The sequence below is a fragment of the Embleya sp. NPDC001921 genome (genome assembly GCF_053594475.1).
Genome location: NZ_JBSFEO010000035.1, coordinates 54,155 through 110,861 on the forward strand (window position 1 = coordinate 54,155; position 56,707 = coordinate 110,861).

Consider the following 56,707-nt stretch of genomic DNA (forward strand, 5'->3'; position numbering starts at 1 on the left):
GAAAGATTGTTTGACGCAAGACGATCTGTAGGCATACGTTTTCCATCAATCATCTGTGCCAAGATCATCTGTATGGAATCATTCTGTGTCCAACTCATCTGCATCCAACCCGTCTGTACTCAACTCGTCTTAGCGCAACGCATCTGGGCGCAACGCATCTAGCGCAACTCGTCTGCGCCCGAATCGTCCGCGCCCGAATCGTCTGGGCGCAAAGCGTCTGGGTGTAAAGCGTCTGTGTCGGACCCGTCTGCGCTCAACTGGTCTGCGCGCAGCGCATCTGCGCCGACTCGTGTGCATCCAACTCGCCTGGGTGCAGCGCATTTGCGCCCAGCTCTTCGGCGTTCAGTTCGTCTGCGCTCAATGCGTCCGCGTCCAACTCGTCTTGGCGCAACTCGTCTGCGCCCGAATCATCTGGTTGCAAAGCATCTGTGTCCGGCATATCTGCGCTGAAGGCATCCGCATTCGACTCGTCTTACCTCAAATCATCTGTAACTAACGTATCTACGTTCCAATCGTCTGGGTGCAAAGCATCTAGATCCGACTCATCTGCGCCCAACTCGTCTGCGTCCGACTTATCTGCGCCCAACTCGTCTGCGCGCAGCGCATCTGCGCCCGACTCGTCCGTCTCCGAACCATCTGTGGCCAACTCGCGGGCGGAGTGCTCTCCCGCGCAGGTTGGTTCCCCCCTCGAAGGAGTTTGATCATGGCCGTTCTTTCTCTCTCGCCCGACGAACTGCTCAGCACCACAAGGGCCGTGCGGTTTCGGCTGGATCTGGAGCGGGAGGTTGACCGGGGGTTGATCGAGGAGTGCGTCGAACTCGCGCTCCAGGCCCCGAATGGTCGCAACCGACAGCGCTGGAGCTTCGTCGTCGTCACTGACCCCGAGCGGCGGCAGGCCGTGGCCGACCTGGTGTGGAAGGGCCTGCGCGAGGTGCCGGGTACGCCGGTGCCGGCGGCGGATGCGGCGCGGGCGTGGGCGAATCCGCGGTCGATGCAGCGGGTAATGGCGGGCGCGGGCTATCTGTTCGACCACCTGCACGAGGTGCCGGTGCACGTGATTCCGTGCATCGCCGGTCGTACGGACGCGGTCGGGGTGCCGGAGCAGGCCCGGACGTGGGGTTCGGTGCTGCCCGCGGTGTGGAGCTTCATGCTTGCGGCGCGGGCCCGGGGGCTCGGTACGACGTGGACCACGCCCGACCTTTTCTACGGCCCCGAGGGCGCCCGACTGCTCGGGCTGCCGGCCGACGTGATGCCCGTGGCGCTGATTCCGCTGGCGCACACGATCGGAACGGACTTCAAGCGGGGCCCGCGAGTACCGAGTTCGGAGGTGCTGCATTGGGACGCGTGGTGAGTGGCCCGGGCGCCGACGCGGGCCGGGGCTGGGCGGGCTCGGCCCTAACCCGGCCGGGCGGCGTGGGTGGCCGGGTGTAGGAGGGCTGCGGTGAGGGAGCGGACCGATGTGGTGAGGCGGGCCGGGCCGCCGTTGTCGGTGATGTGGCGGACCAGGTCGGCGTCGAACATGCCCAGGAGGGTGTGGGCGACGAAGTCGACGTCCAGGTCGGGATGGGATTCGGCGAGCAGGCCGGTGATGTGGTCGTGCCAGCGCAGGTAGGTGGGGTCGGCGTACTTGTCCTCGGCGCAGGCGCGTTCGTGGGCGGCCAGCAGGACGATGTTGCCGGCGGCGAGTTCGGCGAGGGCGTCGAGGAAGGCCGGCAGGCGTACGTCGGCCGGAGCCTCCGGGCCCAGAGGCGGCGGGCCCGTGACGATCGCCTCGCTGAGCAGGCGGGCGCGTTCCTCCAGCAGCGCGCGCAGTAGGCCCGTGCGGTTGCCGAAGCGGCGGAACACCGTGCCCTTGCCGACGCCCGCCGCCGCCGCGACTTTGTCCAGCGAGACGTGCTCGAAGCCGTGTTCGGCCAGGAGGTCCTCGACGGCGCGCAGGATCGCACGGCGGTTGCGCGTGGCATCGGCGCGTTCGTGGACCGGCTGGGACGACACGGGGCCTCCTTGAACAATCGGACTGTCGGTCCGTATATTACCCGAGAGCCATCCGGACTGACAGTCCGTATGGCGAAGCAGCGTGCTGCGCGCGGCCGGTGCCGGTCACCGATCGCCGGACTGCCCGGCGACCCGGCGACCTTGGCGACCCGGCGTCCCGGGTGACCGGGTGACCGGGGCGCCGGGACGTCGGGCTCATCCGGCTCGGCCGTCGGATCGATCAATTGAGGGAGCGGATATGACTGTTCGTGCGCTGGTCGTGGATCCCGAGGCGCCGGCCGGGGTCCGGGTGACGGAGATACCCGAGCCGGAACCGGGGCCCGGGCAGGTCCTGATCGACGTGCGGCACGTGTCGGTCAACCATGGCGATCTGCGTACGGACGTGCGTCCGGCGGGTACGGTGCTCGGCTTCGACGCGGCGGGCGTGGTGGTGCGGGCGGCGGCGGACGGCGGCGGGCCCGCAGTGGGCAGTCGGGTCGTGGCGTGTACGCCGGGTGCTTGGGCGCGGCGGGTGGCGGTCGACGTCGACGCCTTGGCGGAACTCCCCGACTCGGTGGCCTCGGAGACCGCCGCGGCACTGCCCGTGGCCGGCGTCACGGCGTTGCGGGTACTGCGGGAAAGCGGTCCGGTGGCGGGTCGACGTGTCCTGATCACCGGTGCGTCGGGTGGTGTCGGGCGCATGGCGGTGCAACTCGCCGCGCGGGCAGGCGCGTACGTGATCGCCTCCGTCGGCGCGCCGGAGCGTGCCGCCGGCCTGGTCGACCTCGGCGCGGCCGAGATCGTCACCGGCCTTGAGGGGATCGACGAGCCGTTGGACCTGGTGCTCGACAACGTCGGTGGGCCGCAACTGGTCGCCGCGTGGGGGCTGTTGGCGCCCGGAGGTGGTATCCGAAGCATCGGTTGGGCCTCGGGGGAGCCTGCGGTGTTCCCGCCGTATTCGACGTTCGCGCTCGGAGCGACCCGGACGCTGAGTTCGTTCGGCGACGCGAGCAGTCCGGGAGCCGATCTCGCCACGCTGGTCGCACTGGTGGCCGCCGGGGAACTCGTGGTCGAGGTCGGCCTGCGCGAGCCGTGGGAGCGGGTGGCGCGAGCCTTCGAGGCCCTCGCGGGCCGACGCGTCGCGGGCAAGGTGGTGCTCGACGTCGGGCCGAGCGCGACGGACTGAAGCCTCGCCGACCGCGCACGCGGCGAAAGCAGCGCGGCCCGCCGGCGAGGGCGCCAGGAAACACACCGGCCGCGACGCGGGCTGGATGCCGCTTGCCCGACGGGGTGTTCGGCCGGAGTCCTGCGCCGGACCGAGTGCTTGGCCGGACTTTCACGCCGGACTGGGTGTTCGGCCGGAATCCCACGCTCGACCGAGTGTTCAGCCCGACTCGCACACCCGGCCGGTCGGGGTCGTGCAGCGACGCGGGCAGGTTCCTGCCCTTGGCCCGGCGGGGTTCTTGCCCCGGCTTGGCTGGGCTTCCGCGTCCGTTCGGCCGGACTTCTGTACTCGCACGGTCGGGCTCGTGATCCCGTTCGGGCGGGCTCTTGTTCTCGGTGGAGCGTCGCCCCCGGTTCGGCCGGGCTTGTGCCACGTGGTCGGCCGGGCTCCTGCTCTCGCGGGGGCAGGCTCTTGCCCTCAGGTCAGCGGGTCTTGGTACCCGCTTCGGACTCCCGCGCCCGGTCGGCCGGACTCCTGCGCCATCTTGGCCGGGCTCCCGCGCCCCGGCCGGCCGGACTCCGGCGCCTGTTTGGCCGGGCTCCCGCACCGGGTCGGCTGGGCTTTTGGACCGGCTGGAGCGGCTCTTGTTCTCGGTGGGGCGAATTCTTCCCCCGGCTTGGCCGGGCTTTGGCCTCCTGGTCGACCGGGCTCCTGCTCCCGCTCGGCCGGACTCCCGCATTCGCGTGGTCGGGCTTTGCACCGACGTGTGCAGGCTCCTGCTCTTGGCTGGGCTGGTTCTTGCTTCCAGTTCGGCCCAGTTCTTGCATTCGTGTGGTCGGGCCCCTGCTCCCACGCGGCCGGGTCCCCGCAGCCGTGTGGCCGGCCTCTTGCTCCCGCCCAGGCCGGCTCTTGCTTGCCTCGGTGGGGCGGGTTCTTGCCTCCGGCTCGGGCTCCCGCGCCCGCCCGGCCTGACTTTCGTGTTCGGTCGGCCGGGCTCTCGTACCTGTTCGAGTGGGTCCTGTGGTTGGTGGGGCGGGCGGGTTCTTGTCTTCCAGCTTGGATGGGTTCTTGCCGCCCGTTTGACCGGGCCCGTGTTCGGTCGGCTGGGGCTGTTGCAGCTATTCGGGCAGGATCCTGCGGTCGGTTCGGCTGGTTCTTGCCTCCTCCCATTCAGCCGGGCTCCCGTGCTTGGTTCAGACGGACTCCCGTACTCGGCCGGGCACTTGCACCGACGGGGGCGGGCTCCTGCCCCGCTTGGCCGGGCTCCCGCGCCCGGTCGGCCGGACCCCCGTACTCGCTCGGCTGAACCCGTGCCGTCCGCTCGGGTGGGCTCCTGCCCCCGGCCCGGGCTTTCGCCCCCCGCCCCGGGCCTTCGCCCCCCGCTCGGGCCGGTGCCCGCCCCGAGCCCCGCCCCACCCGGTTGGGCTTCCCCCGTCAGGGGATTCGGTTGCGTTGGGCTGGGTGAGCAGACCCCCGCCGCCCGGCCCGGGCACTCCTCCATCGGGGCTTCGGTCGTGTGTCGGGTTGGGGGAGGGGATTGGCTTACGCGGTTGGCGAAATCGGCTTGCGTCGATGATCGCCGGGCGGGCGATCATGCCTATGGTTGACGCGATCGAACCAGCGTCTTGCATGGGGGACCGTTCATGATCGTCGAATACATCCGCTACACGATTGCCGAAGCGGACGGCACCGAGTTCGAGGCCGCGTACGCCCGTGCGGCCGAGTCGCTCGCGGCGGCGCCGGAGTGTGTGGACTACGAGTTGAGCCGTTGTCAGGAGGAGCCGTCCGCGTACATCCTGCGCATTCGCTGGACCTCGACGGACGCGCACCTGAACGGCTTCCGCAAGGGTGAGCACTTCGGCGCGTTCTTCGCCGCGATCCGCCCGTACGTCATCGCGATCGAGGAGATGCGGCACTACGCGGTGACCGACGTGGTGGGTAAGGGCGGTTCGACTCCGTCGCTGTACGAGTGGGCCGGCGGGGCGCCCGCGTTCGAGCGGCTCTTCGGCACGTTCTACGAGCGGGTGGCCAAGGACGAGATCCTCGCCCCGGTGTTCGCGGAGATGGACTCGCACCACGCCGAGCACGTGGCGTCCTGGCTGGGTGAGGTGTTCGGCGGGCCGTCCCGCTACAGCACCGAGTTGGGCGGGCATCGGCACATGGCCTCGAAGCACCTCGGCCGGGGGATCACCGAGACGCAGCGGCGCCGATGGGTCGCGCTGCTGCTGGAGACGGCCGACGACGTGGGCCTGCCCGCCGACCCGGAGTTCCGTGGCGTGCTCGCGTACTACCTGGAGTGGGGCACCCGGATGGCGATCATCTACTCCGGCCCCAACCCGCCGCCGCTGCCGAACACCCCGATGCCGCGTTGGGACTGGGGCCAGACCCCGCCCTACCTGGGCTGAGCAACACAACGGATCGGGCCCGCGCAGGGCCCGATCCGGCCTTGCGGCCTCGCGCCGGCCTTGCGCAGATTGCCGCCTTCTGCCGGCCGCCAAGGTGCCGAGAGGCACGTCGATGTCGCGCCGCCTTCACGCCACGGACGGGTCGTCGCCGTGTCACGGCCGCCTCCTCCCGGGCCGGCCTGGGCGCCCGACCGCCTCGCCACGGTCGGGCCTCCGCCGTGCCGCTGCGGTGCTGCCGTCACGTCGTCGCCGCGCTGCCGCCGCATCTCACCCCCGTATTCCCACCCGCGCATCGTGCCGCACCGCACCGCACCGCACCGCACCGCACCGTGCCGCACCGCACCGCACCGCACCGCGCCGTGCCGCGCCGCGCGCCGCGTTGCGTGTTGGGCTGGGGCGCCGTCAGCTACGCGCGTTGGCTGCGGAGTGCGATCATCCGGTTTCCGGTTCGAGTGGGTGCAAAAGCGATGGAACGGGCTTTGCATGTGGCAAACCCAAAATTTGGGTAATGGTTACCACTCCGCTTGGCAAGGATTCATACTCCGACCCGACCGCCCCCTCGTCGCACCCGTCGTCGGCACGGCAGCATCTCCGGCGTCGATGTCACTCGTGACAGCTCCGTCACATGGAGGAACACCCACGTGAAGAGACACACTCTCGTCGCGTTCGCAGCCGCCACGACGTTGGTGGGCGGGCTTCTGACCCTCGCCCCACCGGCTTTGGCGGACGACTCGCCCGCAACTTCGGCCGAGTCCGCATCCACCCCCATTGCCTGGAAGAACTGCGGCAGCTCGAACTATCCGAAGCTGGAATGCGGTTCACTCCAGGTCCCGATGGACCACAGCAACCCCGGCGGCCGACAGATCACCATCGCGGTGTCGCGGATTCCGCACACCGCCGCGAAGTCGCTCGGCCCACTCCTGGTCAACCCCGGCGGCCCCGGTGCCCCCGGCCGAGGTCTGGCCGGCTACGTCGCGAAGAACCTGCGCCCCGAGGTGGCCGCGCAGTTCGACGTGATCGGCTTCGACCCGCGCGGCTCCGGCGCCAGCGAACCGCACCTGGACTGCGTACCGGGCTTCAACAACCCGGTCCGCCCGGACACCGTCCCGGACAACTTCGGGGACGAACTGACCAACATCAAGCGGGTGTACGACTACGCCCAGGCGTGCGGCGCCAAGTACGGCGACTTCCTCAAGCACATGAACACGCCGGCTTCGGCGGCGGACATGGACTCCATCCGCGCCGCCCTCGGGGCCAAGCAGATCAGCTACTTCGGCTACTCGTACGGCACTTACCTCGGCTCGGTCTACGCCAAGCTGTTCCCGAACCGGGTCAAGCGACTGGTGCTGGACAGCATCGTCGACCCGAGCAAGGACAGCATCTGGTACGGCAGCCAGCTCAGCCAGGACGTCGCCTTCAACAGCAACCTGAAGGCGTTCTTCGGCTGGGTCGCCAAGTACGACGCGAACTACCGCCTGGGCACCGACCCCGCCAAGGTGGAGAGCGCCTGGTACGCGATGCGCGAGAAGCTGAGCAAGAACCCGGCCGAGGGCGTCGTCGGCGGCTCGGAGCTCGAGGACGCGTTCGCGCAGGGCGGCTACAACGACTCGACCTGGGCCGAACTGGCCGAGGGCTTCTCGGGTTACGTGGTCGACAACGTCACGGGTCCGCTGCGCACGGCGTACGAGGACCTGGCGGCGCCGAGCCCGGCCAACGACAACGTCAACAGCGGCTACCTGGCCACCCAGTGCCGGGACGCGTCCTGGCCCAAGGACTGGGCGACCTGGCACCGGGACGCGGTCAAGACCTACGCCAAGGCGCCGTTCCTGACCTGGAACAACGTCTGGTTCAACGCGGCTTGCGCGTTCTGGCCGACATCCGGCCTCAAGCCGGTGAACGTCGCCAACGACAAGCTGCCCAAGACGCTGCTGTTCCAGGCGACCAACGACGCCGCGACCCCGTACCAGGGTGGCGTCACGATGCACCGGCTGCTGCGCGACTCGGCCCTGGTGGTCGAGCAGGGCGGCCGCAACCACGGCATCTCGCTCAGCGGCAGCAGTTGCCTGGACGACTACCTGAACGAGTACCTGGTCACCGGCAAGACCCCGAAGGGCAGGGGCCACGGCCCGGCCGACGCGGTCTGCCAAAAGCTCCCCGACCCGGTGCCGAACCCGGCTGCGGCCGACCTGAAGGCCGCCGCGCCCAAGGCGTCCAAGACCGCCATGTAGATCCGCGCAACCGCACCACGAGCACGTACGCAGGGCCCGTCGCCTCGGCGGCGGGCCCTTGCGCGTGCCCGGAGCAGTGCGCGTATCCGAAGCCTCGCCCATGCCGGGCCTGTGCCCATCCTCCGCCGTCCGCCGTCCGCCGTCCGCCGTCCGCCACGAGCCACCCGCGCCCGATTCGACCAGCCGACCAGCCGACCGGCCGCCCGGCCCGAACGCCGCCTGCGGCAAGGCAGTTCGTACCCGACGCCGGTCACCGGTGCCGTGTGCGCGATCTCGTCCTGCCGTAAGGTCTGCTGCCGAGGCTCCGGTGAAGGGGGACGGCGGTGCACCTGACGGGTGTCGGCAAGCGATACGCCCTGCGCGGGCCATGGGTGCTGCGCGCGGTGGACCTGCACCTGCCGCGCGGCGGCCTGGTCCGGGTGGAAGGCGCCAACGGCAGCGGCAAGTCCACCCTGCTCCGGGTCCTCGCGGGGGTGTGCGAACCGACCACCGGCAGCGTGACCGAACGTGGCTCGGCCGCCTACGTCCCCGAACGATTCCCGCCCGAACTCCCGCTCACCGCCCTGCGCTACCTCACCCACCTGGGCAGGCTGCACGGCCTCACCGGCCGGGAGAGCAGGCGGCGCGCCCAGGAGTGGGCCGAACGCCTGGACTTCGCGGACAAGACCCGCGCACCGCTGCGCGGACTGTCCAAGGGCACGTGCCAAAAGGTGGCCGTGGCACAGGCGTTCATGGCCGAACCCGACCTGCTCGTACTGGACGAGGCGTGGACCGGACTGGACGGCCGCTCGCGGGACGTCCTGGACGGTTGTGTCGTCGAACGGGTCGAGGCCGGTGCCACGGTGGTCTTCGTGGACCACGATCCGCGCCGGTTGGCCGACGAGGTGACCGACACCTATCGGGTCGAGGCGGGCGCGGTCACCCCGGCGATCTCCGCCGTGAACGCGATCCGCGTGGTGATCGACATCGACAGCGGCCACCGCCCCGAACTCGACCGCCTCCCGGGGGATCCCGACCGCGAGGAGACCCGACCGGGCGTCCTGCGGCTGCACACCACCACGGCGCATTCCGACGCGCTGCTGCGCCATCTGCTCACCACCGTGCCCGGGGTCGGCGTGCGCTCGGTACGCCGGGAAGGAGACGGCGCGTGATCTCCGCCGTGGTGCGTTATCAGGCGGCTCTGGTGCTGCGCTCCTACCGGTGGGTGCCGCCGGTGCTGGTCTACGCCGCCGTGATGGCCATCGGCGCGGCCGGCGGCGATCCGCTGCTCGGGTCGTTCGCTTGGGCGGCTGCGGCGATCATGCCGATCGCGGTGTGGCTCACCCGGGTGTCGGTCACGGTCGAGCCCGCCGCGGCCCGGCAGACCGCTGCGGCGGCGGTCGGACCCGGCCGCTCGCATCTGGCGGCGCTGCTGGTCGCGCTGGTCCTGTCGGGCGTGCTCGCCGCGCTGTGCACCGGCGCGCTGGCCGCCTCCACCGATCGCATCGCCGACCACGCGACGCACGGCGTCGATCGCGGCGAGGCGATCGCCGCGGGAGCGGTGGCCCAACTCGTCACCATCCTGGCCGGTGTGGCGATCGGCGCGCTGACCAACCGCCCGCTGCTACGCCGCCCGGCGTACGCCGTTCCGCTCGCCGCGCTGGCCACCCTGGCGGCCCTGATCATCCCGGGCAGCCCGGCGGCGCGCGTCCTCGAGGTGGTCACCGACGCCGCCAGGAACGACAGCGTGGACCTCCCGACCACCCAACTCGCCATCGTGGCGGGCGTGTTCGTGGTAGCAGTCGCGGCGGTCTGTCGGTTGGCGGCCCGCGTCGAACACGACTGACCCACCAGGACAACCGAGTTGCACCACCCCTCGGGCGCGGTGCCGGCCGGGCACACCGGGGCGGCTCAGGACGCGTCGAGCCACTTGGCGAGGTAGGCCGGGATCTCCTGGTCTCGGTCCGGGCGGATCGGGCCGCGCGTGGTGGTCAGGGGTACCACGCCGGCGTAGGTCGGCAGGTCGAGGTCGTCGGGGTCCTCGGCCAGGCCGTGGTCGCGGATCTTCGCGGCGACCTGGTCCAACTCCAGGCGGAGCACCGCCGTCTGGGCGTTCTCCTTCGGGGATGGCTGCCGCACATCGTCGGCGCGGCCCGGGACCAGGTGGTCGATGATCACCCGGTAGGCGTGCAGTTGCTCGTCCGGGTCGGCGACGTAGGTCAGCGGTCCGTGCGCGATCACGCAGCGGTAGTCCATCGAGTGGTGCATCGCCGAGCGGGAGAGCACCACGGAGTCCACGTGGGTGACCGAGACCGCCACCGGCAGGCCCTCGGCGCCGCTCGCCCGTGCGGCCAGCGCGAGTTGCCCGCCGCTGGAGGTGTGCAGGTACAGGCGTTCGCCGTCGCGGCCGAACGCCAGCGGGATGAGCAGGGGGCGACCGCCGAGGGTGAACGAGACGTGGGCCAGGAAGCCGGCGTCCAGGATCGCGTGCACGGCTTCGACGTCGTAGTGCATGCGGTCGCGGTGCCGATACGGGGTGGTGGCGGCGGTGGCGGGGTACTCGGTCATCGCGAAGATCCTTTGTACTAGTTCAAAGAACTCATTGGAGTAGTACGATAGAGGCGAGGTCGGGGAGGCTGTCAACGGCATAATCCGACGACCTGTCGCCGACCCGCCGTCCGACCGACCTGCCGCCCGAAGCCCCGACCACCGATCACCGACAGGCCCACCCCCACCCCCACCCCCACCCCCGACGCCCCCACCCCCGACGCCCCCACCCCCGACGCCCCCACCCCCGACGCCCCGACCACCGACCCCGCCGGGCAGCAGGCACCGAACGTGCCCGGACGCAGGAGAGACATGGCCACCACCGGTCGCACCGCCGCCGACATCGCCGCATCCGTCGAGCGCGACCTGCACGCCCGCGAACTCGCCCCCGGTGACGCGCTGCCGCCCGTGCGCGCGCTCGCGGCCGAGCTGGGCGTCAACGCCAACACCGTCGCCGCCGCGTACCGCACCCTGCGCGAACGCGGCATCGTGGAGACGCACGGCCGGGCCGGTACTCGGATCCGGGCCCGACCGGCCACCACTCGGCGCAACGACCTGGGCCCGTCCATGCCGCCCGGCACCCGCGACCTGTCCACCGGCGAGCCCGATCCCGACCTGCTGCCGTCGCCGGCGTTCCCGAACCCGGCCGAATGGCGCACGCTCTACCAGCACGGCGCCCTGTATGAACCGTTCGCCGACGCCGCGCGCACGGTGCTGCGCGCGGGCGGCGTCGACGCCGCGCACCTGGCCGCGACCTCCGGTGCGCTGGACGGCCTGGAACGCGCGCTCGTCGCGCACCTGCGCCCCGGCGACCTCGTCGCGGTCGAGGACCCGACCTGGGCCAACCTGCTCGACCTGCTCGCCGCGCTGAACCTGACCCCGCAGCCGATCCCGGTCGACGACGAGGGCCCCGACCCGGCCGCGACCGAGGTCGCGCTGCGGGCCGGCGCTCGCGCGTTCGTGGTGACCACCCGCGCGCAGAACCCCACCGGCGCCTCGGTGTCGGCGGTACGGGCCGCCGCGCTGCGCCCGATCCTGGCCGCCCACCCGCACGTGGTGCTCCTGGAGGACGACCACGGCAACGACATCTCCGGCCTGGACCTGCACACCCTCACCGGCGTCACCACCCACTGGGCGCACATCCGCTCGGCCGCCAAGGCGTACGGACCGGACCTGCGCTGCGCGGTGGCAACCGGCGACGCGGTGACCATCGACCGGATCGGCGGCCGACAACGGCTGGGCCCCGGCTGGGTCAGCCACATCCTGCAATTCGCGGTCGCCCACGCGTGGACCGACCCGGATGTGGCCGAGCGCATCCACGTCGCGCGCGAGACCTACCGGCTCCGCCGTACCCGACTCATCGACGCCCTGCGCGCACGCGGTGTCGCCGCGACCGGCCGGACCGGCATCAACGTATGGGTCCCGGCTCCGGACGAGACCACCGCCGTCGCCTCCCTGCTCGCGCGCGGCTGGGCGGTCGCGCCCGGTGCGCGCTACCGGATCGGCTCGCCGCCCGGACTGCGGATCACCGTGGCCACCCTCACCGCCGAGGAGACCGAGCAACTGGCCGACGCGGTGGCGGCCGCGATGCGTGTGGGGGCCGCGCGGCAGACGCGGTGATGCCTCCCGGGATCGGGCGGCGGGCAGGACGCGTCGTGCCTCTTCACGTCGGGGGAGGGACGGGGGAGATGTGGCGGAATAGCCGGGGAGGCGGGCGAGGTGGGGGAGAGGTGGCGGAAAGGCGGCGGGAAGCCGGGAAGCCGGGAAGCCGGGAAAGCCGGGAAAGTCGGGAAAGCCGGGGAAGTCGGGGGAGTCGGGGAAGGTGGCGGAAGGGCGGCGGAAGGCCGGGGAAGGCCGGGGAGGGGTGGCGGAAAGGTGGGGCTAGCCGAACCGTGAGGTCGGGGGGTGTCACCCTCGCCCGCACACCCCCGCCGCGTGGAGCATGAACACACTCCACCGATACGGTCTCGACCGGACCGTGACGAATCCGCCGGTACGGCTCAACCGCCGTGACGCTCCACCGTCGTGACCATTCCACCGCCGCGCCCGAATTGCCCCGAGGACGTCCCCCATGCATCCCTTCCTGAAGGCCCCGTTCACGAGACGAACGTGGGCCGAGACCGGCTACGCGATCCTCACCCTCCCGCTCGCGGTGATCGGCTTCGGCGTGACCTTCGTGTTCACGGCCTTCGGCATCGCGCTGACCATCACGCTGATCGGTCTGCCGATCCTGGGCCTGACCGTGATGGGCGCGCGGGCGTGGGGCGGGGTGCATCGGGGGTTGGCGCGCGCCATGCTCGGGGTCGAGACGCCGCCGCTGCGCAAGTTTCGGCCCAAGCGCGGCCCGCTCGGACTGCTGGGCTCCTCGCTGGGCAACGCCGAGGGCTGGCGGGCGATCGCGTACCACGTGATCAAGTTCCCGCTGGGCGTCGTCATGGCCATCGTGACCGGCGCGTTCTGGAGCTACGGGCTGATCATGGTGGTCTATCCGCTGCTCGTGGCCGTGTTCGACCCGACCGTCACCGATTCGCACGGCGTCGTGCGCCACTCGGGGATGCAGATCGGCGACGTGTACTTCGACACCTGGCCGCTCAAACTGGTGGCGTCCGCGTCCGGAGTCCTGCTCGTCCTGCTCGCGCCCTGGGCCGTACGCGCCGTCGTATACCTCGACCGGCTGCTCATCCCGGCCCTGCTCGGGCCGACCAAATCCGCGCAGCGGGTGGCCGATCTGGAGGAGACCCGGGCGATCGCCGTCGACGACTCGGCCGCGACGCTGCGCCGAATCGAACGCGACTTGCACGACGGCGCGCAGGCCCGGCTCGTCGCACTCGCGATGAACCTCAGCATGGCCAAGGAGAAGCTGGAGGCGGAGGACGTCGAGCGTCCGATGGACGTGGACCGCGCCCGCACACTCGTGGACAGCGCGCTCGGGAACGCCCGCGAGGCGATCGTGGAACTGCGCGACCTGGCGCGGGGCATCCATCCGCCGGTCCTGGACCAGGGCCTGGACGCGGCGCTGGCCACACTGGCGGCGTGCAGCGCGGTCCCGGTCGAGGTGCACACCGACATCGACGTACGCCCGCCCGCCACGATCGAGACCATCGCGTACTTCTGCGCCGCCGAACTGCTCACCAACGTCGCGCACCACTCGGGCGCGACCTCGGCGGCCGTCGACGTGCTCGTCCGGGACGGCCGGTTGCTGCTGTCGGTCACCGACAACGGGCGCGGCGGTGCCAACGCGGGCAAGGGCAGCGGTCTTACCGGTCTGGTCGAGCGGGTGCGCACGGTGGACGGCGTACTGCGGATCGTCAGCCCGTTGGGCGGGCCGACCGAGGTGACGGTGGAGCTGCCGATCCGCGGGTGAGGGTCGGGGCGGGCCGAGGGTGCGGCCGGGCGAGAGGATCGGAGCCGAGATGATCCGGCCCGAGATGATCGGGTGTAAGAGGATCCGGCCCGAGACGATCGGGTCCGGGGTGCGGTCGGATCATGGGACGATCGAGCCCATGCGCATCGTCATTGCCGAAGACGCCGCGATCCTGCGGGACGGCCTGGTTCAACTGCTTCTCGACCGTGACCACGAGGTCGCGGCAGCCGTCGCGGACGCCGACGCGCTGCGCGCGGCGGTGGCCGAACACAAGCCGGACGTCTGTGTGGTCGACATCCGGATGCCCCCGACGCACACGGACGAGGGCCTGCGTGCTGCGATCGACATCCGCCGGGACTATCCCGGCATCGGGGTGTTGGTCTTCTCGCAGTACATCGAGACCCGGTACGCGGCACAGCTGCTCGGCGGCAACGCGGCGGGCGTCGGCTACCTGCTCAAGGAACGCGTGGTGGACACCCGGGACTTCACCGACGCGCTGGAGCGAGTCGCGGCCGGCGGAACCGCGTTGGACCCCGAGGTGGTCACCCAACTGTTCGGCGCGGGACTGCGCAGCGGGGGGCTGAGCACCCTCACCCCGCGCGAGCACGAGGTGCTCGGGCTGATGGCCGAGGGCCGGACGAACGCGGCGATCGCGAAGAAGCTGGTGGTCACCGAGCGGGCGGTGGAGAAGCACGTCGGCAACATCTTCACCAAGCTCGACCTGCCGCCCTCGGACACCGACCACCGGCGGGTGATGGCGGTGTTGCGCTTCCTCGAACTCTGAGGTGCGGCGGCGGTCGAGGCGATGCGGGTCGCGGTGGGGCTTTGCCGGGCGGTTTCGCGGGGCGGTTTTGCGCTGTGGCCGTGGCGCGGCCTTGGCGTGGGTCGGGTTCGGGCGAGTGAGGCGGCTCGGGTCGGTGCGGGGTCCGTGCGATGGCGTGGCGAGGGGCGCGGCACGGCGGTACTTGGTGCGGGCGGTGGTGCGGGGTTGTCGGTCGCGGGTGGGCGGCGGTGGGCCGGTGCTTGGTGTGGGAGGCGGGAGGTGGGACCGGTGTGGGATGTTCGGATCGCCCCCTCCGTGATCCGCGCGTCCCACACCGGTCCTCGGGGCCGACCACGGCATCGGCCCCCGGAGCGGCTCGGTTCAGGGTTGTACCGGCTTCTCGACGTCCGCGCACGCGTGCCGGATCGTGTTTCGGGTGCCGACCACGGTCGATGTGAACGGCGATCTCGGTGCGGTCGGTCCGGGGTCGGCCGCCGGCGCGATCGTGCCCAATTCGTGGGTGCCCGTGCCGCTTCCGTCGGCGCCGCACGCGGTCAGCACGACGATCGCCGACACCAGCGCCGCCAGGACGCCCGCCGCCACCCCGGGCAGCGCGAGTCCGCGACTCACCCGATCGGTCTCTCCGGTCGGGCGGCACGCCACGCCCGGCGCACCGTTGAAGGGCTGCTCCGCCGCCGCCACTCCGGCGTCGGATACCCAGGCGTGGCCCGGTAGTTCCCGAGGCGGGTCGCCACCTCCGGCCGGATGTGCCGCTCGTCCGTCGCGCTCCGCCGTCGGATGCGCGCCATGTGACCCGTGCCGCTACGGTCGCCGTCGAATCGGGTCGGCGCCTCGGCCCGCCGCGGGTCCCGCCGCGACAGCCGTGGGCACGGGGCGGGCGCCCGGTGGCCGCCGCCACCGGGCGTTCCCGCATACGCCAGGGGTGCGGCAAGCCGTACCCCCGTGGACACCGGGTCGGTGAGGTCCGCGCCCCCCATGCGGTCGGACACACGCATGCACGGCCTCCCCAAAAAACGCCGGGCCCGCCCCACCCCGGGCGGGCACGGCGTACCGCGAGGCTAGGGACGATCCTTGTGGGTTTCCTGTGAACGGGCGGCCGGGGAAGGGATTTTGCCGACGGACCGGGGTGCCGCGCGGGATTTCGGTACGTCCGCGCGCGCCGAGGGCGCCGGTGCGGGCCGGGCGGGCGTACTCGGCGGCGCCTGGACCCGGACGCCCAGCCACGCGCGCTCGCGTGCCGCCAGGGGATCCGCGCGCAGCGGCAGCACCACCTCGATCCGGGTGCCGCGCCCGGACGGCGGCACGCCCACGGTGACCCGACCGCCGTGCAGCGCGACCTGTTGGGCCACCAGGGTCAGACCCAGCCCGGCGCCGGGGCTGTTCGGCCCGCGGTGGAAGCGTTCGAAGACCACCTCGCGCAACTCCGGCGCGATCCCGGGCCCGTCGTCGTCCACGCACACCACGCCGCAATCCAGCCCGGGCAGCACCTTCACCAGCACCCGATTCGCGCCGTGCACCAGCGCGTTGCAGATCAGGTTGTCCACGAGCAGCCGCAACCCAGCCGCGAGTCCGTACACGACCACCTCGTGCGGCGCCTCGACCCGTACCGCGGCCCGCACTTCGACGCCCGGGCGGCGGGCGGGCGCGGCCCGGACCGCCGCGTGCGCGACCTCGGCCAACTCCACCGGACCGAACGCCGCCGCGTCCACCAGGTCGCCCTGGGCGAGCGCGCGCAGCGCGGTCAGTACCGCCAACACCCGTTCGTGGCCGATCCGCAGGTCCGCGACCACGTCCTCGCGCTCGGTCGAGGCCAGGTCCGGATAGGTGGCCAGCACGTCCAGATCGGTGCGCATCCCGGTGAGCGGGCCGCGCAGTTCGTGGTCGACGGTGGCGGCGAACGAACGTGCGGTCTCCAACGCCTCGCGGGTGCGCGCGGTCTGCGCCGCGTACCGGCCCAGCACGTCGTCGAGCGTGCGGCCGAGTTCGTCCACCTCGACCACGCCGGAGGGTACGTGCACCGCGTCGTGCGCGCCGCCGTCCGGATCCAGGCGGGCCGCCCGGCGGCGCAACACGCGCAACGACCGGGTGGCCGCGGTGCCGGCGACCAGACCGGCCAGCGCCGACAGCGGCACCGTGAACGCCGTCACCACGTACACCCGCCGACGCAACAGCGCCGCCTGCGCGGCCGGTTCGCCCGACGGTACGAACACGTAGAGCGCGCCGGTCGGCAGCGGCCGGGTCACCATCCGCCACGAACGCCCGCCCGTGTGCACGGTCACCGGGTACGGCGCGTGCGAAGGCAGGGTCGTTCCCTCCGGCGGTTGCGGGCCCATCCGCAGCGGCCCGTCCGGGGTGTCCACCCGCACGCCGACGTCCAGGGCCATCCCGAGCATCCGGTACTGCCGGGTGCGGATCGCCTGTTGGCGGTCGTCCAGATCGGTGCGGACCAACGCCCTTGCCGGCGGCGTCAGTCGTTCGGCTCGCTCCTGCAACTGCCGGTCCTGGCGCTGGGTCAGATCGTGCCGGGCCCAACCCACCACGAGCGTGCCCGCGCCGAGTACGAGCAGCGGCACCAAGACGGCGACCGACAGCGCGACCCGCGTGGCGAGCTTCATCCGGGACCGCCCGAGACTCGCAGCACGAAGCCGATCCCGCGCACGGTGTGCAGCACGCGGGGGCGACCGCCCGCCTCCAACTTGCGGCGCAGGTAGCTGACGAACGTGTCGACCACGTCGGTACGCACGTCGAAGTCGTAGCCCCAGACCCGGTCCAGCAACTGATCCCGGGTCAGCACCAGTCCCGGATTGCGGGCGAACACCTCCAGCAGCGCGAACTCGCGACGAGTCAGATCCAATCCGACGCCATGACAGGTCGCGATGTGCGCGGCGACGTCCACCGCGACCGGGCCGACCCGCAGCAGCGGCTCGCCGATCCCCGAAGCCGGACGGCGGCGCAGTAACGCCCTTAATCGAAGGTCGAGTTCGCGCAGGTCGAAGGGCTTTACCAGGTAGTCGTCGGCGCCGCTCTCCAGGCCCGCGATGCGATCCGCGGTCTCGTCGCGAGCGGACAACATCAGGACCGGCGTCTCCGTGCCTCGGGCGCGCAGCGTGGCGCACACGTCGATGCCGCTGACGCCGGGCATCGCCACGTCCAGGACCACGACCTGCGGGACCGGGACGGGCACGATGGGCGTCTTCGGCTCGGCGGGCGCGATCAGTTCGAGGGCGCGGGTGCCGTCGGCGGCGAGGGTGACGTGGTACCCGGCCAGGCGCAGGCCGCGCTCCAGGGCACGCCGGATCGAGGGGTCGTCGTCCACGACCAGCACATGTGGGGGGCGGTCGGTCTCCGGTTCCGCGGTCACCGGATCGCGGCCTCCGGCTCCGGGGCGGGTGGGCGCGGTATCCGTAACCGGCTCGACTTCCCTGTGGTGCCCATGTCGTCGGCTCGACCCATGTCGTCCCCCGGATGGCTGCTGCCGATGTCGAGAAGTCGCCGACGTCCGTGCGTGTCGCCGTCGGCGTTGTCGGTGCACAACCTATGGCGGGAGGTGGTGTGTTGTACGCGAAATGACGGCTCGTCAGGGGCTGGGCGGGAGCGGGTCGGCGGGGGTGGTGGGCTTGTGGGGGCCACCGTCGGGGTCCGTGTTCGAACCGCTGTCCGTGTCCGTGTCGGTGTCGGTGTCGGTGTCGGTGTTCGCGTCCGCGGTGTCTGTGTCTGTGTTCGCGTCCGCGTCCGTGTTCGCGCCCGCGTCGAGCCGATCGCCGGTCGGCAGCTTCGCGGACAGCCAGCGGAACCAGTTCGTGCGGTTGATCGGGATCTGTGGGTTGTGCAGCAGCCACAACACGTGTCCGGCCTGGTCCCGGGTCCAGGGCTCACCGGAGTCGCGCGCCTTCGCGAGCCGGGCGCGCAGGTCCTCGCCGTCCACCGCGCGGGCGATCCGCGAGTACTCGCGGTCCTTGCACCGGTGTCGGCGGTACACCACGAGCTCGACCAGGTCCACCAGGCGGGCCCGGACGTCGTCGTGGTGCCCGGGTACGGCGAGCAGCCGGATCAGCCGCTGCTTGGTGCTCCACACCTTGGCGTGCCGGGTCCACTCGATCGGGTAGTGGGCCTCCCACTCCAGATAGATCAGCGCGTACGGCAGCCCGCCCCAATCGGGTACGTCGGCCGGCGCGAGCTGCTCGGTGAGCAGCGCCGCGGCGGGCGTACGCAGCCACGCGGCACGGAAGCGTTGCCAGGCCGCCTCCTCGGCGGAGACCGAGCGCGGCACGCGCAACACGATCGTGTCGTACGCCTCGCGCGCTTCGCGTGTTTCCCCGGTCACCCGCAGATACCGGTCCAGGGCGCGTCGGTGCGCGATCTCGTCGTCCGACACGAGCGCGCGCATCCAGCCCAGCCGGGTGTCCCAGTCCTCGATCGCGCCGCGTTCCATCACGCCGACGATCTACCCAGGAGTCCCCCGAACAAGTCCGCCATCCCCCGGCCCACCCACCGAATCCCCCCACCGAAGCCAACCGGGGCTGCGTGGTGACCGATCGATCGCTGTGAGTAATCTCGCTGTCGCCTCACCGATCCGACACGGGCCCGCCCCACCGATCCGACGCGAGCCCGCTACGCCGCACCCGGCGTGGCCCGCCGGCCCGCAGCGCGCCGCGCCGAGACCCCCCCGCGTCACAGGCATCGCGTGCCTGGTGCGACCGGGCGGTTCGGCCTGACCGGGCACCCGGCGAACGCACGGTCCGGCGGGGCGTGGCCGCGTTCCCGCGCCGCGACACGGGAGCACTGCTCGTGGGGTCAGGCGGTACCGGCGGCGAGTTGGGGGGTTCGGGTGATGCGGCCGGTCAGGGCCAGGGTGGGGAGTTGGGGGTGGGTGGGGCGTGGGGGGAGGGCGGCGAGGCCGGAGCGGTTGGGGCCGGCGGTGGCGAGTTCGGCGCGGATGCGTACCTCCATCAGGGCGCCGGCCGGGGCGGCCAGCGCCTTGGCGAGGAGCTCACAGGCGGCTTCGGTGCGGCCCTCGGCGCGTTCGACGACCGCGAGTGCGTACAGGGCGTAGGCGCCGACCGGGGTGAGGCCCTTGGTGCCGGTCAGGCGCAGGGCCTGCCAGGCGCCGTCGCGGGCTTCGGCGATCCGGCCCTGGGTGGTCGCGGCCATCGAGAGCGCGGCGAGGAACCAGGCGGCCAGCGTGCCCTGTCCCGTGGCGCGGGCCAGGCGCAGGCCCTCGGCGGCGTGCGTCTCGGCCTCGACGGCCCGTCCGGACAGCGCGCCGGCGACCGCGAGTGGCATCAGGGCCGCGGCGAGGGCGCCTCGGGCGCCGTGTGTGCGAAGTACCGCGGCCTCGTCCAACAGGACGTCGTACGCGGCTTGGTCGGTCGCCGCCGCGTGCACCGCCAGCGGGGTGACCTCCCACAGCGCGATGCCCAGGCCGTACAGCCGGGCCCGGGTGGCCGGCGCCACCATCGCGGGCGAGACGCCGTCGGCGCCCAGCGCGGCCACGACGGTGCGCAGCGGGTCGTCGGCGGCCAGCGGGAGAGCGGCCAGGGCGGTGCGGGCCTGGGTGGTACGGGCCCGGTCGCCGGCCTCCCACGCGGCGCCGGTCGCGGCGAGCAGGAGCGCGGCGCGGCCGTGAGCGGCGTCCAAGAGCAGTGCTCCCGCTTCGGAGCGGTGTCCTTCCGCGTGTCGCAGCGCGGCGCGGAGTCGGATCGCGGTCCCGGAGGAGTGGGCCGAAGTGCCCTCGTCGGCGACGCCGTCGAGGTCGGTGGCGTCGGCGGTGTCGAGCAGGGTGCGGGCGCGGGTCGGGAAGCCGGCCTCCCACGCGGCGTACGCGGCGGCGACGTAGCGGCGGCGGGCCGTCGGGCGGTCGGAGGTCAGCCGGGCGGCCTGCTCCCAGGTCGCGGCGGCGGCGCCCGCGCCGAGTTCGCGGCGGGTGCGGCCGGCCCCGGCCTCCAGGGCGGCGGCGAGTTCGGCGTCGGGCCCGGTGGCGAGCGCGGCCAGGTGCCACGGTCGCCGGTAGGCGAGAGCACCGCTCGCGGCGTAGACCAGTGCTCCGTGAAGCGAGCGGCGCTCCGCGGAGGTGAGCGAGCGGCGTACCTCCTCGCGAGTCGACGCGTCCCGGAACCGCACCCGGTGTTCGGCGGCGTCGACCAGACCGGCCCGCAACACCGCGAGCCGAGCGCCACGCCCGATGCCGACCCGGCGCCCGGCGACGGCCAACTGGTCCAGGTCGGCAGCAGGTTCGAGCGCGGCCAACGCGAGCAGCCGGCGAGCATCCTCCGGCAACGCCGCGAACGGTACGTCCCCACCTGCCACGGCGGCACCCGCACTCGCCCGACGCGCACCCGACGCGGCGGCGCTCCGCCCGCCGGCTCGGCCGGTGGCCCCGGCCGGCGCACCGGTCACCGCACGATCCTCGCCCCGCCCGACGCCCGACGAGTGAGCGGTCCGCTCGGCCTCGCCATGCCGCGCCGCGCCCGTCGCCTCCACACCGGGCCCTTCACCCCACAGAACATCCGTCCCGGCGGTCCGCCCATACCCCCTCGCGCGCGGGCTTTCCTCGGCCACGGGCTCGGAAGCCACCCGCGCGCCGGTCCGGCTGTGCGGGGAGTCGGCGTGCCGACCGTCCTCGGCCGCCGGATCCGCGAGACCCGACCCACGAGCACGGTCCGCGAAGTCGCCGACAGACTCCGGCCGTCCTTCGGTCCCGAAGTCCGCGCCGTGCGTGCGAGTGCCGGCGGCGCCGGCTGCGTCCGCTCGCGCGCCTGCCCGGTCTGGTCGGGAGTGGGTGCGCAGACCGTCCTCGGCTGCCGTCTGATCCGCGTGTGGGGATGCGTGCTCGGCGGTGGCCGTTTCGCCAAGACCGTCGAATCGATGTCCATCGGGCGCATGTTCGGGTGACGCGTGCTCGCCGGCGTCCGGTGTGCACCGCGCGTAGTTCACACCCGCGTCGGCATCGCCGAGACCCGCCCGCGTCGACAACGCATCGCGCTCGGCCGCCGGCGCCGGATCCGCCTCGCGGACGAACTCGCCGACACCTTCGCCGACTCCCACATCTCGCCCGGCCCGTGCCGCCGGCCCGTACGCGCCGGGCGCGCCGAAGCTCCCGTCGGCCTGGGCTCCGACCCCGGTGTCTCGCCGGATCCGCGCCACAGGTTCGTGCGCGGCGGGTGTGCCGAAGTCCTCGTCGACGTGGGCCTCGACTCCCGTGTCCCGCCCGGCCCGTGCCGCCGCCACGCCCGCTTCGTCCTCGACCGACGCGACAGCGCCAGCCGCAGCCACACCCGCGGCCTCCGCCCCGCCCGAGCCGCGCGCTCCGCCCGAGCCGCGCGCTCCGTCCGCGCCACCCACATCACCCGCGCCCGCCGGACCCGCCGGACCCGTTCCGGCCCCCGGTGCCGAAGTCCCCCCGTCCGCTGACGCGTCGACGCGTTCGCGTGTCGCGCGCAGGACCGCGATCGGGAGGCCCTCGGCGCGGCCCGCGATGTAGGAGACGACCGCCGCCGAGGCCGCGTCGAGCCAGTGCGCGTCGTCCACGAGGACCAGGACCGGCTGTTCCCGGGCGGCGATCACGACGAGGGAGCAGGCCGCAGCGGCGACCACGCCCCGGTCGGCCGCGCCGGGAGCCAGGCCGAGCGCCATGCGCAGCGCCTGGGCCCGGGTGTGCGGCAGGCGGCCGATCCGGGGGTGCAGCGTCGCCAGCAGTTGGCGCAGCGCCGTATAGGGGAGCGCACCACCGCCGCGCGGGCCCGCCGTCCGCAGGACGGTCATGCCCTTCGCCTCCCACACCGCCTCGGCCAGGAGCGTCGTCTTGCCCGCCCCCGCGGCCCCACGCAGCACGACCGCTCCGCCGTCACCGGCGCGCGTCCGTTGCAGCAGTGCCGTGACGGCGGCCAGTTCGTCGTTCCTTCCGTGCAGCACGGAAACTCTCCTCGCATCTCGCTCACACCCCCGTGGTGTGGCCGGCGGCCCCGCCGGATCCGGCCGGACCGCCGCACTATGAGCCTGAGCTTGCCCGTTCCCGGTCAACACATGTTCAACATTCACTCAACGTGTGAAGTCCGGACCAAGTAATTACGGACATGTGACACCGGCATCGCGTCGACATCACGCCGGCATCCGGCTGAATATCCGTCAGTCTTTCGGCTGAAGCTTCGTGACTCCATAGCTCCAAAGCTTCGAAGACCCGTGGCTCCATGGGTCCGTAGGTCCGTGGATCCGTCTGAAAGCCCGTCAGTCCTTGTACTCCGGTCGCCGCTTGTCCTTGCGGGCGCGAATGGCCTCCTCGAAGTTCTCCGTCGTCAGTCGCACATACAACTGGGCGTGCCCCTCGTGGTCCATGTGCGAGTGCATGCTGCCGGCTTCCATGCCGGACCACAGCAACCGTTTGGTCACTTCCACCCCCACTCGACTGAACCCGATGATCCGCTCGGCGAGTTCGTACGCGTCGTCGAGCAACTTCTCGCCCGACACCACGCGCGACACCAGTCCGATCCGCTCGGCCTCGGTCGCGTCCACGTCCCGTCCGGACAACATGATCTCGAATGCCCGAGACGACCCGATCGCCCGGGGGAGCAAATAGCTGATTCCGAGCTCGCTCGCGGTGAGCCCGTTGTTGATGCCGGCGGCCCGGAAGTACGCCGTGTCGGCGGCGATTCGGATGTCGGTGGCGGTGGCGAGACAGAAGCCGCCGCCGATCGCCGGGCCGTTGATCGCGCCGATCACCGGTTGGTGCATCCGGCGCAGCCCCAGGATCACGTCGTCCAGGATCTCCATCGATCGGCGGGCGATGCTGGTTCGGGTCAGGCCCTTGATGCCGGGGATGCGACCGGAATTCTCCAGATCCGCACCGGAGCAGAATCCACTCCCGGCACCTGTCAATATGACGACACGCGTATCGTTGTCCGCGCTCACGGCTTCCAGAGCCTCGCGAAAGGGGACCATGACGTCGAAGGCCATGGCGTTCATGCGGTCCGGACGATTGAGGGTGATGAGCGTGACATGGGGGCGGGGTTTGTCGACGAGTACGAAGGACATGGGGGCGTCATCCTCGGCATGATTGAGGGGCGAAGGGCTTCGAGTCGCACGGTGTCGGACCGGGCGACCGGGAGACCGAAGAACGCGAATCCGGTCCCGGCGCCGCGAATCGGGACGAATCGCCCGATGGTCGATCGGGTGACCGACCGCGCGCCGGCCGACGGGGAACGTTCGGTGCCGCGTCGGTGGTTCGGGGCGCGTGCCTGGTCCGCGGCGCGCACTTGGTTCGGGACCCGCACGTGGTTCGGGACACGCAAGCCATTCTTGACCAAGTCAACGAAACCGCTCAAGGCCGCCCCGGAACTCTTCGACGCCTTCGCGGGCGACTACGACCGCTATGCGGGACTGTGCGACCCCCTCGGCGAGTGGCTCGCCGAACTCGAACTGACCGGTGACCGAGCGTTGGACGCGGGGTGCGGCTCCGGCCGACACGCACTCGCCCTGGCCGGCTCCTACACCGAGGTGCTGGCCGCGGACCTGAGCGCGCCGCTGATCGAGGTCGCGCGGGTACGGCGCCCGCACGAGCGGGTGCGCTACGAGGTCGCCTCGCTCACCGACGTACACGACGCCCTGGGCTTCGACCTGGTGCTGAGCATGGGCACGCTGCACCACCTCCCGGACCTGGGTGTGGCCTTGGCGCACCTGAAGTCGCTGGTCCGACCCGGTGGCGAGATCGTGCTGGTCGACAACGTGGCCACCGTGCCCGCCGCGACGCGCCGGCAGTACATCGTGTCCGCCGCCCGTGAACTGGGCCGTGACGTGCGCCGGCTGCGGATCCGGGACGCGTGGTGGCTGTACCGCTTCCGTACCGGCGCGGCGTGGCTGGACCACCTGATGTCCGATCACTATCTGACCCGCGCGCAGTACCGGGCCCGCTACGCCGAGGTCTTCCCGGACGCCGAATTCGTGGACCTGTCCTTCGCCACCGCGATGCGCTGGCGCCGCGCCGACGGCCTGCCGGTCGTCGGATAGGGGAGTGGGCGAGTGGGCGAGCGGACCGCGAATCCGGGCGCGCCGGTGCGGGTCGACCTGGGTGCGGTGGCGTACCCGGCGGCGCAGGCCGACATGGCGCGGTGGGTCGCCGAGCGGCAACAGGATCTCGCGCCCGACCGGCTGTTCCTGCTCACCCACCCGCCGGTGATCACGTACAGCGCGCGCACGCCGCTCGCCGACCTTCCGGATCCGGCGTCGCCGATCCCGCTGGTCGAGGTGGACCGCGGTGGCCACGCGACCTATCACGGGCCGGGTCAACTGATCGGCTACCTGATCGTGAACGTACGGGCGCTCGGCCCCGGCGACCTGATCCGCCGGGTGGAGGACGGCCTGCTCGCCGCGCTGGACACGCTCGGCTTCCCGGCGATCCGGCGGGAGACCCCGACGGGCGCGCCGAGCCTGGTGGGTATCTGGACGCGCGACCACCGCAAGCTCGCGTCCATCGGCATGCGGATCCGACGGGGCGTCAGCAGCCACGGCTTCGCACTCAACATCGATCCCGACCTGAGCGCGTTCACCACCTTCACCGCCTGCGCCCTCCCGGACACCACGATGACCTCACTAGCCGAACTCGCCGCCGAGACCGGGCGCGCGACCCCCACCGAAGCCGCCGTCCGCGACGCGGTGGCGACGGCCCTCACCGAGCAACTCACGCGCCGCTAGGGCGCGTCGCGGGTACGTCCGGCAACGCGCCGCGTCTCCCGGCGAGGTGGGAGGACGCGACACGGAGTGCGCGCACCACTGCCGTGGTTTTCGGCTCGCCGAGGCGGACCGAAGCGCGCCCGGCCGCCCGGCCGGCGGGTGGCCTCGTGTGCGCGCCTCGGGTCGCGTCGTGCCCGGTCGGGTACGACGAGGCCGCCGCGTCGACCGGAGCCGTCGAAGGCCGGCGGTCGGAGTCGGGTCAGGTCGCGCGGCTGCCGGTGACGTCCCAGAGGTGGTGGACCGGGTCGTGGATGAAGTAGCGCGCGAAGGACTCGACGGTGAAGACCGTGCCGTCGCCGCGGGTGCCGGTACGTGCCCACTGGTCCTCGGCCACCGCCGCGAAGCCGTCGGCCAGCTCGGCGCCCGCCGCCGCGAGGTCGGTGGCGACGCGTACCGGGTCCTGTTCGGCGTAGCGGGACTCGATCGCCGTCGCATCCTGGTCCCAGTCGGCGAAGTCCGGGGCGTCCTGGGTCAGCATCAGCCGCAGCCGCTCGTCGAACAGGACGAACACGTCGCGCACATGGCACGCGTACTCGGTCGGGGACCAGGTGTCCGAGTTCGGCCGGACGCGCAGCTCGTCGCCGCCGGAGACGAGCAACTCGTGCCACGCGGCGGCGCACGCGCGGGTCATCGCGGGGATCCGGGTACGCGGGACGGCCGGGGTGTCCAGCCCGCAGTCGGGACACGCCGTGTCCAGGACCCACGTCCAGCTCTTGGTCTCGGGAGTGATCATGCGCCGAGAATGGCCCACCCGCCCCCGACCCAACAAGGCATTTCCGGTCGAAGCCCCTGGCGTCGGCGCGCTGACACCAGCACCCGACGCCGGCGCCCGGGGTCAGGCCCCCGACACCGGCGCCCCGGGCGCCAGGCCCCGGGGGCCGGCGTCCCTGACGCCGGCCCCCGAAACCGGCCCCCGAGCCCAGCCCCCGCCGCAGGCTCAGTGGCCGGCGGCGCCGGCGTTCGTGATCATGCGTTGGAGGACGCGCACGGTGGTGGCGTAGTCGGTGTCGGAGATGCCGTCGTGGAGGTGAGCGCGAACGGAGGGGCCGATGGCCTTCACGCGCAGCCGGGCCGCTTCGCCCTCGGCGGTGATCCGCAGTCGGTGATCAGGCGTTTCGACAAGCCAGCCCCGCTCGACCAGCGCGGCCGACTCGGGGCCGAGCCGATCCTCGGGGAGCAGGTAATCGCTCATCGCCTCGGTGAGTTCGGCCACGGATCGGGGTTCGCCGTCGACCGAGAGGTCGTCGGTGGAGAGGTGACGCAACAGCCAGAACTGCGGCTGGGTGAGGCCGAGCTCCGCCTGCCGGCCGCGAATGTAGGCGATGACCTCGCGGTGCGCGAGACCGGTCCAGTAGCCGACGGGCTGTGTCGCGAGTTCGGCGTCCGTGGCGGTCGTGGTCGTGGCTTCGGTGGTCATCGGAGGCTCCCTTCCGGCCGTTGACGATCATCGTGCTGATCATCCGGTGGTGATTATCAGACTAGGTCGCACGGGAGAGGACCGAATCCGTAGAACCACGTGTGTGCGAGTCCGCGAGTCCGCGAGACCGGGAGACCGCGAGTCCGGGATCGCGACCGCGCACTCGACCTCGCCGACGACCGGGGCCTGGGCGGGCCCGGCGAGGCGAGCGGCGGTCGAATCTCGAAATCCCGTCCCGAACGCACTCAGGTCGACAAACCGGCCCACCGAAACGGGCCCCACGAAAACCGACCCCCACGAATCGAGGCCCCCGAACGGTCCCGGCGCGACCCGAGCCCGCCGGTCGGCTATCGCCGGTCTCGCTCGGCTTGTGCTCCGGATATCGAGCCTCTTTTGTTCTTCTCCTTCTCGGTGGGCAAAAGCCTCTCGGCGACGATCCACACCGCGAAGCCGAGGACGATCAGGGCGATGCTCGCGGCCACCTCGTACCCGTGCAGAAAGGACTGCCGGGTGAGCAGGGTCCACAGACGGAACCAACCGAAGAAGTGGTGGACCATGCCCCCGACACCCTGGAGAACCAGGAGCAATCCGAATATGTCGAGGATCTTTCGCATATTCGTCAACCTACCGACGGCGATTGATCTTCGACACGGCCAAGGGGTCATATTCCGCCGACCAAAGTCGAGACCCTCGACCCCCGGTCCGCTACCTTCGTCGCCCCGACCGGCCGGACCGACCCCGGATCGACCCCGGATCGACCCCGGATCGACCCCGGACCCGTCCCCGGAGCCGGCCGGCCGACCCCCGACCCGCCCCGTCCCGGGACCGATTCCGACCAGCCCCGACCAGCCCCGACCAGCCCCGACCGTCTCGGACCACCCCTGACCAGCCCTGATCGGCCCCGTCGACCCCGTGGCCGCAACCCCCCACCCCCGAGCCGCGGCACGCCCTACGATCGAGGCATGTTCGTGATCACGCTGACCTACGTGGCCCCCATCGAGGACGTCGACGCACTCATGCCCGGCCACCTCGAATGGCTCGACCGGCACTACGCCGCCGGCACCCTCCTCGCCTCCGGCCGCCGTGTCCCCCGTAGCGGCGGGGTGATCCTGGCGCACGCCGGCGACCGGGCCGCGCTGGACGCCGTGCTCGCGGAAGACCCGTTCCGGCGCGAGGGCGTGGCAACGTACGACGTTGTCGAATTCGCACCCACCAGGACCGCTCCCGGACTGGAAGGGTTGCTCCCGACGGTCTGAAGTGCCGTCAATAGCCGTTCATTTCCAGCACATTTGATGGCGATTACTCACCAATTCAGACAACAAACGAGTACAGGCTTCCGCATTCACGCCTTCGGGTGATTTCGTGTTGGGAACAGACCCGGTCCGGGCGATGGGGGTCGCTCACCTGCCGGGGCGTGCATCGCGCGCCGGGTACCCCAACCGCAGCACCCATTCCCCGCTCGGCGCCATACCCGGCGACACCGGATACGACGGCACAGCTTGCGACAGGACGTGTGGGGGAGGCGTTGACCGATGCGCGTGCGAGATACCCGGATGCCGCCTTGGCCTGCGGAAATGTTCGTGCCCGAACTGCCCGTGGCGACCGCCCGGCTGCGTCGGCGGGTCGCCGATTCGGTCCGTCCCGACGGAGCCGTCCGCGGCCCGTGCCACAGTCGTGTGCTCGAATCGGCACTGCTGCTGCGCTTGCTGGAGCGGGCCGGCCTCGAGGCCGATCACCACCGCCGGGTCGCCGGGTTCCTGGCCGATCGCCTCGACAGCGTCGAACCCCTGGACCGGTTGCTCGCGACGACCGCTTTACGCCACTCCGGCGACACCGTGGAGCACGCCGCGGGCGACCTGCTCGACCGCTTCCTCCAGCGGGCGCCGGCGTTCCTGAACGCCCGCAAGCGGGTCATGCTGGAGACCGTCCTCGCGCTGCTCGGCCCCCCGCGCCGCGCCGCCCGCAGGCCGTTCGACCCGGACGCGTTCGACATCGGCAACCTGCACCCGTGGGCGCACGTGCAGACCGTCGCGCTCAAGGTCGCGCTGGCCGACCTCACCGGTCACGCGGACAAGATCGATCCGGCCGACCTGCGCCTGCTCCTGGACACCCAGCAGGCCTCGGGAATCTGGGAGGGCAACCTCCTCGTACACCTGTTGGTGCTGCACGCGCTCGCCGACCGGCCGCACCTGGACGGACTGATCGTCAACGGCGTGGCCAAGGTGCTTGCCCACCAACGCGCGGACGGCGGCGTGCCGTTCGTGACCGACACCGACACGTGGTGCGCGGTCACCGCGGGCGTCGCGTTGGACGCGTCCGGTGCCCCGTACGAGGTCCGCCGGCGGATCGGCGACCACCTCGCGGCCCGCCAACGCGTGGACGGCGGCTGGTCGTACACCGAGGCGGCGGCGCTCGCCGATGTGGACGACACGTCGGTGGCGATCGAGTTCCTGCACGCCACCGACCCGGTGCGCTATCGGCGCAACATCGACTCCGGCTTACGCGCGCTGTGGTCCTACCAGGCCCCCGACGGTGGATTCCCCACCTACATCGCGGGCGCGCCGTCCGAGGCGTGCATGACCGCCGCCGCCGTCAACGCGCTCGGTGTACGTGCGCCGCGGCACGTGGAACGCATCACCGCCGCACGCCGGTTCCTGGCCGGCGCCCAGCGCCCGGACGGTACGTTCGACCCGGACTGGAGCCGCAGCCGCTACCACGCGATCTTCCGCGCCCTGCTGGCCACCGACGCGTCCGGCCCCGACGCCTACCGGGCCACCGTCAAGCGGGCCCTGACCGCGGTGCGCGATGGGCAGAATCCGGACGGCGGCTGGGGCCAGCAACCCGGCGACCCCAGCGATGCGATCAGCACCGCGTACGCCCTGATCGCGCTGTCCAGACAGAACGACCCGCACCCGGTCGCGCGCGGCGTCGAACACCTGCTCCGGGCCCAACGCGCCGACGGCGGCATCGAGTCCGTACCGGACATGCTCGGCACCAGACCGTTCCTGTACGTGATCCCGTGCCTGGCCGACCACTTCTCCCTGCTGGCCCTCGGCCATCTCGGCAATCGACTGGCCGCCCGATCGCACCGCCGCCCGGGTGTGCCATCCGGCCCGGGTGCCTCGGCGGCGCACTCCGTATCTCTGCGCGCCCCGACGACCGGCACCGCCGGCTCGCGTGGGGGCAGGAACCATCCGACGCAGACCGGCGAAAGGAGCCCGGCGTGAGCACTCCCACCGTCGTCGACCTCCCGATCAGCTTCCACCTGCCGAAGCTCGCGAACCTGTTGCCGATGACGTTCCATCCCGAGACCGACCGCCTGATGCGCGAATCCCGCTGGTGGGCACACCGTCACCTGGGCTTCGCGTACGCCGGCGACGCGGCTCGGATCGACAAGAACGTGGACGGAACGCTGCTGGTCTCGCTGTCCGTTCCGCACGCGGACTACGAACTGGCTTTGACCACGGCCAAGGTGATGAACTACCTGATCGGCATCGAGAACAGCCTCGTCGACAAGGCGGGCCTGGGCGGCAGTTCTTTCGCTACCCGCAACGTGTTCGGTCGCTTCATGTCCGATCTGCTCGGCTGGGGGGACGGTTCGACCCCCCTGCGCGAGGACTTCTCCTGGCTGCGCGAGCGCATGCCGCCCGCGCGCTGGATCCGCTTCGTGTCCTACATGGAGGACTTCGCCCACGGCTTCACCACCGAACTGGAGAGCTGGCGCGACGCCGGGATATCGGACTACGACACCTACATGGACGACCGTCGGCACAGCCTGGGCGTGCGCTGGCTGTTCGGCTTCGCCGAGGAGGGCGTCCCGGGCGTGGCGCTGTCCCAGGAGGCGTTCCGCGCCGCCGACATGGTGGCCATCCACGACACCGCGATCGACGGCTACACGCTGATCAACGACCTGGTCTCGTATCGCAAGGAACTGGTCATGGACGACCGGGTGAACCTGGTCTACTACCTCGGCGAGGCCGAGGGGCTCGACCTCGAAGGCGCGATGAACAAGATCTGCGGACTGATAGACGCCACCGAACGCAAGTTCCTCGACCTGCGCGACCGGATCATGGCCGGCCCGCACGGCGGCGAGCCGGGGATGCGGGCGTACCTCGACGAGGTAGGCCACGTGATGACGTCCAACCTGTGGTGGGCCACCGTCAGCAAGCGCTACGAACCCGGCGGACTGGGCTGGGACGGTTCGACCGCCGGCACGATGACCTTCCACCGGGACCGCGCGGTGTTCGTCCCGGATCCGCAACCCGGTGGATAGCGGACAACCGATCCGACACTCGACCCGTCTCCGACCCGTTTCCCGGCCCGAGACCCGTCCCGGCCCGCGCACGACCCGCTGCTCCGCCCACCGCCCGGCGCGCCCCCTCGGCGCGCCGGCGGACTTTGCCGGAACCTGACGTAACGTCAATCCTGCTCCGGGACGGCTTTAATCATTCACTCATGAAGCGCGTCCATGCTGCCTACATGGACTTTCCGCGTTGTGGCACCCCGCGTCCTGCGGTTCGATCCGGCTCGACCCCCGTGCGGACGGCGCGACCGCCCGTCGCCCCCGTCGCACCGCCGAGAAAACGACGGGCCGACGGCGAGGTGGTCGCCGTTTTCGGGGCAGGCGCCCGGTGATGGCACTCTTTTTCGGCACCTACGACAAGCGCACGGCGGACGTCCGCCCGGTTCCCGCGCCGGCGCGCGCGGCCGAGCACCCGGCGGGTGAGCCGGCCCCCGGCCCGACCGAACCGACCCCGTCGTCGCGCACCGGCCCGCACGCCGCCGCCGGCCGTCGACCACACCTGCACCGGGTCGACCTGATGCGCGACATCGCCTTCCTATGCGTGATCGTCGTGCACGTCATCGGCGTCACGTACCCGTTCCCGGACGAAGGCCCCGCGTTCACCCAACTCGTGCTGCACTCGACCCGCGCGGTGTTCTTCTTCGTCAGCACGTTCGTGCTCTTCCACAGCGCCTACGGGCGCCCGCTGCGGGTGGGCGCCTTCCTCTCCAAGCGGTTCAAGCTGCTCGGCGTCCCGTACCTGCTGTGGTCCACCGCCTACTGGGTGCTGGGCGATCACGAACGCATCCGGCACGACCTGCCCGGCGCGCTGACCGACCTGCGCGGCGGCATCGTCTGGGGCGGATCCTGGTACCACCTGTACTTCCTGCTCGTCTCACTCCAGATCGCCGTGCTCCTCCCGCTGTTCGTCAAGCTGGTCCGCGCCTGCGCGGGACGGCACACGGTGCTGCTCGCGGTCACCGGCGTGGTGCAACTCGCGGCGCTGGTGGTGCTGTTCCACGAGACGCCGCTGAGCGGACCGCTGGAGTGGTATCGCGTGCACGGCGGCATGTTGCTGCCCACCTACGGCTTCTTCGTGATGGCCGGAGCGCTGGCCGCGGTGCACCTGGACGCCTTCCACGCGTGGGTCCTGGCACACACCCGGACCATGTGGATCGGCACGCTGGGGACGCTCGCGCTGACCTACGCGTGGTATCGACACACCGTGGCCGCGGGTCGGGACACCGCGACCGCATCGATCGCCACCCAGCCGGTGAGCCTGGTGTGGGGGCCGGTCGCGGTGCTCGCGCTGTACGCCGTCGCCACCCGCTGGGAGCGCGCCCGAACCCCGTTCCCGGGCCGCTCCGCCGCCGCGCTCGGCGCACAACTGGCCTTCGGGGTCTACCTCGTGCACCCGATGATCCTGCGGCTGCTGGAACTGAGCGGGTTCGCCGCCGCGTTGCCGTGGTCGCCCGCCGCGGACACCGCCGCGCTGGTCGCCGTGGTCGCGATCGGATCCGCCGGATTCGCCTGGCTGGTCTCGCGGACCCCGCTGAGCCCGTGGCTGATCGGCCGCGAGCGGGCGCGGGGTCGGCGGCCGGCCCACCGGATCCGGCGGTCCGTACCGGCATCCTCGGGTCAGCACACGGGCAGCAGGTCCTTCGCCGAACCGGTCGTCTCCAACCAGGCCTCGGGTGCGTAACCGGCCCCCTGTCCGGTGGTCACCAGCACCCACTGATCGCTCTTGCCGCCGCGCCAGCCGTAGACGTTCGAGCCCTTGGCCCGGCAGGTGGCGGTCAGTTCGGTGCCCGCGCTCACCTCGGCGACGGTCTTGCCCTTGCCCGGCTTCTCGCGTATCTCCAGGCCGATCGCCTGGCGCGCGATGACCGCGACCTTGACCGTCGAGGTGGGCGAGGGCACCGCGGTGCCGCTGCCGCTCGCGGACGGGCTTCCCGATCCGGACGCGTTGGGCAGCGCCGTCGCCGAGGCGGACTTCTTGCCGTTGTCGCTCCCGTCGGAGGACAGCAGCCACCACGCGAGGATCACTATCGCCCCGATGATCACCGCCCCGATCACCAGCCCGTTCCCGGGTTTCGGGGGGCGCGGACCACCCGGGCTCGCCGCCCGACGGGCGAGCGTCATGCGACGCCAATCGAACCGGGACGATCCCCCAGAGGGCATGGTGACTCCTTCACGCAAACGTGCGGTGGTACGGGGCGGAACCCGATACTCGATTCTTCCGTGTATCGACCCCGTCACGGTAAAGCGATCCTGAATCGCCGCGCCGTATGATTCCCGGCCACATGTCGCCTCGGACCCCTATGGTCGGCGCATGACCTCTGCGCTGCCACGGATCACCGACGACGAACGACGAGCGCGTTTGGGCATTCGGCATCGCTTGGCGCCCGGCGCGCGAGCCGCGAGGGCGGAGGACGCGGCCCGCGCCGTGCTCCTGCTGCACGCCACCGACCCCGCGACGGTGTACCTGTCCACCTGCGCGCGCCTGGTCGAGCCGTCGTCGGCGGAGGTGGAACGCGCGCTGTATGAGGACCGGACGCTGGTGCGGATGCCCGGCATGCGGCGCACCGTCTACGTGGTCCCGCGCGAGATCGTGCACGTGGTCCAGCGCTCCAGCACCGACGCGGTCGCGATCACCCAGCGCCGGGTGATGCTCCAGTTCCTGGCGTCCGGCGGCTACGACGAGGCGTGGTTGAACGAGGTCGAGGCCGACACCGTGGCCGCACTCACCGAATTGGGCGAGGCCACCGCGATGCAACTGGGCGAAGTGGTCCCGCTGTTGCGCACCCAGATCCGGGTGGCGGTCGGCAAGCCGTACGAGGCGAACCAAGGGGTGTCCACGCGGCTGCTGTTCACGCTCTCCTGCGAGGGCAGGATCGTGCGGGCCAGGCCGCAGGGGTCGTGGTTGTCCAGCCGGTTCCGGTACACCATCGCGCCGCCGCTGCCGGAGATCGGCAAGACCGAGGCCAAGGCCGAACTGGTGCGCGGATGGCTGGCCGCGTTCGGGCCCGGGACACTGGAGGACCTCAAGTGGTGGACCGGATGGACGCTCACGGACACCCGACACGCGCTCGCCGCGGTGCGCGCGGGTGAGGTGCGCCTGGACGACGGAAGCGTCGGGTACGTGCTGCCCGGCGACGAGGAGCCGGGCCCGACGCCGGAGCCGTGGGCGGCGATGTTGCCCGCGCTCGACGCCACGCCGATGGGGTGGAAGGAACGGGACTGGTACATCACCCCCGAACTGCGCGAGCGCCTGTTCGACCGGATGGGCAACATCGGCCCGACCGTGTGGTGGAACGGACGCGTCGTCGGCGGCTGGGCCACGCGAGCCGACGGTGAGGTCGTCTGGCGCGCGCTCGTCGAGCTCCCGCCCGAGGCGGTCAAGGCGATCGAGGCGGAAGCGGCCCGGCACACGTCGTGGTTGTCCGGGACGTGCGTGACACCGCGCTTCCGGGTCCCGCTGGAACGGGAGTTGAGCGAGTGAAGCGGATCCGCCGGGCAGCGCGGGCCTTCGGGGCCGGGCGGGGCTCAGTTCCCGGCGGCCGTCGCGGACAACTCGGCGGGCACGGTCCGGACCCGCGGGGCCGTGGTGTAGACCACGAGGAGCAGATCGGGGTCGCCGGGAAAGGACAACGTTTCGTAGGCGGTGTCCAGCACACTGCCGTCGGCGGGGCGTAGCCGCTTGGTGCCGTGCGTCTTCTCGGCCACCTGGTGGGCGTCCCACAACGGCCGAAAGCGCGGGTTGCCCGCGGACAACTCCTCGACCAGGGCGGCCATCCGCGGGTCCGGGGCGTGGCGCGCGGCGTCCAGGCGCAGGAAGGCGACCGTGTCGGCGGCGACCCGCTCCCAATCCGGGTAGAACCGACCCGCGTCGGCGGACAGGAACGTGTGCCGCGCCATGTTGCGCTCGTGCGGTGCCATCGCGCTCAGCCCCATCACCGCGTCGGCGGCCGAATTCCAGGCCAACACGTCCATGCACCGGCCCAGGACGAACGCGGGCGCGTCGATCCGGTCCAGCAGCACCTGTACGCCCGGCCGCGCCGTCGAGGGCGCGACCTGCCGAGCGCTCGTGCGGGTCGGCCGGGCCAGATCCCACATGTGCTCGTACTCGGTGGGGTCCAGCCGCAGCGCGCGCCCGATCGCGTCCAGGACGGCGTCCGAGACGTGCTGCCCCCGACCCTGCTCCAGTCGCACGTAGTAGTCGACGCTCACCCCCGCGAGCTGCGCGACCTCCTCGCGCCGCAACCCGGCCACGCGCCGCTTGCGACCGAACACCGGCAGTCCGGCCTCCTCGGGCCCGACCCGGGCCCGACACGCACGGAGGAAGTCGCCGAGCTGCTCGAAGGACGCGTCACTCATGCCCGGACTCTAGCCGCCGCAGCGTCGGCGGCCCGGCGCGGACGGCCCGAGGGTGGTACGGACAGACCCAGGAAAACGTGGGCTCTGGGTGCCCTCGCGGAACGCGGGCAATGTGGGCGCCGTCGACGGGGTTCCCGCCCCGGATCGTCTCCCCGCATCGCTTCCGCGCTTCGTCGCGCGCACTGCCTCCCCAGGAGTCATCCCATGAGCTACACCGCACTCGCCGGTCGGATCGCCGTCGTCACCGGAGCCGCCAGCGGCATGGGCGCCGAGACCGCGCGCCTGCTCGCCGCCCACGGCGCGCAGGTCGCGCTGCTCGCTCGCCGCGAGGACCGGCTCGAGGAACTGGCCGCCGAGATCACCGCCGCCGGCGGCACCGCGCTCGCCGTCGTGGTCGACGTCACCGACCAGGACTCGGTGGACGCCGGCGCGGCGCGCGTCCGCGCCGAACTCGGCCGGGTCGACCTGGTCGTCAACTCCGCCGGGGTGATGTTGCCCAACCCGGTCGACGACGGCCGGATCGACGAGTGGACCCGGATGATCGACACCAACATCACCGGCGCGCTGCGGATCATCCGGGCGTTCACCGCCGACCTGGTGGCCGCCGCGACCGACGGACGCGCCGCCGACCTGGTCGACATCTCCTCGATCGGCGCACACGTCACCTTCCCGAACTACGCCGTGTACGGCGCGACCAAGGCCGCGCTGACCCACCTGTCCGCGTCCCTGCGCAGCGAGCTGGGCCCGCGCGACGTCCGGGTCACCAACATCGAGCCGGGCCTGACCGACACCGAGCTGGGCTCGCACATCGACAACGCGGAGCTGGGCGAAGCCGGCCAACTGGGTGCCATGTTCGACACGATCGGCAGCCTCGCCGCGGGCGACGTCGCCGACCTGGTGGCCTACGTGGCGACCCGGCCGCGGCACGTGAACCTGCGCCAGGTGGTGGTCCTGCCGACCCGCCAGGCGTGAGCCGGACGCCGCCGACGGGCCCGCGCACACGGGCGGGGACCCCGGCCCGGCCCGTCGTACGCACGCCGGCGGTACGGCGTGATGTTGCGCGGGCCGGGGGGTGTTGACTATGACTTGTCAGGCCCGCCCGCCACCCCGTACGAGGAGCCTTCCGTGGCGCTGTTTCGTCGCCAGTCCCGCAACCAGCAGAACGCCGCCTGGGGGCAGGACGTGCGCGGCGTCCTGATGAGCGCGCCGCCGGATCGCATTCGGCAGGACCTGCGGCTGATGATCAGCCGGCCCGGTCCGCACCTGGGCACGCAGGGCATGGTGTGGCCGCTGGGCGATCGCGGCGAGATCCTCGCCGTGGCGTGCGTCAAGGGCCCGGACGGCACCGCCGTCACGATCGAGACGCCGATGGTGCAGCACTGGGGGATGGCGGTCGAGGACGTCTGGCTCCAGGCCGCGACGAACCTGCGGATGGAGAGCTTCAGCGGCACGCCGATGGAGATCTCCACCGGCACCACGCTGCACTCGCTGCTCGGCCAGAGCTGGCCCGGCTCCGCGCAGATGTTCCGGCTCGGCGAGGCGCTCGGCGACCCGCTGCGCGCGGGCGCGCTGGTCGTCCCGCCGATCGACAACGGACTGCTCGCGCTGCCGCTGAACTCGCAGCGCACGCTGGGCATGGCGGGCTTCGTGCTGAAGACCGCCCAGGGATTGACGAGAGATCAGCAGCCGTTGTCCACCGGCATGTTCTGGTGGCACGAGGGCATCCTGGAGGAGCTCGAGGTCAATTGGCAGGGACCCGAGCACGCGTCCCTGACCGGGTCCGCCCGCTTCGGGCAGGTGGTCCGCGCACTCCCGCCCCAGTGAGTGGGGGACGCGCCCCGCCCCTCCCTTCCTCCCCGTCCGTACCGAGGAGTCGACATGCCCGCTGTGTTCTCCGAACTCGTCGTCGACGCGCACGACGTGCCCGCCATCGCCGAATTCTGGCGCCGAGTGCTCGGCTGGGACCTCGCCGTCGACGGCGAGGACATCGAGCTGAGCGCGCCCGACGGGTCGTTGCCCACGATCCTGTTCCAGCCGGTCCCCGAGGGCAAGGCGGTCAAGAACCGGCTGCACATGGACGTCAGCCCGGCGATCGGCTCGGACCAGGAGAGCGAACTGGCCCGGCTGCTCGCGCTCGGCGCCAAGCCCGCCGACGTCGGCCAGGGCGAGTGCAGTTGGCATGTGCTGACCGACCCCGAGGGCAACGAGTTCTGCCTGCTGCGCACCCCCAGGTAGACCCGAGCGCCGTGGGCGGCCGAGGCGCCCGGCCGGGTTCGGGAGCGGGCGGGCGGCGTTCGGCTCAGATCTCGGTCATCCGATACCGGTAGTGCTCCCGCTCCACCGTCCACGCCCGGCCGCCGTCCGGCGCGTCCGGGAAGTCGGTGCCCACCGGGACCGCCTCCAGCCGCAGCCGGTCGGCGTTCACCACCGGTGCGCCGGCCACGGCGTAGTACAGGTCGACCGCCGCGTCGCGGTCGCCGTAGACCAGGATGCGGTCCCGCATGAGCACCGCGAGTGCGGGCCGCTCCGGGTCGAACAGGCCCCACGTCAGCCCGTCGCCCGGATGCCCCAGGAACAACACCGAGCGCGGCTCGGCCAACGCGAAGCCGGTCAGCCGCACGTCCACCGGACCCAGTACCGGGCCCGCGTCCACCGCGCCGTGGTCGAGCAGGTCGCGCAACACGTCCAGCGCGGCCGGCGGCAGATCCTCGCCGATCACCGCGAGATCGCCGGTCAGCGCGTGGGTCCGCCCGGGCCCGGCGTGCGGGCCGCGCAACTGGAGGAACCCGCAACGGGCCACCGACACGCTGGTCAGCGTCCCGTTCGCGGCCCGCTCCCACGCGACCGCCAACTCCAGGCCCGGCCGCAGCCACATCGGGGTGACCAGCACCCCGTCCGGCGCGAGCTGCTCCACCCAGGCGGGCGGCAGGTCCGGGACCCCCACCGTGGCCTCGATCCGGTCGAACGGCGCGCGGTCCGCGACCCCCTCCCAGCCGTCCCCGGCCCGCACGTCCACGTGCACCCCGAGCCCGGCCAGGCGCCGCGCGGCCGCGCCCGCCAGATCGGCGGACACCTCGATGCTGACCACTTCGCCCTCGACGCCGGTCAACCGGGCCAGCAGCGCCGCGTTGTACCCGCTTCCGGTGCCGATCTCCAGCACGCGCATCCCCGGCCGGATCGCGAGCTGTTCGAGCATCAGCGCGACCATCGCCGGCTGGCTGACCGTGCTGTCCGGCAGCCCCCGGTCGTCGGTGGACAACACCACGACCCGGTCCTCGTAGGCGCGCTCCAGCGAGGCCGCCCCGGGGGTGAACACCTCGCGCGGCACCTGGGACATCGCGTCCGCGACCGCCTCGGTGCGTACGCTCCCGGTCAGCCGCAGCCGCTGCACCAGCGCCATCCGCAGGCGGGCCGCCGTGCGCTCGTCGTTCATGGCCCACGTGTACCCGCCAGGGTGGGATCCGGCACCCGGCACGGCGTCCCGGTCGCCGGTTCGCCCCCGCGCGCCGTTCGGCGGACCCGTGCCCTCGTCCGGGTCGCCGTCCGCCGTCGCGCACGTCCGTACGGTGACGGCGCGTGGTGCGGGCACGACCCGGGGGTGCCTACGGGTGTGCGGCGCGCGATCCGGTGCGGGCGGTGACCTCGTTCGGGGACAGGTAGGCGTCGGTCTTCTCCAGGTTGCCCATCCGGCCGTCCTGATCGGACATGAAGCCCAGCCGGACCAGGTCGTCGCCCGCGAACGCGTGCTGGATCCAGTTGGAGAGCACCCGGGTGCGGGCCCGGAGCGAGGGCACCGTCATCAGGTGGTACCCGCGGGTGATGGCCTGCGCGGGCAGACCGCGCATCTCGTAGCCGAGCGGCCGGGCGACCGCCTGGGTGCCGCCGAGGTCGACGACCAGACCGAGGTCCTTGTGCCGGAACGGGCTCATCGGCTGCCCGCGCAGCGACGCGACCACGTTGGCGGCGGCGACCTTGGCCTGCCGGTGCGCGTACTGCGCGGTGGGCGGGCAGATCGCGCCGTTGCCCTTGGCCAGGTCCGGCACGGCCGCGGCGTCGCCGAGCGCGAACACGTCCGGGTGACCGGGCACGGCGAGGTCGGCGGCGACCGCGAGCCGGCCGCGGACCAGTTCGGCGCCCATCGTGCCCATCAGCGGGCTCGCGGTGACCCCCGCCGTCCAGACCAGGGTCCGGCAGGGCAGCTTCTCGCCGGTGGTCAGCGTCACCGAGTCCTCGGTGATCTCCCGCACGCTGATCCCCAGCCGCACGTCCACGCCGCGCTTGGCCAGCATCTGCAGTGTGGCCTTGCCCAGGTTCTCGCCGAGTTCGGGCATCAGGCGCGGTGCCACGTCCACGATCATCCAGCGCACCTGCGCCGGGTCCAGGCGGGGGAAGTGCCGGAGCGAGTTGGTGGTGAGCATCTCCAGGCACGCGGCGGTCTCCACGCCCGCGTAGCCGCCGCCGACCACGATGAACTGGCAGCGCGAGGCGCGCTCGGCCGGGTCGGTGCTGGAGTTGGCGATCTCGAGCTGGGCGATCACGTGGTCGCGCAGGTAGACCGCCTCGGCCAGGTTCTTCATGCCGTGCCCGTAGGTGGTCAGGCCCGGGATGTCGAAGGTGCGGGTCACGCTGCCCGGTGCCAGGACGAGCTTGTCGTAGTGCTCGTTGGTGATGTCGCCGGAGATCTTGCGCACCACGCACACCTTGGCGGCCAGGTCCACGCCGATCGCGCCGCCGGGCAGCACGTGGGTGCGCTTGAACATCCGGTGCAGCGGCACCGCGGTGGTGCGGGAGGACAGGACGCCGGCCGCGACCTGCGGCAGCAGCGGTCGGTACACCATGTAGTCCATCGGACTCACGAGGACGATTTCCGCCTCGCGTGGACCGAGCGAGCGCTCCAGCCTTCGCACCGTTTCGAACCCGGCGAATCCTGCTCCGACGACGACCACCCGCTGCACCATGGTTGCCCCTTCCGGGAAGGCCCGGGCAGGAAACCCGCGACCATTTGGCACATTTTGTCCAAACATATGGGGAGCAGGGGTCGGCCACGACCCGGGCGGGCCATCCGAGGCGGATGGTCACCGGGGTCGGGGCGGGTCGGGTGCGGCAGGCGTCCGCGCCCGTCCCCGGGCGCCGGTTTCAGGCAGTGGGGCGCCGGGAGCGGCCCAGCGCGAAGCCCGCCGCGACGCACAACACCGGCGCGGTCAGGAAGCCCGCGACCAGGTTGAGGCCGCCGTAGCCGGCCAGGCCCAGGACCGAACCGGAGACCGCGCCGCCCGCCGCACCGGCCAGGTTCATCAGCAGGTCCGAAACGCCCTGCACGCCCGGTCGCTCGCCGGCCGGCACCGATTCGCCGAGCAGCGCCGAGCCCGCGACCAGGCAACACGACCAGCCGAAGCCGAGCAGGACCAGCCCGACCATGGTGCGCCACGTCGAGTGACCGGAGGTGCCGGCGACGAACACCGCGAGCAGCAGGACGAGCTGACCGCCCAGGATCACCGGGATCCGGCCGAACCGGTCGGCGGCCCAGCCGACCACCGGGGACAACGCGTACATCCCGGCGATGTGCAGGCTGATGGTCAGCCCGACCAGGGTCAGCGCGGTGCCGTGGTCCTTCATGTGCACCGGTGTCATCGCCATCACCGACACCATCACCACGTGTCCGAACGCCACCGTGGCCAGCCCGAGCATCGCGCGCGGCGCCCGGCGGACCACCCCGAGCGCGCCGCGCAGGTTGCCCCGGGGCGGCTGCCGGTCGCCGAGGTCGGCGCGGGCGATCAACAGCGGATCCGGGCGCAGCGCGACCCACAGGATGGCGCCGGCGCCGCCGAAGGACACGATCGAGAACAGGAACGGGCCGGCCAACTCCGGCAGGCCGACCGCGCGGCCGACCACCGCGCCCGGCTCGTTCAGGTTCGGGCCCAGGACCGCGCCCACGGTGGTCGACCACACCACGATCGACAACGCCTTGGCCCGGCCCGCGTCGTCGGCGAGGTCGGTCGCGGCGTACCGGGACTGGAGGTTGGCCGCGGTGCCGGCGCCGAACACGAGCAGCGCGGCGATCAGCAGCGGGAACCACTCCAGGACCGCCGCCAGGATCACCCCGCCCGCCGCGAGCGCCGCGAATCCCCACCCGGCGGTCAGCGCGACCCGCCGCCCGTACCGGGACGCGGCCCGCGACATCGGGATCGCGAACACCGCCGCGCCCAGCGTGATCGCGGTGGTCGCGAAGCCCGACCAACTCTTGGACCCGGACAGATCCTCGGCGAGCAGCCCGCCGACGGTCAACGCGGAACCCATGCCCACCCCGCCGACCACCTGCGCGGCGATCAGCGTGCGCACGGTTCGCCGCTGGAGCCCCGAACGGTCCACCCGCACGGGGTCGACCGACTCGGGTATGGCCGGGTCCAAGGCGGTCATGCCGGATTCACCACCAGATCTGGAACGGATGCACGAACCCACAGCGTGCCGGATACCCCCACCCCACCCCAAGCCGGGGCGATCGTGTGCCGATCGCCGGGACGCCGGCGCCGCCGGGACAGGAGCATCGCACTGGAGCGGTCGCCGGGCACCTGCGAGGATGCGGGCGTTTGCAGCGGGATGATCCAACGTCGTGGGGAGCGGACATGTTCGTCGCCGAGGTGGGTGGGGTCGAGGCGCCGGATTCGGGGGCTGCTCGGGCCGCGTTCGGGGTGTGTGCGGAGTACGCGGGGGAGGGGCTGCGCAATCACTCGCTGCGGTCGTACTTCTGGGCGGCTTCGGTGGGGGCCTCGCGGGGGATCGAGTTCGACGCGGAACTGCTCTACGTCGCGGCGTTGTTGCACGATCTGGCGCTGACCGCTCCGTTCGACAGTCATACGCTCGCGTTCGAGGACGCGGGGGCGCAGTTGGCCCGGGTCTTCGCGGCGGGGGCGGGGTGGGCGCCCGCGCGGCGGGACCGGTTGGCCGAGATCATCGTGCTGCACATGCGGGACGACGTGGCGCCGGAGGTGGATCCGGAGAGCCACCTGCTGCAGATCGCGGTGGGCGCCGATGTGTCCGGGCGTGGACTGGACGTGTTCCAGCCGGACTTCGTCGCGGCGTTGCTGACGGCCGTGCCTCGGGCCGGATTCGCGCCCGCGTTCCTGCATGCCGCGCGTGATCAGGCCGAGCGGAAGCCGGCGAGCGCGGCGGCGGAGCTGATGCGGGGCGGGTGGGCCGAGCGGATCAGTGGGAATCCGTTGGACCGGTGAGGCGAGGCGCGGTGAGGCGAGGTGAGTGGGGCGCGGTGAAGTGGGTGGGGCACGGCGGAGGGGTGAGGGCGTCCCCGGTGTGCGCGGTCGGGGGTGTGCCCGAGGGTGCGCCCGGGTATGGGTAGGCGCCGCGCACCGCACGGATCGGCTGACACGCACATGACGCTTGACGAGGACGAGGCCTGGACGCTGTTGCGCGCCCTGGACGATCCGGAGCACCTGACCGTCCCGCCGGACTACGACCCGGTCGCCACGCGCGAGCGCTTCGATCGGCTCGTGGAGCGGCTGGAGACGGACTTCGCGTGCCGCTGCGCGGTGGAGGGCGGGGCGCGGGCGGCGAGTCGGCACGGCGTGATCGTGGTGCCCGCGAGCGCGTTGGCGGGGAGCGGGCGGGTCACCCTGGTGGTCAGCAACTTCGGCGACCTGGTCGCCACGAGCGTCGGTGCGCCGGACGATCACCCGGTCGGAGCGGCGCCGGCGTACGTGGCGCCGGCGGATCTGGACCGCGTCGCCGCCGCGCTGGACGACCTCGGCTACACGGTGGTCCCGGAGGATCTGCTGCGGTGCACGTACGACGGGGTGAGCCGGCTCGCGGACCACTACACCGTCGAGGACGGGCCGACCTGGTGGATCAGGTTCTTCGACTATCCGTGAGCGGAGTGGCCGGGTGGACCGGGGTGGCCGGGGCGACCGGGTGGAGCGGGTCTACACGAGGTCGCCGGGGATGGCGCGGTAGGTGTCGGCCAGGGTGGCCAGGAGCGGGTGGTCGGTCGGCAGTACGTGTGTGCCGATGGCGCTGATCGGGCGCACGCCGATGGCCGTGTTGGTCGCGAACGCGGCCTGGATCGGCGCGAGTTCGTCGATGAGAACGGGCCGGGTCGAACCGGGCCGGTGGGCCTGGAGCAGGTCGGCGGTGACGCCGCGCAGGCATGGGGCGTCGGGGCGGATCAGGCGGTCGTCGACCACGAAGCCGATGTTCCAGGTGCCGCCTTCCGCGATCCGACCGTCCGGCTCCACGAACAGCGCGTCGTCGTAGCCGGCCAGCATCGCCTGACGGCGTCGGCGCAGTTGGCCGAACAGGCCCACGTGCTTGACCTCCGGCAGATCGCGTCGATACGTCAGCGGCAGCACCCGGAGCGGCGGCATCGTCGCGGGCCCGGCCGGTCGGGTGCCGACCAGGATGTGCGGTGTGGCCGGAGCGGTCGGATCGGCCAGGCCGATCGCCGGATCGAACACGGTCACCCGGACCACGAACGCCTCGTCCCGACCGGCGGTGAACCGACGGACCAGGGTCCGGACGCGGTCCGGGTCCAGGTCGGCGTCGAACACGACCCGGCAGTCCCGGACCAGGCGGGCCAGATGCAGGTCCAGGCCGCGGACCCGGCCGTTCTCGACCCGCATGGACGTGAAATGCCCGATGTTCGTCAGGGCCAGCGCGGCGAGGTCGTCGGGATGCGCGGGTGCGCCGTTGATCTCCACCCGACGAGTCTGCCGGCCTGCGCGGATCGGCCGGGAATCGGTGGTGCTCGGCGGGGGATCGCGATCGCCGCCCCGGCGCCTCGGGCGGGCGGAGCGGCACGAGGGGCGGGGCGGCGTGATGGTGCCTGGGTAGGGTGTCGGACCCATGGGAATCCGACGAGTGCCGATCGGCGACACGTTGCGGGCCGCGCTGGGCCCGCCGAAGAAGGCGAAACTCCTGGACAGCAGCCCGCGTTCGCGGGTGTGGCGGGTGGAGTTCGGCGGCGAGCGGGCGATCGTCAAACAGATCATCGGGGCGGGCGACCACCGCTACGGCGCGTCCGAGCGGTTCGCGCGGGAGGTCGCGGGGCTGCGGCTGGCCGCGCGGGGGCCGGTGGGTCCCGCGGTGCTCGCCGTCGATCCCGACGCGTGCGTCATGGTGCTCGAACATCTCGACGACCTGGGTCGCACCGACGACTGGATGCCCGGGTACGCCGACGCGCTGGCCCGACTGCACGCGCTCACCGGCCCGGAGGACGCCGAGGTGCTGCCCGCGTGGCGGCCGCCGACCGCCGCGGACGCCGAGTCGTTCCTGGCGCTGGCCGAGACGCTGGAGGTGGCGATCCCGGCGGGCGTCCCGGCCGAGTTGGCCGCGCTGCTCACCCGACTGGAGCCGGCCGGTCGGTACTCCCTGCTGCACGGCGACCCGTGTCCGGGCAACGATCTGCGAACCGCCGACGGGGTGCGGTTCGTCGACTTCGAGCAGGCCGCGCTCGGTGACGGACTGGTCGAACTCGCCTACTTCCGGATCGGGTTCCCCACCTGCTGGTGTGCGATGTCGGTCACCGGCACGCCGTTGGCCGAGGTGGAGGCGGTGTACGCGTCGACGTGGCGGGCGCGGACCGGACGGGCCATCGACCCGGAGACGGGCATCGCCGACGCGTGCGCGGGCTGGTTGATCCGCGGCGACGCGCTGGTCGAACGGGCCCATCGGGATCGGGTCGACCAGTTGGCCCGGGTGCCGGTGGAGGACTTCACGTGGGGTCCGGTCTCGGCACGCGAGCGCCTCGTACACCGCCTCGGCGTGGTCGCCGACACGGCGAGCGAGCCGCTGTGCGAGTCGGGTGTGCTGGCACGACGGCTGCGGGGGCGATTGTCGGCGGCCTGGCCGGGGTTGCGTCCGTTGCCGGGGGCGGATACCCGGCCGTGGTGACGAGAAAGGTTGCAACCACTACATCTGAAGTACTATAACTGTAGTCATCATCGGGCGGCCGAGTCGTTTCGGCCCGCTCGGCATCACTACGGAAAGAGTTCGCATGCGAAAGCTCACGTACTTCGTCGGCGCCTCGCTCGACGGCTTCATCGCCGACAAGGACGGCAACTACGACTTCTTCCCGGTCGGGGAAGACGTCGTGGCACACCTGGTCTCCGAGTACCCGGAGACGCTCCCGGCGCATGTGGCCGCGCACATGGGGGTCGCACCGGACACCGAGTTCCGGCACTTCGACACGATCGTGATGGGTCGCGCGACGTACGATCCGGCGCTCCGGGTGGGCATCACCGACCCGTACAGCCACCTGCGCACGTACGTCGTCACCGGCAGCATCACCGAGAGCCCCGACCCCAGGGTGACCCTGATCGCGGGCGACCCGGTCGCCAAGGTCCGCGAGTTGAAGGCCGAGTCGACCGGCAAGGGCATCTGGCTGGCGGGCGGCGGGCTCCTGGCGGGGAGCCTGATGGCCGAGATCGACGAACTGGTGATCAAGACCTACCCGATCCTGATGGGCGCCGGGACCCCGATGTTGTCCGGCGGGTTCGAGGTCACCGCGTTCACCCGGACGGGTGGCACGGTGCTCGAGCACGGGGCGTCCGTCGCGACCTACCGAAGGACGTGACGTCGTGGCGGTCGCGATCGTGCGCGCGGTCGCGGCGTGGCCGGTGAGCGGGCGAGAGCGCTCGTGACGCGGTGGATCGACGTGGTCGATCCACCGCGTCACGTCGTGCTTCAGCGCGGCGGCGGCAAGCCGGCGCGGCTCGCACCGACTACCTTCCCCGAACGGCAGCAGGCCGCCGACGCCGATCGTCATCACCACGAGCAACGCGCAACGGCCCACCGCGCGGGCTCGGGGGGTCCGCTCGCGAGCAGCAACGCGGCGAGGACCAGCCGGACTTGGTGAGGTGTCCAGGACACGGGAGAGGCGAACACGGTGGCGGCCCCGCCGACGATCACGGCGCCCTGGGCGAGCCGGCCCTCCCGGTAGCAGTGGCGGGCGCCGATCAGCGCGAGGACACAGACCAGGACGGACAACACGAGCCAGGCCATCGCGCGTTCGGGCGATACGACGCCGGTGCGGATCAGCGCGGCGGCGCTGCCGACCACGTCGTGATCCAGCCCACGGGGTCGGAGTCGGTGCCGAGGTCGGTGCCGGAGTCGGGGCTTCGGGGTTCAGGCGAGGGGGAGTTCGAAGTCGAGGACGCGGTGTTCGATGCGCAGGCCGGCGAGTGGGAGGGCCTGGCGGACGGCGCCTTCGGTGTCGCCGTCGAATTCGAACACGGCGAGCTCGTGTACCTCCGGGCGCTCGCGGCGGAGCGAGTCGACCAGTTCCGCGACCACGGCCCCGAGGATGTCGGCCGCGACGCCGGGGGCGGTGATCGCCTCGCCCGCGTTGAGGTAGGCCCGGTCGTCCGCGATGTCGACGGTGAGTTCGGCGCCCTCGCCGATCAGGCCCACGCGGGGTGGCGGCAGGGCGCGTACCCGGATCGCGGGCAGTCCGCCCGGAGGCCACCAGCCGCGTGGGTCGACCGTCCAGATCCGGGCGATCTCACCGGTGACCCGGGCCGAGAGCGCGCGGGCCGCGTCGCCCTCCGGCCCGGTGTCGGTGCCGCTCCAGTGCAACACCCGGGCACCGACCGCGCGGGCCTGTTCGGCGGCGCGCCGGTACATCGACACGAACGCGGCGCGTTCCTCGGCGGTCGCGGGGGGATCGCCGACGTAGGACCCCCGGACCAGCCGGCGGGCGAGCCGGTCGGCCCGCTCACCCTGGGCGGCGACGCCGGATTCGCCGTCGCCGTAGATGCTCACCCAGCCGAGCAGCCGGCCGGCGCGGCGCGCGCCGACGGTCCCGATGCGATCGCCGGACCCGCCGGCGTCGGGGCCGGCGTCGGTGTCCGCGGGGGTCGGTGCCGGGAGGCCGACCGAGGCGTACACCTCCGTGGCCCGCCGATCCTCGGCCGCGGGATCGCCGTCCCATTCGAGGGAAATGTCGTGCTTCATTGATCCATCGTCTCCCGGACGGGGAGGCCGTACAGATCCGATACCGCCGTCCGGCTGAGCCGGATCGGGCCTGGGGAGAGGGGGCGCGAGGCGAAGCGGGGGACGGCCTGCGCCGCCGCGCGGTCGCCGCGTTGTCGGTCAGCCGGCGATGGGGCGGGCGAGGCGGCGTCGGATGTGGTGGATGCGGCGGTCGGCGGTGGTGCCGTCCTCGATGCCCATGCGGACGCGGCGTTCGAAGCCGCGGACGAGCGCCTCGGCCAGTGGTTCGTCGGGGGCCTTGCGCCACGTCTTGGGCCGCTTCGCGAACAGGCCTTCCTCGACGGCGTCGGCCCCGGTGCCGTCCCGGACGCCGGTCAGCGCGGTGAGGACGAGGTGCTCGCGGCGGCGATTGGCGCTGTGCACCGCGCGCTTGTTCCGACGGATGTTCCGGCGCGAACTCTTGTCGTTCTCGCCGTAACTGTTGCGTCGGTCCTTGAGGTAGCTCAGGCGCTTGCGGTCCTGCGGACTCCGGCCGGTCATGACGTCGCTCGCCTTTCGGTGGGATGCGCGGCTGTCACGGTACGCGGCCGGCGTACGCGCGGCGACGCGATTTCCGGCCGCCCGGGTGCGCGAAGGGCCCGACCGGGGTGGTCGGGCCCTTCGCGGCGGTGCTCGGGTGGTGGGCCGAAGGCCCGGGCGCGGCGCCGGCTACGGGTGCAGCGCGGCGACGATCGTGTCCGCGAAGTGCTCGGCGGCGCCCTCGGCATGGGCGAGGAACAGCGACGGTTCGGTCAGCTCCAGCTCCAGCAGCGTGGGTGTGCCGTCGGCGGCGGGAATCAGGTCGACGCGCGCGTACAGCAGTGGGCCGACCGGGATCTCGGTCAGCACCCGGGCCGCGACCGCGAGTTCGGCGGCGGAGGGTTCGCGGGCCTCGATCCGCTCGCTCTTGTACAGGCCGCCGACCTCTTCGGCGGTGCCGTCGAGCATCGCGCCCTTGCGCACGGCGTGGCTGAAGACGCCGTCGAAGTAGACGAGCGCGGACTCGCCGGCCGTGTCGACCGCCTCCAGGTACGGCTGCACCATCACGGTCCGGCCGGCCGCGAGCAGGCTGGTGGCGTGCCCGGCGGCGAGCGCGCGTTCCTCGGGTACGGCCAGGTCGTAGCGCTCGGTGTCCATGGATCCGGCACCCACCGCCGGCTTGACCACGTGCACGCCGGACGTGGGCAGTGTGACGGTGGAGTCGGGCTCGAGCCACATCGTCTCGACGACGGGCAGGGCCGCCTTGGTCAGGTCGCGCAGGTAGGTCTTGTCGGTGTTCCAGGCCGCCACGACCGCCGGGTTGGCCAGGCGCGGCACGCTCGCGGCCCACTCGAGGAACTCCTCGCGGTGCGCCGGGTAGTCCCAGACCGAGCGCAGGATCACCAGGTCGTACGCGGCCCAGTCGACCGTCGGGTCGTTCCACACGGCGGCCTCGGCGCGGATGCCGCGAGCGGCCAGCGGTTCGACGAGCAGGCGATCGTCGGGGTCGAGGTCGGGCAGCTCGGCGCAGGTGACGAGGGCGACGCGAGGTTCGATCATGCGGTCAGATTATCCGGACACACGGATGGATGATCACACAAGTCCGGTCGTGTCTCGTGTGATGGGCCCACCGGATGGTCGGTGCGGACCCGTCGCCTCGGCGCGGCCGGGGTCGGAGCGGACCGGCCGGAGGATGTGGCGGTGTGGCCCGGTGGCGCGTTTCGGGCCGGTCCCGGGGGTGAGAACCATGAGAGGGAACGAAGCCTTGGGGGCACCGTGGGCAGCACGTCGGACAACGCGCCCTTCGGGCCGGCCGAGATCGTCGCCGTGCGGCACGGCGAAAGCACCGCCAACGCGGCCATGGCCGCCGCTGCCGCCGGCGGCGCGGGCGACGCCCCCGACGGGTCCTCGCGGACCGGCCGTGGATCGGAAGAGGACGGGGAGTTCGGCGAATTCGCCGTGGCGATGACCGGCCGCGACGCCGACATCTCGCTCACCGCGCGTGGCGAGGACCAGGCCGGTGCGGTCGGGCGTCGGCTCGCGCTCAAGGGCGAGACGCCGGACGTGGTCCTGGTCTCGCCGTACCGCCGAGCCCGCTCGACGATGCGCATCATCGCCCGCGAGGCCGCCCGGGTGGGCCTGTTGCTTCCCCCGCCGCGCCGCGACGAGCGGCTGCGCGATCGCGAGATGGGTGTCCTGGAACTGCGGACGGCCGCCGCGATCGAAAAGCTCTACCCGGACGAGGCCGAGCGCCGACGCCGCGTCGGCGACCTGTACTACCGCCCGCCCGGCGGCGAATCGCTCGCCGACGTCGCGCTGCGGCTGCGCACGCTGCTGGCCGACCTGCGGCACGAGGCGCCGGGTGCGCACGTCCTGATCGTCGGCCACGACGCGACCGTGCTGATGCTGCGCTACATCCTGGAGGGCCTCACCGAGACCGACGTCGATCGCCTGGTGCGGACCGATCCGGTGGGCAACGCCTCGATCTCGCGCTGGCGCGTGCGCGACGGGCGTCCGCGCGCGATCCGTTACAACGACACGCGGCATCTGCGCGGTATCGACGTGCACTGAACGCGGGCGGTGGGGCCGGAGCGGGTTCGGACAACCGGACGGCCGACAGGCGCCGGCGCGGGGCGATCCCCATCGATCGCACGGTGAGCGGCGCGCCGTTCGCAAGCGCCGCCGCTGGTCGGCTTCCGGGTCGCACGGGGCGCGGCGGCGGGTACGGGCGGGCCGTCGGCCGCTGTTGGACCCCGGACTGTTTTCGGAGCGCGGCCTCGCGCTGGGGTCGGTCGCGCCGGCCGTGTTGTTCGGCACCTCGGCCGCGCTGTCGCCGCTGCTCCCGCCGTACCTCCAACGCGGGTGCGGACTGGGCCCCTTGGCCTCCGGAGCGGTGGCGGCGGCGCTGAATCCGGGATTCCTGGGCGCGGCGGCCCGCGCCGGGTGCCTGGACGGCCGGTTCGGCGACCGGTTGCCGCCCGCCGGGGCGCTGGTCCTGGCGACCGGCGTCGCGGTGGCCGCGCGCGGCTCGGCCGCGGGGACGATCGTGGCGCCGGCTTGGGGTCTGCTCCTGGCCGGTGCCGGCATGGGCCCGGTCCTGGCGCCGCTCACCTCGGCGGTGTCGGCCGGCGTAGCGCCCACGCGCGTCGCGGCCGCCGCGGGTGTGCTCGGCACCTTCCAGGAGATGGGCGGTGTGCTCGGTGGAGCGATCGTCGGCTCGGGCGCTTCTTCGACCTCCTCGGCCCCCGGGCCGCCTCGCCGGCCGCCGGAAGCCCGGCGTGGGACACGGCCTTCCGAGGCAGCACGGCCGTAGGCGGCCGGCGGTCGGGCACGGGGGAGTGGGCCCGGCCGCCGGCGCCTCGATACCCACGGGGTGGGGGGTGCGCCGTCGCGCATCCGGGGGTGTCAGGTCCCCTCCCGTCCCGTTCGGTGCCCTTTGGTTTCCCGTCTCCGGGGCCGGAAAACCGTCTCGGATCGAAGAGGTCGAACCCGGCCGTAGCAGGCCGCCAACCGATCGCGGACACGACCATTCGGAGGCGATAGTGCCATTACCGATCAGAAACATGACGCATCGTCAGTAACCGGAAGAGGAACCCCCGCGCCCCTTTTGGCCCTGATCAGCCGCTTGATCACCGATCCGGCGCGCCCGTGGAAAACCGACCCGATCGGGCGTCGTCACCGCCACGGCGACCGGTGGCCGAGCCGGTCACGCGCGCCCGGCGCCACCCGTCCCGTCCGGCGTCATCCGTCCGCCAACCGCTCCAGGGCTGCGATCAAGTCCGGATAGCGTCGGGTGCGGGCGCCGCCGTCGACTCCGTACACGCTGCCCGAGACGAAGGACGCCTCGTCGGAGGCGAGGAACAGGACCACGGCGGCGACTTCTTCGGGCTCCGCGAAGCGGCCCAGCGGGGCGTTCTCGACGTACTCCTCGACCACGCCCGGGACATGCCACATGCCGGCGGTGGCCCGGGTGCGGATCAGGCCCGGGGCCACGGCGTTGACGCGGATGCCGGCCGGTCCCAGTTCGAGGGCGGCGACCTCGGTCAGCGCGACCACGCCGGCCTTGGCCGCGCAGTACGCGCCCATGCCCCGGCCCGGCTGGACCGCGTTGAGCGAGGCCATGGTGATGATCGAGCCGGCCCCACCGTCCCGGGCGCGCATCGCGCGGCCCGCGTGCTTGACGGTCAGGAACGCGCCGTTCAGGCACAGGTCGACGATGCGGCGCCAGGCCGCGTAGTCGTGGTCGGCCAGTTCCGCCGCCGTACCGCCGCCCGCGTTGGCCACTGCGACGTCCAGGCCGCCGAAGCCGTCCACGGCGACCTGTACCAGCGCGGCCACGTCGTCCTCGACGGTCACGTCGCACAGCCGAATCGCGCACCGCTCCGGGCCCAACTCATCGGCGAGCGACGCGAGTCCGGCCGCGTCGATGTCGCCCGCGACCACGTAGGCGCCCTCGGCCGCGAACCGTCGTGCGACGGCCAGTCCGATGCCCGCCGCCGCCCCGGTCACCAGCGCGACCCTGCCCGCGAGGCGTCCCGCCCCGATGCCCCGACCCGCCGCGGCTTCCTCGACCCGCTCGCTCACGCCGTGCTTCCCTTCGTGTTCTCGTAGTCCTTCAACGCACCGCCGACCGCCTGCGCGGTCCGCTCGCGCCAGGTCTCGGAGAGGCCCACCTGCCAGTCCTGGGACGCGAGCGGGGCGTACGCGGCGCCGGTGAAGTACGGGATCACCTCGCGCGCGATCAACTCGTAGGAGCGCTTCGTCGCCTCGGCGTCCGCGAAGTCCGCGCCCATGAACAGGTAGGTGCCGAAGCCGCCGGACTTCTGCCACAACCGCTCGATCTGGCGGATCGCCATCTCGGGCGTGCCGCAGATGAACGACCCGGTGGCGTTGCCGTGTTCGATCCGCTCGGCGAGCGGCGTCGCGGTGTCCAGCGGGATCGGCAACACCTTGGCCTGGTAGTTCTGGATGCCTTCGAGGCCGTAGGCGACCTCGCGGCGCGCCTGCTCCTCGGTCTCGGCGATGTGCATCATGCCCATCAGCCGCCACTTGGACCGATCCATACTCTGCCCGTAGCGCTGCGCGACCTCGTTCGCGATGCCCCAGTGGGTGCCGAGCGCGTCGAAGCCGCCCTCCTGGCTCGCGGCGATCGAGAGCATGCCCGCGCCGAACCGCCCGGCCGTGCGCGGACCGGCGGGCGAGAACGTCGCGGCGACCGCGAGCTCGAACGACGGGTGCGTGTACGGCCGCAGTTGCAAGCGGGCGTCGCGCAGCGTGAACCAGTCGCTCTCCCGGGTCACCGGCTCGCGGCCGGCCAGCAGCGCGACGATCGCCTCCAGCGACTCCTCCATCATGGCCCGCTGGCGCGCCGTGTCGATGCCCAACATGTGTGCGTCGGAGGCGAGTTGGCCGGGGCCGACGCCGAGCATGACCCGGCCTCGGGTGAGGTGGTCGAGCAGCACCATACGATCCGCGACGTGCAACGGGTGGTGGTACGGCAGCGAGACGACACCCGTGCCGAACCGGATGTGCCGGGTCCGCGCGGCGGCGCTCGCGATGAACAGCTCGGGCGAGGCGACGATCTCCCAGCCGCCCGAATGATGCTCGCCGATCCACGCCTCGGCGTAGCCGAGTCGGTCCAGGTGCTCGATCAGGGCCAGGTCCTGCTCCAGCATCAGGGTCGGATTGCGCCCGGCTTGATGGAAGGGGGCCAGGAACACCCCGAACTCGAGCGGACTGCGTTCGCCCCGGGCGACCTGCCCGGCGATCTGCTGCGGTTCCGTGTGCGCCACCGCGACTCCTTGGATAACCCCGAAACTGATGAGCCGTCACCGTTCCAGGTCGCGATGCGCGAATCAAGAGACGCACTATGCGAAAGGATCACGGGCCGCGTCCTGGGCCGATGCGGGCACGCTCGGTCCCTCGGGTCACGATCCGTGCGCTTTCGATCACCGGCGCGTGTCGTGTCGGAGGGTCCGGGAGGGCCCGGGAGGGTGAAATGCGTTGGCTCGGGTGGGGCCGAGCGGGTAGGAAGGGATGTCATCCTCGGAGTGACCGTGGGTCCCGGCACCGAACGCAACCTCGGACCCACCACCGACGAACGCAGGACGAAGGACGCGCGCACGCCATGGGCTACATCGATGTCAACACCGTCGGCTTCACCCTTCCCGACGGGCGTGTCCTGCTGGACGAGGTCTCCTTCCGGGTCGGCGACGGCACCACCGTCGCGCTGATCGGCGCGAACGGCGCCGGCAAGACCACACTGCTGCGGATCATCACGGGCGAGCTGAAACCGGACACCGGCGCGGTCGCCCGCACCGGCGGGCTCGGCATCATGCCGCAGTTCGTCGGCCGGATCCGGGACGCGTCCACCGTGCGCGACCTGCTCGTCTCGCTCGCCCCGCCGCGGATCCGGGACGCGATGCGCGCGGTCGACGAGGCCGAGCTGGCGCTGATGGACAACGACGACGAGAAGCACCAGATGCGCTACGCCACCGCGCTGGCCGAGTTCGGCGACGCGGGCGGCTACGACATCGAGCCCGCGTGGGACCAGTGTTGTCAGGCGGCGCTGGGCACCACGTACGACGGCGCCAAGTGGCGCGAGGTGCGCACGCTCTCCGGCGGCGAGCAGAAGCGGCTCGCGCTGGAGGCCCTACTGCGTGGTCCGGACGAGGTGCTGATCCTCGACGAGCCGGACAACTACCTCGACGTGCCCGGCAAGCGCTGGCTCGAACAGTCCCTGCGCGAGTCCCAGAAGTCGGTCCTGCTGGTCTCGCACGACCGCGAACTGCTCGCTCGGGCCGCCGACCGGATCGTCACGATCGAACTCGGCGCGGCGGGCAACACCGTGTGGATCCACGGGGGTTCGTTCGCCACCTACCACGAGGCCCGGCGCGCCCGGTTCGAGCGCTTCGAGGAGTTGGGGCGCCGCTGGGACGAGGAACACGCCAAGCTCAAGGCGTTGGTCCTGATGTACAAGAACAAGGCGGCGTACAACGACGGCCTGGCCTCCCGGTTGCAGGCCGCCCGGACCCGGCTGCGCAAGTTCGAGGAGGCCGGCCCGCCGCAGAACATCCCGCGCGAGCAGGACGTCAAGATGCGGCTGCGCGGCTCCCGGACCGGCAAGCGCGCGGTGATCGCCGAGCGGCTCGAACTCACCGGCCTGATGCAGCCGTTCGATACCGAGGTCTGGTACGGGGACCGGGTCGCGGTGCTCGGCTCGAACGGCTCGGGCAAGTCGCACTTCCTGCGCCTGCTCGCGGCCGGCGGCACCGATCCCGAGGCCGAGCACGAGCCGGTCGGCGACACGGTGATCGCGCCGGTGGCGCACACCGGCCGGGCCCGGCTGGGCGCGCGGGTACGGCCCGGGTGGTTCGCGCAGACGCACGACCACCCCGAGTTCGCGGGCAAGACCCTGGTCGACATCCTGGGCCGGGGCGACGAGCACCGCAGCGGGCTGGGCCGCGAGGGCGCCGCCAAGGTGCTGGACCGGTACGAGCTCGCCTACGGCGCCGAGCAGCCCTTCGACACCCTCTCGGGCGGCCAACAGGCCCGCTTCCAGGTGTTGTTGCTCGAACTCTCCGGTGCCAATCTGCTGCTGCTCGACGAGCCGACGGACAACCTGGACCTGGTCTCGGCCGAGGCGCTCCAGGACGCCCTGGAGGCCTTCGACGGCACCGTGCTGGCGGTCACCCACGACCGCTGGTTCGCGTCGTCCTTCGACCGCTTCATGGTCTTCGGCCAGGACGGCCGGGTTCGCGAGACGGACGGCCCGGTCTGGGACGAGGGCCGCGTCGAACGCGTTCGCGGCTGAGCGAGCCACCCGGGTGGGCCCGAAGTCCCCGGGGCCCGCCCGGACTTCACCCGGCCGCGCGCGGTGCCGGTCTCCGCGCGGGCGCACGCGAGTATGCGTAACCGGAATGACGCCGACGGGTGCTCTGCCCTACGGTTCGGCGGATGCATCCCCACTTCGACGCGGCGAACGAATCGAACGAGCCGACCGGGTCGTCGGACCCGAACGACGTGATCGTGCGGTGCAACGACGATCCGGACACCTGGATTCGCTTTCGGGACGCGGTGAGCCCGGACGACGAGGTCGCCGCGCACTACACCGCGTCGCGGCTGGTGCACTACACCGTCGAGATCCACGCGCCCGGGATGGCCGCCCGGCTGGACCGCGTGGTCGGCTGGACCGGTGAGGCAACCGAGATAGACGGCTTCCTCACCGACCTCGCCCGCGACTTCGGGGGGTGGGACGGTGAGCGCCGCTGGCACACCGACGATCGTGATCTCACCGTCACCGCGGTCTTCCGGTCCGGCGGGCGGGTCGCGCTGACCTGGGAGTTGCGGCCGCGGCGGATGGGCGGCTGCGGGTGGGCGGCGTCGGTGACCACCGTGCTGGAGGCCGGCGAGCAGTTGGCGGCGCCGGCGGCGGACGTACGGCACTTCCTGTCCGCCGCGGGCGGCTGATCGGCGCGACCTCCTCGCGGGCGACCGGGATCGGCCGATGGTCGACCGATCGCCCGGAACGGCAGCGGATAGGAGCCCTCAGCCGTGTGCGGCGAACCCCGCGACCACGGCGGCGCGATCCGCACCCGACGCGAGGAGCAGGCGCAGCAACACCCGGGCCTTGTACGGGTCGAGCAGCCCCGCGTTGATCAGGCCGCGGCGCTGCAGGTCGGTCTCCGACCCGATCGCGCCGTAGGTGTGCCGCAACACGGAGCCGGAGCCGGTGCGCGAGGTCAGCACGACGGGGACTCGTTCGGCCAGCGCGCCGAGTACGGGCGCGAGCGAGGCCGGGACGTGGCCGACCCCGAACGCGGCGACCACCAGGCCCCGTTGGTCGGCCGGGAGGTCGGCGAGCAGCGCGCCGTCGTCGTCGAGGGCGACCGTGTACAGCGCGACCCCGGCCGCGGTGAGCGCGGCGGGTTCCGGGATCGGCAGCGGCTCGTGCCGCGGCGGCGCGCTGAGGATCCGTACGGTGCCCTCGATCACGTGTCCCAGCGGTCCGGTGTCGGGCGAGCGGAACGTGGCCGTACTCGTGCTGTGCGTCTTGCGGACCCGGCGCGCGGCGTGTATCTCGTCGCCGAAGACCACCAACGCGCCCAGGCCACGGGCCGATTCGGCCACCGCCACCCGGGCGGCGGCGAGCAGGTTCGCGGGGCCGTCGGGGCCGGCCAGGGTCGGATTGCGCATCGCACCGGTGAGGACGAACGGCTCCGGGTGCGGCCAGACCAGGTCGACGAGGTAGGCGGTCTCCTCGAGCGTGTCCGTGCCCTGGGTGACCACGACGCCGAGCGCGCCCCGCGCGACGGCGCGCGACGCGGCCGCGACCACGTCGAGAACCTGCGTGAACGTCAGGTTCCCACTGGGCACGGCCTGTACGTCCTGGATGTCGAGCGGCACACCCAGGTCCGCGAGACCGGGCACGGCGGCGGTCAGGTTCGCGCCGTCGAGACGGGCCACGACGGTGCCGGCGCCCGAGCCGACGGCTCCGGCCATCGCG

At 72.3% G+C, this 56,707-nt stretch carries 51 protein-coding genes (1 of these 51 only partly in view); 27 read left to right on the forward strand and 24 right to left on the reverse strand.

Annotated features, from left to right (window positions below; genetic code table 11):
- Window positions 1-703 precede the first annotated feature (703 nt).
- Entirely contained in the window at window positions 704-1,351 is a 648-nt protein-coding gene (locus ACWCPW_RS33860) for a nitroreductase family protein (RefSeq protein WP_449765384.1), read from the forward strand.
- A gap of 44 nt (window positions 1,352-1,395) precedes the next feature.
- On the opposite strand, the gene ACWCPW_RS33865 is transcribed toward ACWCPW_RS33860, so the two are convergent.
- Complete coding sequence (locus ACWCPW_RS33865) at window positions 1,396-1,995, reverse strand: TetR/AcrR family transcriptional regulator (protein WP_449765385.1); 600 nt, start codon at window positions 1,993-1,995, stop codon at window positions 1,396-1,398.
- 238 nt (window positions 1,996-2,233) lie between these two features.
- On the opposite strand from ACWCPW_RS33865, the gene ACWCPW_RS33870 reads away from it, so the two are divergent.
- The 5 genes from ACWCPW_RS33870 (at window position 2,234) to ACWCPW_RS33890 (ending at window position 9,597) form a co-directional block, all read left to right on the forward strand.
- Window positions 2,234-3,160 (forward strand): zinc-binding dehydrogenase, encoded by a 927-nt coding sequence (locus ACWCPW_RS33870; protein ID WP_449765386.1) that lies wholly within the window; start codon window positions 2,234-2,236, stop codon window positions 3,158-3,160.
- Between the two features lie 1,622 nt (window positions 3,161-4,782).
- Window positions 4,783-5,544, forward strand: coding sequence for a globin domain-containing protein (locus tag ACWCPW_RS33875; protein WP_449765387.1), 762 nt, complete (start codon window positions 4,783-4,785; stop codon window positions 5,542-5,544).
- Window positions 5,545-6,377: 833 nt separating this feature from the next.
- Complete coding sequence (locus ACWCPW_RS33880) at window positions 6,378-7,772, forward strand: alpha/beta hydrolase (RefSeq protein ID WP_449765465.1); 1,395 nt, start codon at window positions 6,378-6,380, stop codon at window positions 7,770-7,772.
- 323 nt (window positions 7,773-8,095) lie between these two features.
- Complete coding sequence (locus ACWCPW_RS33885; RefSeq protein ID WP_406299740.1) at window positions 8,096-8,923, forward strand: ATP-binding cassette domain-containing protein; 828 nt, start codon at window positions 8,096-8,098, stop codon at window positions 8,921-8,923.
- Complete coding sequence (locus ACWCPW_RS33890; RefSeq protein ID WP_449765388.1) at window positions 8,920-9,597, forward strand: ABC transporter; 678 nt, start codon at window positions 8,920-8,922, stop codon at window positions 9,595-9,597. Before ACWCPW_RS33885 ends, ACWCPW_RS33890 begins: the two co-directional genes overlap by 4 nt.
- 65 nt (window positions 9,598-9,662) lie before the next feature.
- Here ACWCPW_RS33890 and ACWCPW_RS33895 read toward each other — a convergent pair whose 3' ends face one another.
- On the reverse strand, window positions 9,663-10,319 hold the full coding sequence (locus ACWCPW_RS33895; RefSeq protein ID WP_449765389.1) for a pyridoxamine 5'-phosphate oxidase family protein: 657 nt from the start codon (window positions 10,317-10,319) through the stop codon (window positions 9,663-9,665).
- 291 nt (window positions 10,320-10,610) lie between these two features.
- Here ACWCPW_RS33895 and ACWCPW_RS33900 point away from each other — a divergent pair, with 291 nt between their 5' ends.
- The 3 genes from ACWCPW_RS33900 to ACWCPW_RS33910 all read left to right on the forward strand — a co-directional run bounded on the left by ACWCPW_RS33900 (window position 10,611) and on the right by ACWCPW_RS33910 (window position 14,446).
- Window positions 10,611-11,918 carry an aminotransferase class I/II-fold pyridoxal phosphate-dependent enzyme gene (locus ACWCPW_RS33900; protein WP_449765390.1) on the forward strand — a complete coding sequence of 436 codons (1,308 nt, stop codon included), beginning with the start codon at window positions 10,611-10,613 and terminating at the stop codon, window positions 11,916-11,918.
- A gap of 451 nt (window positions 11,919-12,369) precedes the next feature.
- Complete coding sequence (locus ACWCPW_RS33905; protein ID WP_449765391.1) at window positions 12,370-13,662, forward strand: sensor histidine kinase; 1,293 nt, start codon at window positions 12,370-12,372, stop codon at window positions 13,660-13,662.
- A 139-nt stretch (window positions 13,663-13,801) separates the two neighbouring features.
- The gene (locus ACWCPW_RS33910) at window positions 13,802-14,446 is read left to right on the forward strand and encodes a response regulator (RefSeq protein WP_395865441.1); all 645 of its coding nucleotides are present in this window, start codon (window positions 13,802-13,804) and stop codon (window positions 14,444-14,446) included.
- Between the two features lie 360 nt (window positions 14,447-14,806).
- Here ACWCPW_RS33910 and ACWCPW_RS33915 read toward each other — a convergent pair whose 3' ends face one another.
- From ACWCPW_RS33915 to ACWCPW_RS33940, 6 genes are all read right to left on the reverse strand, one after another.
- Window positions 14,807-15,055 carry a hypothetical protein gene (locus tag ACWCPW_RS33915; protein ID WP_449765392.1) on the reverse strand — a complete coding sequence of 83 codons (249 nt, stop codon included), beginning with the start codon at window positions 15,053-15,055 and terminating at the stop codon, window positions 14,807-14,809.
- A gap of 449 nt (window positions 15,056-15,504) precedes the next feature.
- A complete protein-coding gene (locus ACWCPW_RS33920; RefSeq protein WP_449765393.1) occupies window positions 15,505-17,061 on the reverse strand; it encodes a sensor histidine kinase in 1,557 nt (518 codons plus the stop codon).
- Window positions 17,058-17,807, reverse strand: a complete 750-nt coding sequence (locus ACWCPW_RS33925) for a response regulator transcription factor (RefSeq protein WP_449765394.1) — start codon at window positions 17,805-17,807, stop codon at window positions 17,058-17,060. The genes ACWCPW_RS33920 and ACWCPW_RS33925 overlap by 4 nt, the downstream gene beginning before the upstream one ends.
- Before the next feature lie 216 nt (window positions 17,808-18,023).
- The gene (locus ACWCPW_RS33930; protein ID WP_449765395.1) at window positions 18,024-18,878 is read right to left on the reverse strand and encodes a hypothetical protein; all 855 of its coding nucleotides are present in this window, start codon (window positions 18,876-18,878) and stop codon (window positions 18,024-18,026) included.
- Window positions 18,879-19,240: 362 nt separating this feature from the next.
- Window positions 19,241-22,357 (reverse strand): AAA family ATPase, encoded by a 3,117-nt coding sequence (locus tag ACWCPW_RS33935; RefSeq protein ID WP_449765396.1) that lies wholly within the window; start codon window positions 22,355-22,357, stop codon window positions 19,241-19,243.
- Window positions 22,358-22,669: 312 nt separating this feature from the next.
- Entirely contained in the window at window positions 22,670-23,473 is an 804-nt protein-coding gene (locus ACWCPW_RS33940) for an enoyl-CoA hydratase (RefSeq protein WP_395865429.1), read from the reverse strand.
- 264 nt (window positions 23,474-23,737) lie between these two features.
- On the opposite strand from ACWCPW_RS33940, the gene ACWCPW_RS33945 reads away from it, so the two are divergent.
- Entirely contained in the window at window positions 23,738-24,445 is a 708-nt protein-coding gene (locus ACWCPW_RS33945) for a class I SAM-dependent methyltransferase (protein ID WP_449765397.1), read from the forward strand.
- Between the two features lie 12 nt (window positions 24,446-24,457).
- Window positions 24,458-25,129 (forward strand): lipoyl(octanoyl) transferase LipB, encoded by a 672-nt coding sequence (gene lipB, locus ACWCPW_RS33950; protein ID WP_449765398.1) that lies wholly within the window; start codon window positions 24,458-24,460, stop codon window positions 25,127-25,129.
- A 238-nt stretch (window positions 25,130-25,367) separates the two neighbouring features.
- Here the strand turns inward: lipB and ACWCPW_RS33955 are convergent, their stop codons facing one another.
- From ACWCPW_RS33955 to ACWCPW_RS33965, 3 genes are all read right to left on the reverse strand, one after another.
- On the reverse strand, window positions 25,368-25,901 hold the full coding sequence (locus ACWCPW_RS33955) for a DinB family protein (protein WP_449765399.1): 534 nt from the start codon (window positions 25,899-25,901) through the stop codon (window positions 25,368-25,370).
- Window positions 25,902-26,105: 204 nt separating this feature from the next.
- The gene (locus ACWCPW_RS33960) at window positions 26,106-26,585 is read right to left on the reverse strand and encodes a MarR family winged helix-turn-helix transcriptional regulator (protein WP_449765400.1); all 480 of its coding nucleotides are present in this window, start codon (window positions 26,583-26,585) and stop codon (window positions 26,106-26,108) included.
- Between the two features lie 347 nt (window positions 26,586-26,932).
- Window positions 26,933-27,199 (reverse strand): hypothetical protein, encoded by a 267-nt coding sequence (locus ACWCPW_RS33965; RefSeq protein WP_449765401.1) that lies wholly within the window; start codon window positions 27,197-27,199, stop codon window positions 26,933-26,935.
- A 348-nt stretch (window positions 27,200-27,547) separates the two neighbouring features.
- Here ACWCPW_RS33965 and ACWCPW_RS33970 point away from each other — a divergent pair, with 348 nt between their 5' ends.
- From ACWCPW_RS33970 to ACWCPW_RS33985, 4 genes are all read left to right on the forward strand, one after another.
- A complete protein-coding gene (locus ACWCPW_RS33970; protein ID WP_449765402.1) occupies window positions 27,548-27,841 on the forward strand; it encodes a YciI family protein in 294 nt (97 codons plus the stop codon).
- Window positions 27,842-28,165: 324 nt separating this feature from the next.
- Window positions 28,166-29,812, forward strand: coding sequence for a prenyltransferase/squalene oxidase repeat-containing protein (locus ACWCPW_RS33975; RefSeq protein WP_449765403.1), 1,647 nt, complete (start codon window positions 28,166-28,168; stop codon window positions 29,810-29,812).
- Entirely contained in the window at window positions 29,809-30,858 is a 1,050-nt protein-coding gene (locus tag ACWCPW_RS33980; protein WP_449765404.1) for a terpene synthase family protein, read from the forward strand. Before ACWCPW_RS33975 ends, ACWCPW_RS33980 begins: the two co-directional genes overlap by 4 nt.
- Before the next feature lie 361 nt (window positions 30,859-31,219).
- Entirely contained in the window at window positions 31,220-32,569 is a 1,350-nt protein-coding gene (locus ACWCPW_RS33985; protein ID WP_449765405.1) for an acyltransferase, read from the forward strand.
- Here ACWCPW_RS33985 and ACWCPW_RS33990 read toward each other — a convergent pair.
- Complete coding sequence (locus ACWCPW_RS33990) at window positions 32,506-33,048, reverse strand: hypothetical protein (protein WP_449765406.1); 543 nt, start codon at window positions 33,046-33,048, stop codon at window positions 32,506-32,508. The genes ACWCPW_RS33985 and ACWCPW_RS33990 overlap by 64 nt on opposite strands.
- A gap of 151 nt (window positions 33,049-33,199) precedes the next feature.
- Here ACWCPW_RS33990 and ACWCPW_RS33995 point away from each other — a divergent pair, with 151 nt between their 5' ends.
- The gene (locus ACWCPW_RS33995; RefSeq protein ID WP_449765407.1) at window positions 33,200-34,369 is read left to right on the forward strand and encodes a winged helix DNA-binding domain-containing protein; all 1,170 of its coding nucleotides are present in this window, start codon (window positions 33,200-33,202) and stop codon (window positions 34,367-34,369) included.
- 44 nt (window positions 34,370-34,413) lie between these two features.
- Here ACWCPW_RS33995 and ACWCPW_RS34000 read toward each other — a convergent pair whose 3' ends face one another.
- Window positions 34,414-35,244 carry a helix-turn-helix transcriptional regulator gene (locus tag ACWCPW_RS34000; protein WP_449765408.1) on the reverse strand — a complete coding sequence of 277 codons (831 nt, stop codon included), beginning with the start codon at window positions 35,242-35,244 and terminating at the stop codon, window positions 34,414-34,416.
- A 204-nt stretch (window positions 35,245-35,448) separates the two neighbouring features.
- Here ACWCPW_RS34000 and ACWCPW_RS34005 point away from each other — a divergent pair, with 204 nt between their 5' ends.
- The 3 genes from ACWCPW_RS34005 (at window position 35,449) to ACWCPW_RS34015 (ending at window position 37,479) form a co-directional block, all read left to right on the forward strand.
- Entirely contained in the window at window positions 35,449-36,216 is a 768-nt protein-coding gene (locus ACWCPW_RS34005; protein WP_449765409.1) for an SDR family oxidoreductase, read from the forward strand.
- Window positions 36,217-36,369: 153 nt separating this feature from the next.
- On the forward strand, window positions 36,370-37,068 hold the full coding sequence (locus ACWCPW_RS34010) for a hypothetical protein (RefSeq protein WP_449765410.1): 699 nt from the start codon (window positions 36,370-36,372) through the stop codon (window positions 37,066-37,068).
- A 54-nt stretch (window positions 37,069-37,122) separates the two neighbouring features.
- Window positions 37,123-37,479: a VOC family protein gene (locus ACWCPW_RS34015; RefSeq protein ID WP_449765411.1), complete on the forward strand. Its 357-nt coding sequence runs from the start codon at window positions 37,123-37,125 to the stop codon at window positions 37,477-37,479.
- Between the two features lie 64 nt (window positions 37,480-37,543).
- Here ACWCPW_RS34015 and ACWCPW_RS34020 read toward each other — a convergent pair whose 3' ends face one another.
- The 3 genes from ACWCPW_RS34020 to ACWCPW_RS34030 form a co-directional block, all read right to left on the reverse strand.
- Window positions 37,544-38,677, reverse strand: a complete 1,134-nt coding sequence (locus tag ACWCPW_RS34020; protein WP_449765412.1) for a methyltransferase domain-containing protein — start codon at window positions 38,675-38,677, stop codon at window positions 37,544-37,546.
- 169 nt (window positions 38,678-38,846) lie between these two features.
- Window positions 38,847-40,202, reverse strand: coding sequence for an NAD(P)/FAD-dependent oxidoreductase (locus ACWCPW_RS34025; protein WP_449765413.1), 1,356 nt, complete (start codon window positions 40,200-40,202; stop codon window positions 38,847-38,849).
- Between the two features lie 178 nt (window positions 40,203-40,380).
- Window positions 40,381-41,661, reverse strand: coding sequence for an MFS transporter (locus tag ACWCPW_RS34030; RefSeq protein WP_449765414.1), 1,281 nt, complete (start codon window positions 41,659-41,661; stop codon window positions 40,381-40,383).
- Between the two features lie 206 nt (window positions 41,662-41,867).
- On the opposite strand from ACWCPW_RS34030, the gene ACWCPW_RS34035 reads away from it, so the two are divergent.
- Together ACWCPW_RS34035 and ACWCPW_RS34040 are read left to right on the forward strand one after the other, a co-directional pair.
- A complete protein-coding gene (locus ACWCPW_RS34035; RefSeq protein ID WP_449765415.1) occupies window positions 41,868-42,473 on the forward strand; it encodes an HD domain-containing protein in 606 nt (201 codons plus the stop codon).
- A gap of 159 nt (window positions 42,474-42,632) precedes the next feature.
- Entirely contained in the window at window positions 42,633-43,127 is a 495-nt protein-coding gene (locus ACWCPW_RS34040; RefSeq protein ID WP_449765416.1) for a hypothetical protein, read from the forward strand.
- 51 nt (window positions 43,128-43,178) lie between these two features.
- On the opposite strand, the gene ACWCPW_RS34045 is transcribed toward ACWCPW_RS34040, so the two are convergent.
- A complete protein-coding gene (locus ACWCPW_RS34045) occupies window positions 43,179-43,952 on the reverse strand; it encodes an aminotransferase class IV family protein (protein ID WP_449765417.1) in 774 nt (257 codons plus the stop codon).
- Between the two features lie 145 nt (window positions 43,953-44,097).
- Here ACWCPW_RS34045 and ACWCPW_RS34050 point away from each other — a divergent pair, with 145 nt between their 5' ends.
- Together ACWCPW_RS34050 and ACWCPW_RS34055 are read left to right on the forward strand one after the other, a co-directional pair.
- Window positions 44,098-45,144: a phosphotransferase gene (locus ACWCPW_RS34050; RefSeq protein ID WP_449765418.1), complete on the forward strand. Its 1,047-nt coding sequence runs from the start codon at window positions 44,098-44,100 to the stop codon at window positions 45,142-45,144.
- 103 nt (window positions 45,145-45,247) lie between these two features.
- Window positions 45,248-45,826: a dihydrofolate reductase family protein gene (locus tag ACWCPW_RS34055; protein ID WP_449765419.1), complete on the forward strand. Its 579-nt coding sequence runs from the start codon at window positions 45,248-45,250 to the stop codon at window positions 45,824-45,826.
- 191 nt (window positions 45,827-46,017) lie between these two features.
- Here ACWCPW_RS34055 and ACWCPW_RS34060 read toward each other — a convergent pair whose 3' ends face one another.
- The 4 genes from ACWCPW_RS34060 to ACWCPW_RS34075 all read right to left on the reverse strand — a co-directional run bounded on the left by ACWCPW_RS34060 (window position 46,018) and on the right by ACWCPW_RS34075 (window position 48,762).
- Window positions 46,018-46,311, reverse strand: a complete 294-nt coding sequence (locus ACWCPW_RS34060; RefSeq protein ID WP_449765420.1) for a hypothetical protein — start codon at window positions 46,309-46,311, stop codon at window positions 46,018-46,020.
- 66 nt (window positions 46,312-46,377) lie between these two features.
- Window positions 46,378-47,205 (reverse strand): hypothetical protein, encoded by an 828-nt coding sequence (locus tag ACWCPW_RS34065; protein WP_449765421.1) that lies wholly within the window; start codon window positions 47,203-47,205, stop codon window positions 46,378-46,380.
- Between the two features lie 138 nt (window positions 47,206-47,343).
- Complete coding sequence (locus tag ACWCPW_RS34070; protein WP_449765422.1) at window positions 47,344-47,724, reverse strand: hypothetical protein; 381 nt, start codon at window positions 47,722-47,724, stop codon at window positions 47,344-47,346.
- Window positions 47,725-47,892: 168 nt separating this feature from the next.
- Complete coding sequence (locus ACWCPW_RS34075) at window positions 47,893-48,762, reverse strand: ATP-grasp domain-containing protein (protein WP_449765423.1); 870 nt, start codon at window positions 48,760-48,762, stop codon at window positions 47,893-47,895.
- A 216-nt stretch (window positions 48,763-48,978) separates the two neighbouring features.
- On the opposite strand from ACWCPW_RS34075, the gene ACWCPW_RS34080 reads away from it, so the two are divergent.
- Together ACWCPW_RS34080 and ACWCPW_RS34085 are read left to right on the forward strand one after the other, a co-directional pair.
- On the forward strand, window positions 48,979-49,773 hold the full coding sequence (locus tag ACWCPW_RS34080) for a histidine phosphatase family protein (protein WP_449765424.1): 795 nt from the start codon (window positions 48,979-48,981) through the stop codon (window positions 49,771-49,773).
- Window positions 49,748-50,515, forward strand: coding sequence for an MFS transporter (locus ACWCPW_RS34085; RefSeq protein ID WP_449765466.1), 768 nt, complete (start codon window positions 49,748-49,750; stop codon window positions 50,513-50,515). The genes ACWCPW_RS34080 and ACWCPW_RS34085 overlap by 26 nt, the downstream gene beginning before the upstream one ends.
- Before the next feature lie 428 nt (window positions 50,516-50,943).
- Here the strand turns inward: ACWCPW_RS34085 and ACWCPW_RS34090 are convergent, their stop codons facing one another.
- A complete protein-coding gene (locus ACWCPW_RS34090) occupies window positions 50,944-51,786 on the reverse strand; it encodes an SDR family NAD(P)-dependent oxidoreductase (RefSeq protein WP_449765425.1) in 843 nt (280 codons plus the stop codon).
- Window positions 51,783-52,994 carry an LLM class flavin-dependent oxidoreductase gene (locus ACWCPW_RS34095; protein WP_449765426.1) on the reverse strand — a complete coding sequence of 404 codons (1,212 nt, stop codon included), beginning with the start codon at window positions 52,992-52,994 and terminating at the stop codon, window positions 51,783-51,785. Before ACWCPW_RS34095 ends, ACWCPW_RS34090 begins: the two co-directional genes overlap by 4 nt.
- A 335-nt stretch (window positions 52,995-53,329) precedes the next feature.
- On the opposite strand from ACWCPW_RS34095, the gene ACWCPW_RS34100 reads away from it, so the two are divergent.
- On the forward strand, window positions 53,330-55,015 hold the full coding sequence (locus ACWCPW_RS34100) for an ABC-F family ATP-binding cassette domain-containing protein (protein ID WP_449765427.1): 1,686 nt from the start codon (window positions 53,330-53,332) through the stop codon (window positions 55,013-55,015).
- A 143-nt stretch (window positions 55,016-55,158) separates the two neighbouring features.
- Entirely contained in the window at window positions 55,159-55,671 is a 513-nt protein-coding gene (locus ACWCPW_RS34105; RefSeq protein ID WP_449765428.1) for a DUF6228 family protein, read from the forward strand.
- Between the two features lie 78 nt (window positions 55,672-55,749).
- Here ACWCPW_RS34105 and ACWCPW_RS34110 read toward each other — a convergent pair whose 3' ends face one another.
- Window positions 55,750-56,707 carry the 3' portion of an asparaginase gene (locus ACWCPW_RS34110; RefSeq protein ID WP_449765429.1) on the reverse strand. It continues 35 nt past the right edge of the window, so only the last 958 of its 993 coding nucleotides appear in the window; its start codon lies off the right edge, out of view; the stop codon is at window positions 55,750-55,752.

Excerpts from the sequence above, each read along its gene's own strand:
- ACWCPW_RS33860 (WP_449765384.1), top strand. The coding sequence starts at position 704 with ATGGCCGTTCTTTCTCTCTCGCCCGACGAACTGCTCAGCACCACAAGG.
- ACWCPW_RS33870 (WP_449765386.1), top strand. The coding sequence starts at position 2,234 with ATGACTGTTCGTGCGCTGGTCGTGGATCCCGAGGCGCCGGCCGGGGTC.
- ACWCPW_RS33875 (WP_449765387.1), top strand. The coding sequence starts at position 4,783 with ATGATCGTCGAATACATCCGCTACACGATTGCCGAAGCGGACGGCACC.
- ACWCPW_RS33880 (WP_449765465.1), top strand. The coding sequence starts at position 6,378 with ATGGACCACAGCAACCCCGGCGGCCGACAGATCACCATCGCGGTGTCG.
- ACWCPW_RS33895 (WP_449765389.1), bottom strand. The coding sequence starts at position 10,319 with ATGACCGAGTACCCCGCCACCGCCGCCACCACCCCGTATCGGCACCGC.
- ACWCPW_RS33900 (WP_449765390.1), top strand. The coding sequence starts at position 10,611 with ATGGCCACCACCGGTCGCACCGCCGCCGACATCGCCGCATCCGTCGAG.
- ACWCPW_RS33905 (WP_449765391.1), top strand. The coding sequence starts at position 12,370 with ATGCATCCCTTCCTGAAGGCCCCGTTCACGAGACGAACGTGGGCCGAG.
- ACWCPW_RS33910 (WP_395865441.1), top strand. The coding sequence starts at position 13,802 with ATGCGCATCGTCATTGCCGAAGACGCCGCGATCCTGCGGGACGGCCTG.
- ACWCPW_RS33920 (WP_449765393.1), bottom strand. The coding sequence starts at position 17,061 with ATGAAGCTCGCCACGCGGGTCGCGCTGTCGGTCGCCGTCTTGGTGCCG.
- ACWCPW_RS33930 (WP_449765395.1), bottom strand. The coding sequence starts at position 18,878 with ATGGAACGCGGCGCGATCGAGGACTGGGACACCCGGCTGGGCTGGATG.
- ACWCPW_RS33940 (WP_395865429.1), bottom strand. The coding sequence starts at position 23,473 with ATGTCCTTCGTACTCGTCGACAAACCCCGCCCCCATGTCACGCTCATC.
- ACWCPW_RS33955 (WP_449765399.1), bottom strand. The coding sequence starts at position 25,901 with ATGATCACTCCCGAGACCAAGAGCTGGACGTGGGTCCTGGACACGGCG.
- ACWCPW_RS33960 (WP_449765400.1), bottom strand. The coding sequence starts at position 26,585 with ATGACCACCGAAGCCACGACCACGACCGCCACGGACGCCGAACTCGCG.
- ACWCPW_RS33965 (WP_449765401.1), bottom strand. The coding sequence starts at position 27,199 with ATGCGAAAGATCCTCGACATATTCGGATTGCTCCTGGTTCTCCAGGGT.
- ACWCPW_RS33970 (WP_449765402.1), top strand. The coding sequence starts at position 27,548 with ATGTTCGTGATCACGCTGACCTACGTGGCCCCCATCGAGGACGTCGAC.
- ACWCPW_RS33985 (WP_449765405.1), top strand. The coding sequence starts at position 31,220 with ATGGCACTCTTTTTCGGCACCTACGACAAGCGCACGGCGGACGTCCGC.
- ACWCPW_RS33990 (WP_449765406.1), bottom strand. The coding sequence starts at position 33,048 with ATGCCCTCTGGGGGATCGTCCCGGTTCGATTGGCGTCGCATGACGCTC.
- ACWCPW_RS33995 (WP_449765407.1), top strand. The coding sequence starts at position 33,200 with ATGACCTCTGCGCTGCCACGGATCACCGACGACGAACGACGAGCGCGT.
- ACWCPW_RS34000 (WP_449765408.1), bottom strand. The coding sequence starts at position 35,244 with ATGAGTGACGCGTCCTTCGAGCAGCTCGGCGACTTCCTCCGTGCGTGT.
- ACWCPW_RS34005 (WP_449765409.1), top strand. The coding sequence starts at position 35,449 with ATGAGCTACACCGCACTCGCCGGTCGGATCGCCGTCGTCACCGGAGCC.
- ACWCPW_RS34015 (WP_449765411.1), top strand. The coding sequence starts at position 37,123 with ATGCCCGCTGTGTTCTCCGAACTCGTCGTCGACGCGCACGACGTGCCC.
- ACWCPW_RS34020 (WP_449765412.1), bottom strand. The coding sequence starts at position 38,677 with ATGAACGACGAGCGCACGGCGGCCCGCCTGCGGATGGCGCTGGTGCAG.
- ACWCPW_RS34025 (WP_449765413.1), bottom strand. The coding sequence starts at position 40,202 with ATGGTGCAGCGGGTGGTCGTCGTCGGAGCAGGATTCGCCGGGTTCGAA.
- ACWCPW_RS34030 (WP_449765414.1), bottom strand. The coding sequence starts at position 41,661 with ATGACCGCCTTGGACCCGGCCATACCCGAGTCGGTCGACCCCGTGCGG.
- ACWCPW_RS34035 (WP_449765415.1), top strand. The coding sequence starts at position 41,868 with ATGTTCGTCGCCGAGGTGGGTGGGGTCGAGGCGCCGGATTCGGGGGCT.
- ACWCPW_RS34040 (WP_449765416.1), top strand. The coding sequence starts at position 42,633 with ATGACGCTTGACGAGGACGAGGCCTGGACGCTGTTGCGCGCCCTGGAC.
- ACWCPW_RS34050 (WP_449765418.1), top strand. The coding sequence starts at position 44,098 with ATGGGAATCCGACGAGTGCCGATCGGCGACACGTTGCGGGCCGCGCTG.
- ACWCPW_RS34055 (WP_449765419.1), top strand. The coding sequence starts at position 45,248 with ATGCGAAAGCTCACGTACTTCGTCGGCGCCTCGCTCGACGGCTTCATC.
- ACWCPW_RS34065 (WP_449765421.1), bottom strand. The coding sequence starts at position 47,205 with ATGAAGCACGACATTTCCCTCGAATGGGACGGCGATCCCGCGGCCGAG.
- ACWCPW_RS34070 (WP_449765422.1), bottom strand. The coding sequence starts at position 47,724 with ATGACCGGCCGGAGTCCGCAGGACCGCAAGCGCCTGAGCTACCTCAAG.
- ACWCPW_RS34075 (WP_449765423.1), bottom strand. The coding sequence starts at position 48,762 with ATGATCGAACCTCGCGTCGCCCTCGTCACCTGCGCCGAGCTGCCCGAC.
- ACWCPW_RS34100 (WP_449765427.1), top strand. The coding sequence starts at position 53,330 with ATGGGCTACATCGATGTCAACACCGTCGGCTTCACCCTTCCCGACGGG.
- ACWCPW_RS34105 (WP_449765428.1), top strand. The coding sequence starts at position 55,159 with ATGCATCCCCACTTCGACGCGGCGAACGAATCGAACGAGCCGACCGGG.